This is a genomic window from Rhodococcus sp. Z13 (genome assembly GCF_025837095.1).
Taxonomy (GTDB): domain Bacteria; phylum Actinomycetota; class Actinomycetes; order Mycobacteriales; family Mycobacteriaceae; genus Rhodococcus; species Rhodococcus sacchari.
Map to the genome: position 1 here is coordinate 918652 of NZ_CP107551.1, position 54932 is coordinate 973583.

Genomic DNA, 54932 nt, shown 5'->3' on the forward strand with positions numbered 1-54932 from the left:
GCCCCCGGCGGAGGGACCCGTGGTGGTCGGTGTCGACGGCTCGGTCTCGTGCCGCGACGCCGTGGAGGTCGCCTTCGAGGAGGCGGCGGCCCGGAACACCACCCTCGTGGCGGTCAACGTGTGGAGCGACGTGAGCGTGCAGCCCTCGCTCGGGGCGGTGCCCGAGGATCCGCACTGGAGCCGGATCCAGACCGGCGAGGAGATCGTGCTCGCCGAGCGGCTGGCCGGCTACCAGGAACGGTATCCGGACGTGGTGGTCGAGCGGGTCGTCGAACGCGACCGCCCGGTGCGGGTGCTCAGCGAACTCGCCGAGCGCGCGCAGCTTCTGGTCGTGGGCAGCCGCGGCCGGGGCGGTTTCAAGGGACTGCTGCTCGGTTCGACGAGCAACGCGCTGATCCAGACCGCGGACTGCCCGGTCGTGGTGGTGCGATCGAAGGAGACGGAGGACTGACGCACCGATCCGGTGCGAGTGGACCGACATACCGGCCCGGTGCGGATCGATCGATCCGCACCGGGCCGGTATCGACGGGGCGTCAGCCGAATTCGTCGACGCCCCGCGCGTGCAGTTCCGCCCACCGGTCGGCGGGATGCACACCTCGCCGGATCGCGTCGTTCTCGACGAGGACACCCACCATCTGCGACAGCAGGAAGGCGATGTCCTCCAGGTGCCCGAACTCGTACCGGGTGGACAGCCAGCCGGAGATGTTGCCGGACTTGGCCGCTCGGGCCAGGTCCAGAGCGACGGGGAACAGCTCCCGGGCCGGGTCGTCGACGTGGTTCTCGGTGGGTGCGCTCACCGCACCTCCTCTCGTGTGTCGCTGGTGGACGGGTGTTTCCGGTGGGGCGGTGTCTCCGGTGGACGGAGCCGGACCCGTGCTCAGAAACCCACGCGCAGGATCAACTGCGGCAGATCCGGCAGGTCGAGCATCTCGGCGAGCCGCACCGCGGAGTCCTCGACCCGCAGCGGATGGGTCACCACCGACGCCGACAGCCGGGCGTCGACCGCCGCGAGCCAGGCACGCTGGGTGGCGACCCCGACCCGCAGCAGTTCCTCGGTGGATGCCGACGGTGCGGAGAACAGAAACACCGCCTCGCGGGCGATCGCCGCGGCCAGCGCCCCGGTGTCGAGCGATCCGGTGGTGACCATAGCCCTCCCGGCCGCGCCCCGGTCGTCGAGGGCGGCGTCCCAGTCGGTGACGACCTCGTTGTTGCCGAACGGCTGCCAGTGCGAGGTCCACGAGAACATCTCGCGCTGGTAGTGCGGATTGCGCCGCTTCGCCTCCGTTGCGTACGCGAGCACGTCGGCCAGGGCGGCGGCCTCGTCGACGGCCAGCAGCCGCACGCCCACCCCCTCGACCTCGCAGGCCGCGGACTGGATGTCGGCGAGCATCTCGGCGGGAACGGGGATGTCGGCGAACGACTCCCGATGACTGCGCCGGTGCGAGATCGCCGCGTACAGACGCAGGTCGCGGCTCGCCGGGGTGGCCGCCCCGAGCGTCTCCACCCGGGCGACCAGCTCGGGACGGTTGGGGTCGGGCAGCAGGTGGGTGCGGGTCCGGTTACCCAGCACCCGGATCGCCAGTTCGAGATTGGCCAGGGCGCATCCACAGGAGATCAACCGGTCGGGCCGCAGCGGGTCCGGGCCCGGCTCCGCGAAGTCGAGGCGTTCCTCGAGCTCGGCCGAGTGGGCGGGCAGCCGCAGGTTCCACGGCTGTGTGTCGTGGACGGACGGCGCCTCGACGATCGCCCGCGCGATGATCTCGGTGTCACCGATGGACCAGGTTCCGGCATCGACGGTCACGGCATCCTCCTCGTCTGATCGGTCACCACACATGTCGGGCATGGTTGGATCAGCCTCCCTCGAACGGCGCCTGCGAGGGAGAGGGAGAAGGTCCCGATCTGCGTGTCGAACGGCCCCGAAGACGCGGGCCACCGGGTACACCTGGGACAATCGGGGGACGGACTGCCAACGAAAGGTTCTGAGATGCCCCGCGTGTTTCTCGTCGACGATCACGAAATCGTCCGGCGCGGCCTGGTGGATCTGCTGAGCAGTGTTCCCGACTTCACCGTGGTCGGGGAGGCCGCGTCGGTGGGCGAGGCGCTGGCCCGCATCCCCGACAGCGGCGCCGACGTCGTCGTGCTCGACGTGCGCCTGCCCGACGGCAACGGGGTGGAACTGTGCCGCGAGTTGCGGGCCCGCCTGCCGGAACTGCGGGCGCTGATGCTCACCTCCTACGCCGACGACGAGGCGCTGTTCGACGCGATCATGGCCGGCGCCTCCGGCTTCGTCCTCAAGCAGATCCTCGGCACCGACCTCGTCGCCGCGATCCGCACCGTCGGCGAGGGTGGATCGCTGCTCGACAGCCGCGCCACCGCGGCGCTCATGGAACGTATCCGGGCCTCGCGCACCGCCGACCCGCTCGCCGAGCTCTCCGAACAGGAACGCGCCGTCTTCGAACTCATCGGTGAGGGCCTGACCAACCGCGAGATCGCCGAGCGCCTGTTCCTCGCCGAGAAGACCGTGAAGAACTACGTCTCACGCCTGCTCGCGAAGCTCGGCATGCAGCGCCGCACCCAGGCCGCGGTGCTCGCGACGGAACTGCGCAAGGAGCGCGGGCAGAGCCCGTCCTGACGGAGCCGGGCCGGGTCCGGTGCCCGGCTCAGATCGGCACCCGCCACACGATGCGGGTGCCGCACCCGTCGCCGGGACCGATCTCGAACGTTCCGCCGCACTGCTGTGCGCGTCGTTCGAGATTGTTCAGGCCGCTGCGCCGCGGTGTGTCGGGAATGCCCTTCCCGTCGTCGACGATCTCGATCCGGAAGTCGTCCTGCACCGACACCGCGACGATGATGTTGTCGGACTGCGAGTGCCGTAGCGCGTTGCTCAGCCCTTCGCGCAGCACGGCTTCCGCGTGCGGGTGGATGCGGGACGGCACCATCGTGTCGATCGGGCCGGCGAACTGGACGTTCGGTGCGACCGCCGAGTGTACGCTCAGGTCGCCGACGACGTCGAGCAGGCGTCGCCGCAGACTGCTCGAGGCGGCGGCGCCGGTGGTGTGCAGATCGAAGATGGTTGTGCGGATCTCGCGCACCGTGCGGTCGAGCTGCTCGATCGCGTGCCGCACCAGCTCGACGCGCCGCTCCTCGCTCACCCCGTCGGCCGTGCAGCTCTGCAGGCTCATGCCGGTGGCGAACAGGCGCTGGATGACGTTGTCGTGCAGGTCCTGTGCGATCCGGTCGCGGTCGGCGAGCACGTCGAGCAGACGCTTCTTGCGTTGCTGCTCGGCGAATTCGAGTGCCACCGCCGCGAGGTTCGCCATCGACTCGAAGCGGGCCACGCCCTCCTCGTCCCAGGGTTCGGAGCCGCCCTCGCGGGTCGCGATGAGCACGCCCGTGACCGTCGAGGTGGCGGACAGGGACAGCACCACCGCGTGGCCCTCGTCGCCGTTGCCGACGGGCGGCAGCCCCTCGAGACTGTCGAGGTGCACCACCTGACGCCCTCTGAGTGCTTGCAGCACAGGGGATCCGGTGAGGTCGATGCGGACGTCCTCGCCGTACGGCGTCCCGGGGGAGGCGGCGCGCAGGGTGCCGTGGGTGCCGTCGACGAGCACGATGTACACCCCGGTGCAGCGGGCGAGTTCGCGGACCTGGCCGACGAGCATGGACAGCGTCTCGTCCACCGAGCCGCCCATCAGCAACCGGGAGTTGATGGATGCCATTGCGGTGAGCCATCGTTCGCGGGTCAGTGATCCCTCGAACAGTCGCGCGTTCTCGACGGCCACACCCGCGGACATGGCGAGGACCTTGAGGATCACCTCGTCCTCTTCGGTGAACTCCGGAGCGCCCAGCTTCTCGGTGAGGTAGATGCTCCCGAACACCTTGCCGCGCACCATGATCGGAGTTCCGAGGAAGCTCTTCATCGGCGGATGGTTCGACGGGAACCCGATGGAGGCGGGATGCTTCGACAGGTCGGCGAGCCGGACCGGCCGCGGATCGTTGATGAGCAGGCCCAGGATGCCGCGGCCCTCGGGCAGGTGCCCCATCGTCTCGCGCTGCTTCGGGTTGATCCCGACGTACACGAATTCCGACAGCCCGCCGTCGGCGGCGCGCACACCGAGGGCGCCGTACCGGGCATCGAGCAGGGCCGTCGCAGCGGAGACGATGCGCTGGAGCATCGAGTCGAGTTCGAGACCCGACCCCACGACCAGCACGGCCTCGAGCAGACCCCGCAGCGTGGTGGGGGCGTCGACCGAGTCGTCCAGGCGGTCGCGCAGCTCGGCGAGCAGGGTGTCGATGGCGACGTCGGGGGTCTCGCTCATGACTTCACCGCCAGCAGGTGGAGAGCGGCGGGCACGGCGGACTCCGACGGATCCGACTTGGCGCGGCTCAGATCGTGGGCGGCGCCGGTGACCTCGACGAAGGTCGTGGCGCCGGACACGAGCGTGAGTGCCTGCCGCATCTCGTCCGGGCTGCCGAAGGGATCGCGGTCGCCGTGCACGAACACCGTCGGCACCGTGATCTCCGGCAGGTGCTCGGTGCGGGCCCTCTCCGGCTTCCCCGGCGGGTGCAGGGGATAGGAGAGCAGGACGAGGGCGTCGGCGATGTCCGGTTCGTCGGCCGCGAGCATCGACGTCTGCCGGCCACCGTAGGAGACGCCGCCGAGCAGCAGGGGCCCGGACACGCGTTCACGGAGCTCCGCGGCCGCGGCGGCCACACCCTCGCGGTCCTCCGCGGCGCGGGACGGCTGTGGTGGTCCCTTGGGCTTGCGCCGGCGGAACGGCAGGTCGTAGCGCAGGGCGAGGAAGCCGGCGTCGGCGAACCGGGAGCACATCAGCTGCAGGATCCGGGCGTCGCAGTTGCCCCCGGCGCCGTGCGTCAGTGCGACGGCACCCCGCGGGCTGTCCTCGGGAAGATGCAGGTGACCGGCCACGATGCCGGTGTCCAGCGGTTCGACACTCACACCGATACGGTAACCGTCGCGTCGTCGGCGGTCGTCCGCCCCTCTACCCGCTTCCACGGGGTAGGGGACCGACATCGGAGTGGCGGCCCGGCACGCGTTCGGCGTGGCGCCCTCCCGGGCCGAGGCCCCGGCGAGCCGCGAGCGCGTCGGCGACGGCACCGGTGACGAAGCCGTAGACGCTCTTGTGGAGGACGTCGATCGCCAGTTCCGAGCGGGGCCACGTCTGCGGCGGGGCTCCCACGCCGGTCGCGTTCTCGAGGATCTGGTCGTTGGTGAGGCGGACGACGGTGAACTTCGACGATGCGAGCGGTCCCCGCAGACCGACCTCGGCCATGACCGAACGCAGGACGCCGAGGGCGATGCCCTGTCCGAAGTGCATCGTCCAGTTCAGGGTGGTCGAGTGTTGCCCGGCCGATTCGGACGCGCCCGTCAGCCGTGCGAGTACGCGGCCCGGCACATGGGAGTTCGGTCGCCCGGTGACAGCCTGCTCGATCTTCTCCCCGACCGTCATGGCGGCGACACCGGCCGCACCGGCGATCAGGCCCTCCCACAGTGCGTTTCTCAGCATGGTTGCTCGGGTACCCGCCGCACGACCGGAACAACCCGTATTCCCAGGGCGGAGTCCTTCGGACGGCACGGTGAGGGAACGATGACCGGAGCGACACGACCCGGAGACACACGCGGTGGAATCTCGGTGCGGCACTCCGCGATCAGTGGTGCCCTCCTCGGTGTGGCGTTCGTGGCCGCGATCGACGAGATCGTCTTCCACCAGATCCTCGGTTGGCACCATTTCTACGACCGCTCCACACCCGCGGTCGGACTCGCGTCCGACGGTCTGCTGCACACGGCCGAGTTGCTCGTGCTCGTAGCGGGATTCGCGTTGCTCGCGGACGTGCACCGCAGACACGCCCTGGCGGTACGGCACCTCTGGGCAGCGCTGCTCATGGGCGCGGGCGCGTTCCAGTTGTTCGACGGGCTGGTGAACCACAAGGTGTTCCGCGTCCATCGGATCCGGTACGACGTCGACGTCCTGCCCTACGACCTGGCATGGCTCGGGGCGGCGGCCGTCCTCCTGATCGCCGGTGCCGTCCTGTGGTGGTCGGCGCGGCGGAGCGCCCGGACCACCGAGCTTCCGGGCGGATAGGAGCACGGTGCACGAGCATGCGATGCACACGGGACCGGGCACACTCGCCCTCGTCGTGCCGATCGCGGCGGCGGTGGGGGCCGCGCTGTACATCGGAGCGGCCGTGCGGCTCCGGCGCCGCGGCGACGCGTGGCCGTGGTGGCGTGACGCGAGTGTCACCGCAGGTGCCGGTGCCGTCGCGGCCGCAGCGGTGCTGCCTCTCGTCACCGCGACGGTGTCGCCACTGCCCGGTGGTCCGTTCACCGCCCACATGACCGGACATCTGCTCGTCGGCATGGTCGGGCCCCTGCTTGTCGTGCTGGGCCGCCCGGTGACACTGCTGCTGAGGACCGTGCCGGTGGGGCACGCCCGCACCGGTCTGCTCAGGGTGCTGCACTCGCGACCGGCCGCTCTGCTGACGGGGCCGGCGGTCGCGGCCGTGCTGGACATGGGTGGGCTGTGGGTGCTCTACCGGACGCCGTTGTTCGCGGCGATGCACGACGACGTGCTCGTCGCGACGGTCGTCCACCTGCACGTCTTCGCCGCGGGGATGCTCTTCACCGTCGCGATCTGCCACCTCGATCCGCTTCGCCGCAGGTACGGTCTCGTCCATCCGGCGGTGGTGCTGCTCCTGGCCGGCGCGGCCCATTCGGTGCTGGCGAAGTCGCTGTATGCGCAGGCGCCTCCCGGCACGACGTTCGACGCGTCCGACCTCGAGGCCGGTGCCCAGCTGATGTACTACGGCGGAGACGCGGTCGGGCTCGCCCTGGCCGTCGTGCTCGCGGTCCGCTGGTACGGCGAGGCGGGGCGGGTCCGTGAGCGTCACTTCAGAAGCCGGGACATCCGCCTGTCGGCGAGGACCTTCCCTCCGGTCTGACAGGTGGGGCAGTACTGGAACGACCGGTCGCTGTAGGAGACCTCGCGGACGGTGTCCCCACAGACCGGGCACGGCAGCCCGGTGCGCCCGTGCACGCGCAGACCCGACCGCTTCTCGCCCTTCAGTCGCGCCGCGTCCTGCCCGACCGAGCGGGTGACGGCATCGGTGAGCACCGACCGCATCGCGCCGAACAGGGCGGTCACCTCGTCCTCGTCCAGGCGGCCGGCGGTCGCGAACGGCGACAGCTGCGCGACGTGCAGGATCTCGTCCGAATAGGCGTTGCCGATGCCGGCCAGGACCTGCTGGTCGGTGAGCAGGGTCTTCAGCCGCGACGAGGTACCGGACAGCAGCGCCGCGAACTCGTCGCGCGTGAGGGCGAGCGCATCGGGCCCGAGCCGGGCGAGGCCGGGCACCTGCCGCGGATCGTCGACGACCCACACCGCGAGCCGCTTCCTCGTACCGGCCTCGGTGAGGTCGAAGGCCGGGGTCGTCGCATCGGGGGCGAACAGGTGCACCCGCAGCGCCAGCGGACCGCGGCCCAGTTTCGGGGGTGCCGGCGACGGCTCGTCGAGCCAGCGCAGCCAGCCCGCGCGCGACAGATGGGTGACCAGGTGCAGTCCCGACGCCTCGATCGCGAGGAACTTGCCGAAGCGCTCCGCTCCGGTGACGTCGCGTCCCTGCAGAGCCGTGATCGGCGGGTCGGCGGTCTGCAGCACGCTCAGGGCCGCGACGTCGATGCGGCCGATCACGCTGCCGACCGCGTGCTCGCGCAGGAACACCGCGAGTGCTTCCACCTCGGGGAGCTCGGGCATGGGGACAAGGCTACGGTCGCCGGGCGACACAGGGCTACGGTCGCCGGGCGACACCGGGCTACGGTCGCCGGGTGACTCGCGGGTGGCGCCGGACACCCTCGTGCCCCCGATAGACTGCGCTCGTGACTGTGTCGACGCCCTACGAAGACCTCCTGCGCCTGATCCTCGAGACCGGAGCGGAGAAGGCCGACCGCACCGGGACGGGCACGCGGAGCCTGTTCGGCCACCAGATGCGCTTCGACCTGTCCGAGGGCTTCCCGCTGATCACCACCAAGAAGGTGCACCTGAAGTCCATCGTCTACGAGCTGCTGTGGTTCCTGCGCGGCGACTCCAACGTCAAGTGGCTGCAGGACCACGGCGTGACCATCTGGGACGAGTGGGCCGGACCGGACGGCGACCTCGGGCCCGTCTACGGCGTGCAGTGGCGCTCGTGGCCGACCCCCGACGGGCAGCACATCGACCAGATCGGCCAGGTGATCGAGACCCTGCGCACCGACCCCGACTCGCGGCGCATCCTCGTGTCGGCGTGGAACGTCGCCGAGCTCGACCGGATGGCGCTCATGCCGTGCCACGCCTTCTTCCAGTTCTACGTGGCCGACGGCAGGCTCAGCTGCCAGCTCTACCAGCGCAGCGCCGACATGTTCCTCGGCGTGCCGTTCAACATCGCCAGCTACGCGCTGCTCACCCACATGGTTGCCCAGCAGACCGGTCTCGCGCCCGGCGAGTTCATCTGGACCGGCGGTGACTGCCACATCTACTCGAACCACATCGAGCAGGTCACCGAGCAGCTCACCCGCGAGCCCTATCCCTACCCGACGCTGAAGCTGCACCCGCGCGACTCGATCTTCGACTATCGCTACGAGGACGTCGAGGTGGTCGGCTACCGGCATCACCCGGCGATCAAGGCGCCGGTGGCCGTCTGATGGGGGACGTCACGCTCGTCTGGGCGCAGGCCCGGGACGGGGTGATCGGCAAGGACGGCGCGATCCCGTGGCGCGTGCCCGAGGACATGGCCTACTTCAAACAGGTCACCCTGGGCCGCCCCGTGATCATGGGCCGGCTCACCTGGGATTCGCTGCCGCCGCGGTTCCGGCCGCTGCCCGGCCGGCGCAACATCGTCGTCACCCGCGACCCGGCGTGGTCGGCCGAGGGTGCGACCATCGCGACGAGCATCGACGAGGCACTCGACCTCGCGCGCGGCGAGGGCGGCGAGGTCGTGGTGATGGGCGGCGCCCAGATCTACGCGGCGGCGCTGCCGCACGCCACCCGGCTGCTCGTCACCGAGATCGACCTGGACATCGACGGCGACGCGCACGCTCCGCGGATCGGATCCGAGTGGCGGGTGGAGGACGAAGGGGCGTGGACCGAGTCCACCAGCGGAACCCGATTCCGTTTCCTGCGGTACGCGCGAACCTGACTCCGTAAGTCCTCCCGTGGGCCATACTGCGGTACATGGACAAGCTTTCGTTGACCGCGCTGGCGCGACAGCAACTCAAGCTCGCGGCGACGTCGAGCAGCGGACGCAGTTCGCAGACGGTGTTCGGTGGGCACACCAGGCATCTGCGGCAGACCGTCGTGGCCCTGCTCGCCGGGCACGAACTCGGCGAGCACGACAGCCCGGGGGAGGCCACCATCCAGGTGCTGTCCGGTCAGCTCCAGCTGGTCGCCGGCAACGACGTGTGGAAGGGCTCGGCGGGCGATCTCATCGTCATCCCCGCCGTCCGGCACAGCGTCAGCGCCATCGAGGACGTCGCGTTCCTGCTGACGGTCGCCAAGTGACTCCGGTGCAGCGGTAGCGCCGGTTCATCCGACCCGGGTGCCGGTCGCGTATCCGCGGTAGCCCTCCCAGGCCAGCCGCCGCTCACGTCGCGGATCGTGCTCCACCCGCGTCACCGTGTCGAACACCATTGTCGCGCGGTCCTTCTCGTCGTAGGCCGGCCACGAGGGCAGCGGCTCCGCACGGTGGGCGACGTGCAGCCAGTGCCGCTGCATCGCCGAGGCCACGGCGCGCAGATCGCGGCGGCCGCCGAGCCCGGTGAGCGCGCGGCCGAGCGGGGTGCCGGACTGGTCGAACACCGCGAACAACTCCACCGCGTGGGTGGCGTCGAAACCCGTCAGGCGCAGCAGACGCGGCGCGAAGTCGAAGCGGTACATGAAGGTCGGTGCGAACCGCGCGTGGGCCTGCGCGATCTGCAGCGAGGGATACCAGAAGGTGAGATCGCCGCCGAGATCGATCGCGGCCCGCTCGGCCGGATAACCCGGATAGGCTGCCGTGACGCGGTCCTTCGCGTCCGGATCGGTGGCCGCGAACAACGCGTCGATCCGGTCGGGACTCGTGGGCAGCCCGTCGAGGAACTTCGGGAACAGCGCTCCTTCGCGGTCGTTGGTGCCGATCACCAGCGGCACCGGATGCGCCGCGCCCGTCTCGAAGGCCTCCTGCGGTTGCATCGGCACGAACTCACCGTCGACGACCGGACCGAAGGGATGCAGACCGGGGGTCGCGCGCAGCACCTGCGCCCCCAGCCGGGAACCCACCCGCCCCAGCTCGGCGGGGGTCGCCTCGTGCAGGGCCCGCGCCGCGGACTCCGGGTCGGCGCCGAGCAGTTCGACGAAGGCACGTCCCCATTCGGCCGACCGGTCGGCGGTGACCACCAGGTTCGGGGCCGGGCTCTGCGCGATCGCGGCGGAGAACAGGCCGCGGGCCGCGGGCGTGGCGAGCAGCGTCGTCACCGACGTCCCGCCGGCGGACTCACCGAAGATCGTCACCTTCTCGGGGTCGCCGCCGAAGGCCGCGATGTTGCGCTGCACCCATTCGAGCGCGGCCACCTGGTCGCGCAGACCGAGATTCGAGTCGAACCGCACGTCGTCGGTGGAGAAGGCGCCGAAGTCGAGATAACCGAGCGCGCCGAGGCGGTAGTTGATCGAGACGTACACGACGTCGCCGCGGCGCACGAGCGACTCGCCCCCGTACAGCGACAACGCGCTGGTGCCGAGGGTGAAGGCACCGCCGTGGATGAAGACCATCACCGGCCGGGGGGTGTGCGTCCGGCCGGCGGGGGTGAGCACGTTGAGGGTCAGGCAGTCCTCGTCGGGGCGCACCCGCACCCCTCTGCGCCCGGTCGCCGCGTAACGGGGGTGCTGGGAGGCCGCGTTGCCGAAGCGGGTCGCGTCGCGCACCCCGGTCCACGGCTCCACCGGCTGCGGGGCGCGCAGGCGCAGCGGGCCGACCGGGGGAGCAGCGTAGGGGATGCCGCGCCAGGCGACCAGGTCGCCGAGCCGGGTGCCGCGTACCGTGCCGTCCGCATATGTGACGAGGGTCTCTGCCGTCATGAGGGCGACTGTACGTGACCGCGGGTCACGAGCAGCGGCGTTCGCCGGTCACCAGTGCCGTCCCGTCAGGCCGCGATCGGCGAGTTCGGCGTCGATGTACCGGCGCAGCGTCGCCGCATCCGGGAACCGCTCGTCGTCGAGGGCGACGAACGAGAGGGTGCAGCGCTCGGCGCTGTGGCAGGAGTAGACCGACAGGCGGGTCGCGGTCGCGGCGTGCCGCTGCTCGAGACCCGGGTGCATCGCACGCATCGCGAGCCCGGCGGTGCGGTGCGGCCCGAGATTGGCGAGCTCGGGGGGAACGCGACCGATGTTCGAGCACAACAGGTCCCGCTCACCGGCACCCCGGGCCGCGCGGGCCGCGAGCCGGTCGGGCATCAGCTGCAGGATCTCCGCCGGGATGCCGTGGGGTGCTCCCTCGCGGGGCTGCCGGTAGGAGTGGAGGGCCTTGGCGTGGATCGCGGAGACATCGTCGTCCTCGTCGACGGTGACGCCGACCATCGCCACACCGTTGGAGACGGTGTCGCCCTCGCGCTCGTCGACGGGGATCGAGATGCTCAGCGGACCCTTCAGTCCGCTGCGGCGCGCCACCCCGGCGCTCACCGCGAGCAGCAGCGAGTTCGGGGTGCTCTCCGCCGCCGTGGCGGCCGCGGTCCACGCCGTGGCGTCGACGTCGACGATCGCGGTGCGGGGCCGCTCGTGCACCGGGTGCGGGGTGGGCCGGGTCTCGGTGCGGCGGGTGTAGCGGACCCCGCGCAGCCCCTTGCCGACCCGGCCGATCAACTGCAGGGCGTCGCGCAGATCGGAGGCGTGGTGGGGTTCCGGCCGGCGGGGACGGTCGGCGAGGGCGTCGGCGACCGCGGCGACGAAACCGCGGGCATCGGTGAGCACGTGCGAGCAGACCAGCGAGACCGCGGTGCCACCGCTCTTCAGATGCGTGGCGGCGAGACACCAGCCGGGCCCGAGCTCGGGGTCGACGTTCACGTCCGCGCGTTCGTCGGCCCAGGCGAGCAGGTCGGCGTCGTCGATGGGGGCCGGGGGATAGCGCAGCGGGTACACGTGTGTGCTCGGTTCGAAACGCGGTCGTGCTCCCGGCACGCGGGACCGGACGACGCGGCGGCCGAGGGGGCCTTCCGACAGGACGTCGTGCAAGGAGAGCAGCAGCGTCGCGTCGACCGTGTCGTCGGTGCGCCACAGGCCCTGCATCACCGACGGCAGGCCGCCGCCTTTGTGGCGGTGGAGGAACATCTCGTCCACGACGCTCAATCGGTTCACGGCTCCGACGGTAGCGCCGACCGTTGACCGAAGCACTGAATCACGGTTCAATCCTTGATGTGGCGTACCGACGCACCCCCGCCGTACAGGAACGGCTCGACGCCCAGCGCGAGGCGATCGCCGCTGCGGCGGTCTCCATGCTGACCGAGGGCGGATACCGCGCCCTGTCCGTCGCCGCGGTCGCCGACCGGGCGGGCGTCGCGACGGGCAGCGTCTACCGCCACTACGCCGACAAGTCCGACCTGATGGTGCGGATCTTCCGGGAACTGTGCACCCGCGAGGTCGAGGCGGTCACGGCCGCGGCCGCACACGGATCCGGAGTGCAGCGGGTGACCGCGGTGGTCGAGACCTTCGCGCGGCGCGCCCTGCGCAATCCCACCCTCGCCTACGCCCTGCTCGCCGAACCTGTCGACGCCGCCGTCGACGCCGAACGCCTCGTGCTGCGCCGCGCCTTCGCCGGGGCCTTCGCGTCGGCGCTGCGTCACGGCATCGACAACGGCGAATTCCCGTGCCAGGACGTCGATCTCACCGCCGCTTCCCTCGTCGGGGCGGTCGGTGAGGTCCTCACCGGCCGCCTTCGCGACGGTGCGGCCGGGTCCACCGTCCCCGATCTCGTCGTTCTCGCCCTGCGAGCGGCGGGGCACCTGCCTTCCGGAACGACATCCTGTCAGGAGTGAAGCCGTGAATTTCCCCGCCACCCACGAAGTGTTCAACCAGGCGCCGGACCTCGAGCCCTACCAGGCCGCCGACGATGCGGCCCTGCTCGAAGGACTGCGCCGCGAAGGCGCGAGCTGGGCCGAGGACGAGGTCCGCGAACTCGGCGCCCTCGCCGGCACCACCCGGGCCCAGGACTGGGGCCGTCTCGCCAACGAGTACCCGCCCGTCCTGCACACCCACGACCGCTACGGTCACCGCATCGACGAGGTCGAGTTCCACCCGCACTGGCACGACCTGATGACCGTCGCCGTCGAGCACGGCCTGCACGCCGCGCCCTGGCGCGATCCGCGTCCCGGCGCGCACGTCGCCCGCGCCGCCAAGTTCTACGTGTGGGGACACACCGACGCCGGGCACATGTGCCCGATCTCGATGACCTACGCGGCGGTCCCCGCGCTGCGCCACGACGCCGAACTCGCCGCGAAGTACGAACCGCTGCTCGCCGCACCGCACTACGACTTCGGGCTGCGCGAACCGTCCACCAAACGCGGTCTCATCGCCGGCATGTCGATGACCGAGAAGCAGGGCGGTTCCGACGTCCGCGCCAACACCACCACCGCGACCCTCAACGCCGACGGCTCCTACACGATCGTCGGGCACAAGTGGTTCACCTCGGCCCCGATGTCCGACCTGTTCCTCACCCTCGCGAAGACCGAACACGGACCGTCCTGCTTCCTGCTGCCGCGGGTGCTGCCGGACGGCACCCGCAACCCGATCCGCATCCAGCGGCTGAAGGACAAGCTCGGCAACAAGTCGAACGCCTCGTCGGAGATCGAGTACGAGAACGCGATCGGCTGGCTCGTCGGGCCGGAGGGCCGCGGCATCAACACCATCATCGAGATGGTGAACATGACCCGCCTCGACTGCGTCATCGGCTCCGCGGTGAACATGCGGGTCGCGACCCTGCGGGCGGTGCACCACGCCCGGCACCGGAAGGCGTTCGGCGCGTTGCTCGTCGACCAGCCGCTCATGCGCAACGTGCTCGCCGATCTCGTCGTCGAATCCGACGCCGCGACCACCATGATGATGCGGCTCGCCGGGGCCACCGACCGCGCCGCCGGCGACGAGCAGGAGGCAGCCCTCCGACGCATCGCCCTGGCCGTCACCAAGTACTGGGTGTGCAAGCGGGCACCCGCGGTCGCCGCCGAAGCCCTCGAATGCCTCGGCGGCAACGGCTTCGCCGAGGAGTCCGGCATGCCCCGGCTGTACCGGGAGTCGCCGCTGATGTCCATCTGGGAGGGGTCCGGCAACGTCGCGGCCCTCGACGCGCTGCGCGCAATGGTCAAGCAGCCCGACACCCTCGATGCCTTCTTCACCGAGGTCCGGCTCGCCGAGGGCGCCGACCACCGGCTCGATTCCGCGATCTCCCGGGTGGGCAAGGAGCTGGCCGACCTCGAGAACGTCGAGTACCGCGCACGCCGCGTCGTCGAACTCATGGCGCTCGTCCTGCAGGGCGCCCAGCTGGTGCGGCACGGGCATCCGGCCGTCGCCGACGCGTTCTGCGCGAGCCGTCTCGACGACGACTGGGGAATCGCGATGGGCACACTGCCCACAGGAGTGGACACCACTGCCGTTCTGTCCCGTATCTGAGGTGTCCCGGGCCGCGCTCGGTTCGCATGTCCGCGGACCCCGGGCATACTGGGGAAGGTCATCCGGCGAATCGAGCACGGGCAGGCCCGTCATGATCGGTAGCAACGAATGGTGGGAGTGGGATCGGCAGATCGCTCTCGCCGTCACAGAGCCCTCGGCGCTGCACCGCGCCCGGATGATCGTGCGCGGCGTCGTCGCCGAGTCCGTGGCCGCGGCCGACAGTCGCAACGGCAACGCCGAGATCCACGGCGTCAACCTCGCGCAGGGCACCCCGGTGCCTCTCGGCCCGCGGCTGGCGTCGATGATCCGCTCTGCGCTGCGGGCGGCCCGCCTGACCGGCGGGACCGTCACCCCCGTCGACTCCGACGATGCCTCGCTGGACGTCGAGTCCGTCCCGCCGATCCACCCGATTCCGACCTATCTGGACATCCATCTCGACGGCGACACCGTCCGCGCACCCTTCGGGGTGAGCATCGACCTCGGCGGGACGATCTCGTCCGACACCGCCGACCACGCCGCGAGGCTGGCCGCGCGCACCCTCGAATGCGGCGTCCTCGTGCGCGTCGACTCGGTCACCGCCACCGCCGGGCACTGCCCGGCGGGCGGCTGGCAGGTGCCGCTGCCGGACCGGGGCTTCGTCGAACTGCCCACGGGGCACGCGATGGCGTCGCACACCGGCGGCGTCGACGATCCGGAGGATCGCTGGCGCATCGTCACCGTCATCGCCGACGACGCCGTCTGGGCCGACGCCGCCGCCCGGACGGCACTGCACCGGGGGATCGGGGCGGTGTCCTGGCTCGAGCAGTACGACCTCGCGGCGCGTCTCGTCGACTCGCACGGCCGGGTCCGGACCACCGCGGCGTGGTCCGATCCGAAGGCGGCTTGAGCCCTACCGCGTGTCGCCCTACCGCTTGTCGCGCAGGGTGCGGTAGGTGGTGATCAGCCGGTCGGTGGACGCATCCCCGGTATCCGGGGTGGCGTCCCCGGCCAGGACCGCCTGCAGGGCGGTGGCCTGGGCCTTGCCGAGCTCGACCCCCCACTGATCGAACGAATCGATCCCCCACACCACCCCCTGGACAAAGGTCTGGTGTTCGTAGAAGGCGATGATCTGCCCGAGCACCGACGGGGTCAGCTCCGGCGCCAGGATCGTCGTCGACGGTCGATCCCCGGGCATCACCTTGTGCGCCACCAACTCCTCGGCGGTACCGTCGCCGCGCACCTCACCGGCGTCCCGCCCGAACGCCAACACTTTGGCCTGGGCGAACATGTTCGCCAGCAGCAACTGCTGCATCGTCACGTCCCCGTCGCGGGCGGGCAGATCCTGCCCCTCGCCGGCGCGGGCGAAACCGAGGAAATCGACCGGCACCACCTCGGTGCCCTGATGCAGCAACTGGAAGAAGGCGTGCTGACCGTTCGTGCCCGGCTCACCCCAGAACACCTCCCCGGTCGGGCACGAGACCGCGGTGCCGTCGGCCCGCACGGACTTGCCGTTCGATTCCATGGTCAGCTGCTGCAGATAGGCCGGCAACCGGCCCAGATCCTGACTGTAGGGCACCACCGCGCGGGAGCGGTACCCGAGCAGGCTCGCGTTCCACACCCCGATCAGCCCGGCGAGCAGCGGCGCATTGCGGGCCGGCTCGGCGGTGGCGAAGTGGGTGTCGATGGCGTGCATGCCGGCGAGGAACTGCCCGAACCGCTCGCGGCCGATCGCGCACATCACCGACAGGCCGATCGCCGACCCCACCGAATAACGCCCGCCGACCCAGTCCCAGAACTCGAACATGTGCGCCGGGTCGATCCCGAACGCGCGGACGCGGTCGGTGTCGGTGGACACCGCCACGAAATGCGCGGCGACGGCGTCCTCGCCCAGGGCGTCGACGAGCCAGCGGCGCGCCGCGGTCGCGTTCGACAGGGTCTCGAGGGTGGAGAAGGTTTTCGAGGCGACGACGAACACGGTGGTGGCCGGGTCCAGATCCGCCAGCGCCGCGGTCAGATCCGCCGGGTCGACGTTGGAGACGAACCGCACCTGGGGGCCGTCGCAGAAACGGCGCAGGGCGCGGGTGGCCATCGCCGGTCCCAGATCCGAGCCGCCGATACCGATGTTGACCACCGTGGTGATCTTCTCGCCGGTGGCGCCGCGCCACGCACCGGAGCGGACCCGGTCGGTGAACTCACCCATCCGGTCGAGCACGGCGTGGACCTGCGCGACCACCTCCACCCCGTCGACCACCAGCTCGGAGTCACGCGGCAGCCGCAGGGCGGTGTGCAGCACCGCCCGGTCCTCGGTGACGTTGATGTGCTCACCCGAGAGCATCGCCGCCCGCGCCCGCGCCACACCCGTCTGCTCGGCCAGCTGCAGGAGGAGGTCGAGCGTGCGCGCGGTGAGGCGCTGTTTGGCGAAGTCGACCACCAGATCACCGGCGGGGACGGTCAATGCCTGTGCCCGCCGGGGTTCGATCTCGAACAACTCCCGCAGGGACACCGACGAGATCTCCTCGCAGTGGGTCACCAGCTCCTGCCACGCTGCCGTTGCGGTTGTGTCGATCATGTGGATGACAGTAGTGCGCCGGGATGGGGATCGCCGGGTTCCCCGCGGCAACGACTCGTGACGCGCATGATGGGCACATGGACACTGCAGAACTGATCCGGTCCGTACCCACCGATCTGTTCCTCGGCGGCAAATGGACCGCCGCCGAGAACGGAGCAACCTTCGCAGTCCACGATCCTGCGACCGGCGAGGAACTCGCCCGTGTGGCCGACGCCGGCCCCGGCGATGCCGTGCGTGCCCTCGATGCAGCCGTCGCGGCCGGTCCCGAATGGGCCGCTACCCCGCCGCGCGAACGCGCCGAACTGCTGCGCGCGGTCTGGCAGAAGATCGTCGACCGCGCCGACGATCTCGCCCTCCTGATGACGCTCGAGATGGGTAAGGCCCTCCCGGAGAGCAGGTCCGAGGTGACCTACGGCGCCGAGTTCCTGCGGTGGTTCTCCGAGGAGGCCGTCCGCATCGCCGGCCGCTATACCCCGGCTCCCGCCGGCACCGGACGGGTGCTCGTCACCAAGCAGCCCGTCGGGCCGTGCCTGGCGATCACCCCGTGGAACTTCCCCCTCGCGATGGGCACCCGCAAGATCGGTCCCGCGCTAGCCGCCGGCTGCACGATCATCGTCAAGCCGGCCTCCGAGACACCCCTGACACTGCTGCTGCTCGCCCGGATGTTCGAGGAGGCGGGGCTGCCCGCCGGTGTGCTGTCGGTGCTGCCCAGCTCGCACGCGAGCGAGGTGACCGGTCCGCTGCTCGAGGATCCGCGGCTGCGCAAGCTCACCTTCACCGGCTCCACCGAGGTCGGCCGCACCCTCGCCGAGAAGGCGGGACGGTCGCTGCTGCGCACCTCTCTCGAACTCGGTGGCAACGCCCCGTTCGTCGTGTTCGAGGATGCCGACCTGGACCGGGCGGTCGAGCAGGCCGTCGCCGCGAAATTGCGCAACGGGGGAGAGGCGTGCACCGCGGCGAACCGCTTCCACGTCGCGAACCCGGTCCGCGCCGAGTTCGTCGACAGGCTCGTCGAGCGCATGAAGGCGTACAAGCTGGGGCCGGGCACCGACCCGGAGTCCACGCTCGGGCCGCTGATCAACGAGAAGCAGCGCAACACCGTCGTCGAACTCGTGGAGGACGCGGTCTCGGCCGGTGCGACCGTGCGGCTCGGCGGTGCGGTCCCGGACGGCCCGGGCTGGTTCTATCCGGCCACGGTCCTCGACGACGTGCCCGCCGAGGCCCGTGTGCTGAAGGAGGAGATTTTCGGTCCGGTGGCGGCGGTGACCGGCTTCGACACCGAGGAGGAGGGCCTGGCCGCGGCCAACGACACCCGCTACGGCCTGGCCGCCTACATCTTCACCCGCGACCTCGACCGGGCACTGCGCGTCTCACACGACCTGGAATCGGGGATCGTCGGCGTCAACCGCGGGGTGGTCTCCGATGTGGCGGCACCCTTCGGCGGCATCAAGGATTCCGGGATCGGACGCGAGGGCGGGACCGAGGGCATCGAGGAGTACCTCGAGACCAAGTACATCGCCCTGCAGTAGGGCTCAGTGGTACCGCCCTGCAGCAGGGTGGAGATCAGTAGCCGAGACGGCCACGCCCGAGGCGGAGCAGCAGCATCGCCAGGGTGTGGCCTTCCTGGCCGAGTTCGCTGAAGCGCTCGAGCACCTTCATCTCGCGGCTGTGCACGAGACGGGGACCACCGGAGGCCATGCGGGTGCGGCCGATCAGACGGGACACCTCGGTGCGGCGCTTGACCGCTGCGAGGATCTCCGCATCGAGCCGGTCGATCTCCTTGCGGAGCTCCTCGATCTCGGCCTGGGTGGGGATCGCGTCCTCGACCGGGTTGCCGGGCACGGAAGCGTCGGTATTGGTGCTCATGTCGTCTCCTCGCATCTGCTCTGAAGTATTGCTCACGGATGAGGTGCCGTTTACCGGAATCGGAAGGTGGCGGCGGCCGGAAAACGGCAGCGGCACTCCGGGTGAGGTCCGAGCCGGCGAAGGACAGAAGACATGGCGTCCAGTTTGCCACCGGGCCGGAACGCGCTGCCACCCGCCCTGCCCCACCGCGTGGTATGTCGAGGGGTTTCGCTGTCCGGCCGGTCCGGTAGGTTGGTAGAACGATGAACACTCCCGTCGCGCTCGATCGTTCCCATCCCGGATCGGATGCCCTCCTCGAGGGGCTCAATCCACAGCAGCGGGAGGCAGTCGTCCACGAGGGGTCGCCCCTGCTCATCGTGGCGGGCGCCGGCTCCGGCAAGACCGCCGTGCTCACCCGCCGCATCGCCTACCTGCTCGCCGAGCGCGGGGTGCTGCCCGGGCAGATCCTCGCCATCACCTTCACGAACAAGGCCGCCGCCGAGATGCGCGAACGCGTGGCCGGGCTCGTCGGCCCGCGCGCCAACGCGATGTGGGTGTCGACCTTCCATTCGAGCTGCGTGCGCATCCTGCGTGCTCAGGCGGGCCTGCTGCAGGGAATGAACTCCAACTTCACGATCTACGACGCCGACGACTCGCGCCGGCTGCTGACGATGATCGCGAAGGACCTCGAACTCGACTCCAAGAAGTACTCGGCGCGGCTGCTGTCGACGCAGATCTCGAACCTCAAGAACGAGCTGATCGGGCCGGAGGAGGCCGCGCACGACGCGGAGACCGATCCCGCCGCGACCGAGCTCGGCCGGGTCGTCGCCCGCGTCTACGCCCACTACCAGCAGCGGCTGCGGGCCGCGAACGCCTTCGACTTCGACGACCTCATCGGCGAGACGGTGGAGCTGCTGCAGAACCACCCGCAGGTCGCCGAGTACTACCGCCGCCGCTTCCGGCACGTGCTCGTCGACGAGTACCAGGACACCAACCACGCCCAGTACGTGCTGGTGCGCACCCTGGTCGGCGACCCCGACGAGGAGTCCGCCGTCGAACCGAGCGAACTGTGCGTGGTGGGCGACGCCGACCAGTCGATCTACGCCTTCCGCGGCGCCACGATCCGCAACATCGAGGAATTCGAGCGCGACTACCCGCAGGCCCGCACCATCCTGCTCGAGCAGAACTACCGCTCGACCCAGAACATCCTGTCCGCGGCCAACGCCGTCATCTCCCGCAACGCCGGCCGTCGCGAGAAGCGGCTGTGGACGGATTCCGGTGAGGGCGAGCTCATCACCGGTTACGTCGCCGACAACGAGCACGACGAGGCACGGTTCGTCGCCGCCGAGATCGACCGGCTCGTCGACACCGGTGAGGTCACCTATTCGGACATCGCGGTCTTCTACCGCACCAACAACGCCTCCCGCGCCTTCGAGGACGTCTTCATCCGGCACGGTGTGCCCTACAAGGTCGTCGGTGGGGTGCGGTTCTACGAGCGCAAGGAGGTGCGCGACGTCGTCGCCTACCTGAAGGTGCTCGACAATCCCGACGACACCGTGAGCCTGCGTCGCATCCTCAACACCCCGCGTCGCGGTATCGGCGACCGGGCGGAGGCGTGCGTCGCGGTGCACGCCGAGCGGCTCGGCGTGAGCTTCGGCCAGGCGCTCCTCGACGCGGCGGCCGGACAGGTCGCGCTGCTGAACACGCGGGCGCAGAAGGCGATTGCCGGTTTCGTCGAGATGCTCGACGATCTGCGGTCGATGCTGGTCGTCAACGACGCCGACGGCAACGACGTCGCGGACATCGGCGACGTGGTCGAGGCCGTCCTCGACCGCACCGGATACCGCGCCGAACTGTCGGCGAGCGACGACCCGCAGGACGGCGCCCGGCTGGACAACCTCAATGAACTCGTCAGCGTCGCACGGGAATTCAGCGCCGATGTGCGCAACGCCGCGGGATTCGTCGACGACGAGCGCGAGGAGGGCGATCCGGAGCCGGGATCGCTCGCGGCGTTCCTCGAGAAGGTCTCGCTGGTCGCGGACGCCGACCAGATCCCCGAGAACGAGGCCGGGGTGGTCACCCTCATGACGCTGCACACGGCGAAGGGCCTCGAGTTCCCGGTCGTGTTCGTCACCGGTTGGGAGGACGGGCAGTTCCCGCACATGCGCGCCCTCGGTGATCCGGCCGAGCTGTCCGAGGAACGACGGCTTGCCTATGTGGGGATCACCCGCGCCCGTCGCCGTCTCTACGTGACGCGCGCGGTGCTGCGCTCGTCCTGGGGTCAGCCCATGACGAACCCGGAATCACGCTTCCTGCAAGAGATTCCGCAACATCTTCTCGACTGGCGCCGCACGGAGCCGGCCCCCGCGCGGGGTGGGGCGATCGGTGCCGGGACGGGTTCGCGGTTCGGTGCGGGCGAGCGGCGCGGTGCGTCGGGTCCGTCCGGATTCGGTGCGGCCCGCGGTCGTGGCAACCAGCTGGTCCTCGCCGTCGGCGATCGTGTCAGCCACGACAAGTACGGGCTGGGCACGGTGCTCGAGACGCGGGGGTCGGGACCCACGGCGACCGTCGTCATCGACTTCGGCAGCGCGGGCAAGGTGCGCTTGATGCTCGTCGGCGGTGTGCCGATGGTCAAGCTGTAGGAGGATGCGCCCGGGGCGGGTCCGCTCCGGAGGATGCGGCGGGCTCCGCGGAAGGGGCGGTGGACCCCGGTCAGTCGCTGAGGATACCGAGGGCGATGCCGCGGGTGGCGAGCCACGGCACGGGATCGATCTTGTCGAGGCCGTTGAGGTGGACCTCGAAGTGCAGGTGCGGGCCGGTGGAGAAGCCACGGTTGCCCACGGTGGCGATCTGGTCGCCGGCCATGACCTTCTGGCCCACGGTGACCAGCGACTGGTCGATGTGGCCGTAGACGGTGATGGTGCCGTCGGCGTGCAGCAGGCGGACCCACATTCCGAAGCCGGAGGCCGGACCGGAGTCGATGACCTCGCCGTCGGCGACCGCGAAGATCGGGGTGCCGATCGGGGCGGCGATGTCGATGCCGCCGTGGATGGTGCCCCAGCGCGAACCGTAGGTGGAGGTGAAGGTGCCGCTGACGGGGAGCACGAACAGCGGCCGGCGGGCCGCGGCCTCCCGGGCGGCGCGTTCCTCGCTGAACCGCTGACCCTTGGCCAGCAGGTTGGAGAACTGCGACAGGTCGTTCGGATCGGCGATGTTGAGGACCTGCGGGGCCTGCGACGGTTCGGCGTCGGCGGTCGACGTGAACTGGGCGGCCTGCGGGACCGCGGTCGCGGCGATCACCGAGGAGTCGGACCGGTCGGCTGCAAGGGCGACCTCGGCGTGCTCGGCCTTCTCGGGGCCGTTGCCGGCGGTCTGCCCCGCGGCGACCACGGCACCGGCGGCGACCGCGAAGACGGCGGCGCGGCCCTTGAGGGCCGTGGGAGGAGTGGGGAGGCGATGGGCTCCACCGCGCGAGGCGGGAGCGGTCACATCGGTGTCGTCGAGGTCGGGGGTGCCGTCGAGATCGGGCCCGGACCAGTCGGTCGGCTCGGCGAGAGGGCCGGTGTTGCGGAAGTCCACGGTTGCGTCCCAGGCATTCCAGTCGTCGGACGCCGAGTCGGGGCGGTGGGCGTGGCTGTCGGCAAACGAGCTGCCTCGGCGCATCGCCATCCTCCGTTTCGTGACCTCATCGTTACTTCGACCAGCTGACGGTAACGAAGTGGTCGCGAACGTGGCAAGCCGTAGAACGAACGGGTGACGTTATGTGATCGGCCTCACAGCGTGGATCCGGGCATTCGGGGCATCGCGGTTCCCTCGCTCGACGTCCGCGCGGACCCGCTCGCTGTGACGCAGCAGGGGATGGGATGCCGGTGTGATCCGCCCCGCGGCGACCTGTCATCCTGAACCCGGTGCTCCTCCCGGTCGCGGCACGTTCTCCACGCCTCGGGCCGGGAGGGGATCCACGAAGTCGTCCCGGGCCTACGCGCGCGTGAGCTGTGCCACATGCGGGAGGCGCACGTGATTCGTAGACCGGTCGAGAAACTAGAGTCCGACACGGCCCGCTCGATACCCCGGAGCGGGCGTGAACGCAGACGAGACGGTGAGCAGATGGATCTCTTCGAATACCAGGCGAAGGAACTCTTCGCCAAGCATGACGTGCCGACGTCGGCCGGCCGTGTTACCGACACTGTCGCCGGTGCCCGCGAGATCGCGGAGGAAATCGGCAAGCCGGTCATGGTCAAGGCTCAGGTCAAGACCGGTGGCCGTGGCAAGGCCGGTGGCGTGAAGTACGCCGCCACCGCAGACGACGCGCAGACCCACGCCGAGAACATCCTCGGCCTCGACATCAAGGGTCACATCGTCAAGAAGCTGCTGGTCGCCGAGGCGAGCGAGATCGCGGAGGAGTACTACATCTCCTTCCTGCTCGACCGCACCAACCGCACCTACCTGGCCATGTGCTCGGTCGAGGGTGGCATGGAGATCGAAGAGGTCGCCGCCACCAAGCCGGAGCGTCTCGCCAAGGTTCCCGTCGACGCCGTCAAGGGCGTCGACCTCGCGTTCGCGCGTGAGATCGCCGAGAAGGGCCATCTGCCCGCCGAGGTTCTCGACGCCGCGGCCGTGACCATCCAGAAGCTGTGGGAGGTCTTCACCAAGGAAGACGCTCTCCTCGTGGAGGTCAACCCCCTCGTCCGCACCCCGGACGACCAGATCCTCGCCCTCGACGGCAAGATCACCCTGGATGCCAACGCCGACTTCCGTCAGCCCGGCCACGCCGAGTTCGAGGACAAGGACGCCACGGATCCGCTCGAGCTCAAGGCCAAGGAGAACGACCTCAACTACGTCAAACTCGACGGCGAGGTCGGCATCATCGGTAACGGCGCCGGTCTGGTCATGTCGACCCTCGACGTCGTCGCCTACGCGGGTGAGAAGCACGGTGGCGTCAAGCCCGCCAACTTCCTCGACATCGGTGGCGGCGCCTCCGCTGCGGTCATGGCTGCCGGTCTCGACGTCATCCTGAACGACGCCCAGGTCAAGAGCGTGTTCGTCAACGTCTTCGGTGGCATCACCGCCTGCGACGCCGTCGCCAACGGCATCGTCAAGGCTCTCGAGATCCTCGGCGACGAGGCCAACAAGCCGCTCGTCGTCCGCCTCGACGGCAACAACGTCGACGAGGGACGCCGCATCCTCGCCGAGGCCAACCACCCGCTGGTCACGCTCGTCGCCACCATGGACGAAGCTGCCGACAAGGCTGCCGAGCTCGCCGCCGCAGCGAAGTAAAAGGACACAACAACAATGGCAATCTTCCTTACCAAGGATTCCAAGGTCATCGTCCAGGGCATCACCGGCGGCGAGGGCACCAAGCACACCGCGCTGATGCTGAAGGCCGGCACTCAGGTCGTCGGCGGCGTCAACGCCCGCAAGGCCGGCACCACGGTCTCGCACACCGACAAGGACGGCAACCCGGTCGAGCTCCCCGTCTTCGGCTCCGTCGCCGAGGCCATGAAGGAGACCGGCGCGGACGTCTCCATCGCCTTCGTGCCGCCGGCGTTCTCCAAGGACGCCATCGTCGAGGCGATCGACGCCGAGATCCCGCTGCTCGTCGTCATCACCGAGGGCATCCCGGTGCAGGACACCGCCTACGCCTGGGCCTACAACGTCCAGAAGGGCAACAAGACCCGCATCATCGGCCCCAACTGCCCCGGCATCATCACCCCGGAAGAGGCGCTCGTCGGCATCACCCCGGCGAACATCGCCGGCAAGGGCCCGATCGGTCTCGTCTCCAAGTCGGGCACGCTGACCTACCAGATGATGTACGAGCTGCGTGAGTACGGCTTCTCCACCGCCATCGGTATCGGCGGCGACCCGGTCATCGGCACCACCCACATCGACGCCATCGAGGCGTTCGAAAAGGACCCGGAGACCAAGGTCATCGTCATGATCGGTGAGATCGGCGGCGACGCCGAGGAGCGCGCGGCCGACTACATCAAGGCCAACGTGACCAAGCCGGTCGTCGGCTATGTCGCGGGCTTCACCGCTCCCGAGGGCAAGACCATGGGCCACGCCGGCGCCATCGTCTCCGGCTCCTCGGGCACCGCTCAGGCCAAGAAGGATGCCCTCGAGGCGGCCGGCGTCAAGGTCGGCAAGACGCCGTCCGAGACCGCGGCCCTCGCTCGCGAGATCCTGAAGTCGCTCTGACGCAGTAGCGTCACCGCCCGTGCGCGGTCCCGACGACCTTCCGTCATCGGGACCGCGCACGCGGCGTTTCGGGACCGGTCAGGCGTCGATCCAGTCGGCGCCCGCCGGTTCCAGTTCTCCGGCACCGGAGGTCAGCGAGGCCACCAGGCCCGCGAGTTCGCCGCGGTCACCGCTCGCGACGGTGAACTCCACGGAGTTCGTGTAGGCGACGTCGAGCACCGGGACACCCCGCCCCCGCAGTTCCGACTCCACCCGGCCCGCATCCGCGTGACCGACGGTGAACGTGAACTTCTCCTGCTTGCGGCGCTCCACCAGCGTCGCGCCGTCGAGGGCCACCGAGACCGCCCCCGAGTACGCACGCACCAGCCCGCCCGCGCCCAGCTTGATGCCGCCGAACCAGCGGGTCACCACCGCAACGACGTTCACCAGGTCGCGGTGGTGGAGCACCTGCAGCATCGGCACCCCTGCCGTGCCGCCCGGCTCGCCGTCGTCGCTCGATCGTTCCGCCCGCGCCGTGATGTCGTCGCCGACGACGAATGCCCAGCAGTGGTGGCGCGCATCGGGATACAGTCTGCGTTGTCGGTCCACGAATGCCAGCGCGGCCTCGGCGGTGTCGACACGACGGAGGGCAGCGCGGAATCGAGAGTGCTTGACCTCCGTCTCGACCACGACATCCGGACCGGGAGCGAGAGTGTGCGGCATGGCCCCCATTCTCGCGGGTGGTGCATAGGCTGGAGCGCAGCGGTCGGACACGGCCGGACCGCGGACCCGATCGCAGCAGGAGGCTCGATGACATTTCCCGCAGGTGCATCCGCCCAGAGCAGGATGGTGCCGTTGCTGTTGCCCCTGGCCGTGGCGGTACTCGGCTTCCTGAACTTCGTGCTCGGCCTGGCCCCGTTCGTGAACATCACCTTCGGTTCCCACGTCGCCCTGTCGTCCTTCGACTTCGGGTTCGCTGTGGTGCCCCTGGCGTTCCTGCTCTTCGGCGGTGCGAGCGCAGCGCTGTCGCTGCTGCCCGGGCAGGACCTGCGGGCCGTGTCGGTGGCGGCATCCGGGGTCGGCTTCGTGACGTCGCTGTTCCAGCTGTTCCACCTGCCGGAGGACACCGGCATCGCGTGGGGTGGGGTGACGATCCTCGTCCTCGGTTTCCTGCAGTTCGCCCTCGCCCTCGTCGGACTGCTGTTCGGGCTCGGCATCCTCGTGTCCGGCCGGTCCGGTCAGCGCAGCGGCGCCGGTTCGCCGCAGTTCGGGGGAGCGCCCGGCTTCGCTCCGGGCCAGGGTTACGGACCCCAGTCGTTCGGCCAGCAGGGACTCGGCCAACAGGCATTCGGCCAGCAGCAGGGCGGATTCGGGCAGCCGCAGGGCTACGGCGCGCCACAGACCGGACCCCAGCCGCAGTACCCCCAGCCGCAGTATCCGGGCGGTCAGCAGTACCCCTTCGGGGGGCGCAGCAGTACCAGCAGTACGGCGGTGCCCAGCAGCAGTACCCGGGCAGCGGGCAGTACGGCAGCGGCCGGTACGGCGGGGGAGAGTACTACTCCGGCGCCCAGCAGTACACGGGAGCGCAGCAGTACACGGGAGCGCAGCCTTCGGAGGCACGGTCCGCGGAGGCGCAGCCCACGGAGACGCAGCCCGCGGAGACGCAGCACACGGAGGAGACCGACGCGGCGAGGACCGAACCCGCCGAGAACGGTGGCCCGGACGCCACCCGGGCCTTCCGTGCCCCGGACGAACAGCGGTGAACGGCGCGCCTGACCCCACGACCGTCCGGTCGGTGACACCCTCGAATCGATGACTTCGACGCTCGGCCGGTCCGCCCGGCATGTTCCAACCGACGATGACGACGACCAGCTCGACCCGGAACGCTTCCGGATCCTGATCGGGACGGCGACACGTCTTCCCGCGGTGACCCTCGCGGTCGTCGCGACCGTGGTGGTGACGACGATGGTCGTCGCCAGCAGCGACCTCACCGGCATCTACGCCGCGATCGCCGGTACCTGGCTGGCGCTGCACCAGGTGACCCTCACGATCGACGGGGTGTCCCTCGGGGTGCTGCCGCTGCTGCCTACCGCCGTACTCGTGTGGCTGGCCGCCCGCAGCTGTGGCGGCGCGGTGGACGCCGTCGTCGAGAGCAAGGGCCGCCCGCTCGACCGGCAGGACGCCTCCCGGATCACCGCCGCCACGCTCGTCGGGCCGCTCGCGGTGACGGCGGTCGCGCTCGTGGTGATGCAGGACGCCGCGGCGGTGCTGCCGGTGTCGCCGCCGAACCCCGCTGCCGCGCTGGCCTGGGTGACCGGGCTGTACCTGCTCGCGGCGGTCCTCGGCATCGGCTCCCGCGTGTGGCGGCCGTTGGTGCGGCACTACGCGCTGCCGGACTGGTTCGTGCTCGCCTTCCGGCCCGCCGTGCGGGTGCTCGCGGGCATGTTCGCGGCTGGCGGTGTCGTGGTGGTGCTCGGCATGCTGTGGTCGTGGAGCACCGTCGGTGATCTGCTCGCCCGCGGCGGCGACTGGACCGGGGTGCTCGGCCTGACGATCCTGTCGATCCTGTACCTCCCCAACGTCGTCGTCGGTGCCGCCGCCGTCCTGGCGGGCAGCACCGTGGACTTCGGCGAGGTCCACCTGAGCCTGTTCGAGGCGACGGGGGGAGACCTGCCCGCGCTGCCGGTGCTCGCGGCGATCCCGTCGGGTCCGGCCGCGTCGTTCTGGCCTGTGCTGCTGGCCGTGCCGGCGACGGTCGGCGCACTGCTCGGCCGTTTCGCCGCCGACCGCACCCTGCAGGCGCAGGCGGCGGGTGTCCCTGTCGGCAGCACCGACGCGGCGTGGACCGTGCTGGTCGCGGCCGCCGGGGCGGGAGTCGTGACCGCGGTGGTCGTCTGGGCGGCCGGTGGTCCCCTCGGGGTGTTCGGGATCGTCGGGGCGAACTGGTGGTTGTCGGGGCTGCTCGTCTTCGCGTGGGCGGGTCTGCTCGGCGTCGTCACCGCGCAGCTGCTGATGTGGCGTGAGGGCCGGCTGACCGCCCGGTCGCTGCGGGTCGCGGCCGCCGCCGATGCCGCGGCGAAGGAGGCGGCGGCCCCCAGGGAGAACACCGCGAACACCGCGAACACCGCGAACACCGCGAACGCCGCGAAGGCCGACGCGGACGAGAGTGAGGCACGGGACGACACCGAGGGCGAGGCACGGGACGACACCGAGGACGACGGGGAGACGGACGCCGCAGTCGCCTCCGCGGATGCCGAAGCTGTCGATGCCGAAGCTGTCGATGCCGATTCGTCGCCGGACGCCGACGACACCGAGGAGGATTCGGAGGAGGACTCCGCCGAGGACGACACCGAGGACCCGGGCGAGGACACGGCTGCCGCGGCCGACGACCCGGAATCCGAGGACACCACCGACGAACCGGAGGAGGACGCGGGAAAGGACACCGACGACGCGGGAAAGGACACCGACATGGAGGTCGCGGACAAGGCCGGGAAGGGCGCCGACTAGGCTTCCCTACGGTCGGTTCAGCGACCGACCCACCTCGACCTCACAGGAGTGGACCCTGACTGCCTCGCGTGACCAGCTGCCGCCCACCGCGCCGGCGCGGCTCGTCGTACTCGCTTCGGGCACCGGCAGCCTGTTGCGTTCGCTGATCGATGCCACCCGCACCGACGACTATCCCGCGACGATCGTCGCCGTCGGTGTGGACCGCGAATGCGCCGCCGAAGGCCATGCCGCCGACGCCGGTATCCCGTCCTTCCGTGTGCGGCTGCGCGACTTCGAGAACCGGTCCGCCTGGGACTGTGCCCTCACCGACGCGGTCGCCGAGCACGAACCCGACATCGTCGTGACCGCCGGGTTCATGAAGATCCTCGGTTCGGCCTTCCTCGAACGTTTCGGGGGCCGGATCATCAACACGCATCCGGCGTTGCTGCCGTCCTTCCCGGGCGCGCACGCCGTCCCCGACGCTCTCGCCTACGGCGTCAAGGTCACCGGATCGACGGTGCACCTCGTCGACGGCGGAGTCGACACGGGCCCGATTCTCGCGCAGGAAGCCGTTCCCGTCCTCGAGCACGACGACGAGGCCACCCTGCACGAGCGCATCAAGGTTGTCGAGCGACGGTTACTGACCGAGGTGGTCGCCGCCGTCGTCACCCGTGGAGTTGTATCCGATGGACGAAAGGCCGTGATCCCCGGTGACCGAACGTAGGACTGTTCGCCGCGCGCTGGTCAGCGTGTACGACAAGAGCGGACTGGTGGAGCTCGCGACCGGGCTGCACGAGGCGGGCGTCGAGCTGGTCTCGACCGGTTCCACCGCGAAGACCATTGCCGACGCCGGTGTGCCGGTGACCAAGGTCGAGGAGCTGACCGGCTTCCCCGAGTGCCTCGAGGGCCGCGTGAAGACGCTGCACCCGCGCGTGCACGCCGGTATCCTCGCCGACACCCGCAAGCAGGACCACCTCGACCAGATCGCCGAGCTCGGCATCGAGACCTTCGAACTGGTCGTCGTCAACCTGTACCCGTTCACGCAGACCGTCGCCTCGGGTGCGAGCCCCGACGAGTGCGTCGAGCAGATCGACATCGGTGGCCCGTCGATGGTGCGCGCCGCCGCGAAGAACCACCCGTCGGTGGCCGTGGTCGTCGATCCCGCCGCCTACGGTGACGTGCTCGAGTCGGTGAAGGCCGGTGGATTCACCCTTGCGCAGCGCAAGCGTCTGGCCGCGCAGGCCTTCCAGCACACCGCCGCCTACGACGTGGCGGTCGCGAGCTGGATGAACTCCGGCTACGCCACCGAGGGGGACGACGCGCAGTTCCCGGCGTGGACCGGTGCGACCTGGACCCGCGCGAACGTGCTGCGTTACGGCGAGAACCCGCACCAGGCCGCCGCGCTGTACGTGAACGAGGCCGGTGAGCCGGGCCTGGCGCAGGCCGAGCAGTTGCACGGCAAGGAGATGTCCTACAACAACTACCAGGACGCCGACGCCGCCTGGCGCGCCGCGCACGACCACAGCGAGCCGTGCGTCGCGATCATCAAGCACGCCAACCCCTGCGGCATCGCGATCGCCGACGACATCGCCACCGCGCACCGCAACGCGCACGAGTGCGACCCGGTGTCGGCCTTCGGTGGCGTCATCGCCGCCAACCGCGAGGTCAGCGTCGAGATGGCCGAGCAGGTCGCCGAGATCTTCACCGAGGTGATCATCGCCCCGGCCTACGCCGACGGTGCCGTCGACGTGCTCTCCCGCAAGAAGAACATCCGCATCCTGCGGGCCGACTCGCCGACCTCGGCGCCGCTCGAGATCCGTCAGGTCTCCGGCGGTCTGCTCCTGCAGGAGCGCGACGTGCTCACCGCCGAGGGCGACGACCCGGCGAACTGGCAGCTCGCGTGCGGTGAGGCCGCGGACGAGGCCACCCTGCGCGATCTCGAGTTCGCGTGGCGTGCCTGCCGTGCCGTGAAGTCCAACGCGATCCTGCTGGCCTCCGGCGGCGCGACCGTCGGTGTCGGCATGGGCCAGGTCAACCGCGTCGACTCGGCGCGTCTGGCCGTCACCCGCGCCGGGGACCGCGTGGTCGGCTCGGTGGCCGCCTCCGACGCGTTCTTCCCGTTCGCGGACGGCCTGCAGGTACTCACCGAGGCCGGTGTGAAGGCGATCGTGCAGCCGGGTGGATCCGTGCGCGACAACGAGGTCATCGAGGCGGCCCGGGAAGCCGGCGTCACCCTCTACCTGACCGGCGCGCGGCACTTCGCGCACTAGGAACGAGTGGGCGGCGCCCGCGTGCACTCCGCTCAGGCGGCGTGTGCGTGGGCGCCGTTCCCGTGTTCGGTGCGGGGACGCTTGCCGCGGCCTTCCGAGATGACCAGCTTGGCCGCACCGCGGTCGATCAGCTCGCGGATCAGGTCGGCCGACGCCGCACCGCTCTCGGTGCCGCTCACCCGGCTCAGGTCGATGGTGATGGCGTGACCGGTCAGGTCCTCGGGCAGATCCTTGGGCACGGTGCCACCGGATTCGATGCGCAGTTTCATGGTGTTCTCCTGTCGGTGATGGTGATGGGGTGTGCGGCAGGCGATCGGATAAAGGAAAGGGCACCCGGGGCGAATGTGCCCCGAGTGCCCGAGAACGAGTCGTCGTGTGACTTCTATTCTCGGGACCGCTCCGCCGCGAAGTGGAAGAAGAGGTGCGAAAACGGTACGGAGCAACCGGATACGTACATGTGCTTGTATCGCATCGAACCGTACCTTTCTCGTGTGAACCAGCGGGTTAACGGATCACCATACACGAACAACGCAAAAATGACATTCGTTGTTTCGCGCAGGGGCGGAGATCAGGCCTTCAGGCTGTCGAGCCAGGCCTCGAAACCGGACGTGAACTCCTCCGAATAGGGCAGATCGGCGACGTAGTCGGCGCCGGTGGACTGCTGGTCGCCGATGTCCTTGAGCACGTGGTTGGTCCGCGTCATCCGCAGCGACGTGAGCCGGGTGTGCACGAGCGCCGCGTCGAGGGCGTCGACGTCCTCGATCCGCACCTGGATGTCCTTGGACGACACGCTCGTCAGCACCGGCAGGTCGCCGGCGATCTGCGCCGCGAGCATCCGCGGATCGAGCGAGTCCTCCTCGGCGAGGGCCTTGGCGTTGGCCGGGACGAGACCGGCGTTGCGCAGCGGTTCGGGCAGGTCGTCGGAGAGGGTGCCGTCGGCGCGCAGCGACTCCACGGCACCGGTGAGCGCGACGCGCAGTTCGTCGGCGATCTGCAGGGGCAGCTGCCCGGCGGCGACGACGGCGTCGAGCTGAGCGTCGATCTGCGCGGTCAGCAGGTCGAGCAGCCGCACCGCGAGGGGCTCGAGCAGGCCGAGCCCGGCGATCGAGTCGTTGTCCTGGGCCAGCGCGAGCGCGATGAGGGAGCCCTCGCTGTGGCCGATGACGTAGAGACGTTCGGGGTCGACACCGCGCTGGGAGCCGAGGAAGGCCAGACCGTCCGCGGCAGCGTCGATGAAGGTGGAGAAGCCGAGATCGGCGACGTCCTCGACGTCGTAGGGACCGAGACCGGTGGTGCCGCTGCCGAGCTTGTCGTAGCGCAGGCTCGCGAAGCCCTTGCGCTCGAGCACGTCGGTGAGGTGCCGCAGGGTGCCGATGGAACCGGGCAGCAGGGCGCTGTCGCCGTTGCGATCGGTGGGGCCGCTGCCGGCCAGCAGCAGCACGCCGGGCACCGGTCCTCTCATGGAGACGGGCACCCGCACACTGCCGTGCAGGGTGACGTCGCCGCTGGAAAAACTGATCTCGGTGTCCGACATGCACATGTGTCTATCAGAAGCCGCCGGGGTGTCCCGCAGCGAGGCGGTTCACGCCGCGCGCGTCGCGCGTGCGCGTCGCACCCGCCGCATCCCCTTGAATCCGAGCCAGCCGAACAGCACCAGCAGCGGCAGCACGAGCAGCGGCACGATCAGGGCGATCAGCGAGGTGACGAACGAGACGGCGCTCTCGACGATCGACACCACGGGGTTGCCGAAACCGGCGGTGCCCGCGGTGGTCGCCATCCGCGTGCCGGTCTGCGCGGTGCTCACCGCCAGCGCGGTCGGGGCGCCGATGACGATCCCGGCCAGCGCGGCCATCGCCGGGTCGAGGCTCGCGAACGCCGCCCACGCCGCGATGGCCCCGGCGACCGGCCGGGTGACCGTGCCGATCATCGACAGGGCGTTGTCGACCAGCGGGATCATGTCGGCGACGAGCTCGGCGACCGTGGCGACCGTGAGCGCGACGAGCGCCCCGGTGGAGCCCAGCCACTGCATCGACTCGTTGAGGACGATGCCGAACAGCTCGAAGTGGACCGCGGCGGCGAGGAGCAGCAGCGGAAGGAAGGTGCGCAGCCCGGTCGCGGCGGCGAGGCCGAGTCCGAGGAAGGCCGCCAGGATCCACGTGTCCATGCGGCGAGTGTAGGCGGGCGACACTCCTGTTCGGAGAGATGCCGAAATGCCGGTTCGGTCGTACCTTGGGTGGGGTGACGTCACCCACACCGCGCCCCGCCACTCTCGGAGAGCTCCGCGCCTCCGGTCACGTGTACCGGTCCGTCAAGGACGAGATCCGCCACAACCTGCTCGCCGCCCTGCGGGACGGCGCCGATCCGTGGCCCGGCATCCTCGGTTTCGAGGACACCGTCGTCCCGCAGCTCGAACGGGCGCTGATCGCCGGTCACGACGTGGTGCTGCTCGGGGAACGCGGTCAGGGCAAGACCCGCCTGCTGCGCACCCTGCCGTTGCTGCTCGACGAGTGGACCCCGGTCATCGCCGGTTCCGAGCTCGGCGAGCATCCCTACGAGCCGATCACCCCGGCGTCGATCCGCCGCGCCGCCGAACTCGGCGACGACCTGCCGGTCGCGTGGCGGCACCGCAGCGAGCGGTACGCCGAGAAGCTCGCGACCCCCGACACCTCCGTGGCCGACCTCGTCGGCGACGTCGACCCGGTGAAGGTCGCCGAGGGCCGCAGCCTCGGCGACCCCGAGACCATCCACTTCGGTCTGGTGCCCCGCGCGCACCGCGGCATCGTCGCGGTCAACGAGCTGCCCGATCTCGCCGAACGCATCCAGGTGGCGCTGCTCAACGTCATGGAGGAACGCGACATCCAGGTGCGCGGCTACACCCTGCGCCTGCCGCTGGACGTGTTGCTCGTCGCGAGCGCGAACCCCGAGGACTACACCAACCGCGGCCGGATCATCACCCCGCTCAAGGACCGCTTCGGGGCGGAGATCCGCACCCACTACCCGCCGCGCCTCGAGGACGAGGTCGCCGTCATCGAGCAGGAGGCCACGCTCCACGCCCGCGTCCCCGACTATCTGCTCGAGATCCTCGCCCGTTTCACCCGGTTGCTGCGCGAATCCACCTCCGTCGACCAGAGATCCGGTGTCTCGGCGCGGTTCGCGGTCGCCGGTGCGGAGACCGTCGCGGCGTCGGCGATGCACCGCGGCGCGATCCTCGGCGAGGACGATCCGGTCGCCCGGCCCGTCGACCTCGGCATCGTCGTGGAGGTGTTGCGTGGCAAGGTCGAGTTCGAATCCGGCGAGGAGGGAAGGGAATTCGAGATCCTCGACCATCTCCTGCGGCGCGCCACCGCGGAGACGGCACGGTCGCGGCTCGCGGGCATCGACCTCGCCCCGCTCGTTGCCGCCGTCGAACAGGGCGATCCGGTGATCACCGGCGAGCGCGTCACCGCCAAGGTGCTGCTCGACGAGCTGCCCGAACTGCCGGTGCTCGACGCCGTCGCCGATCGCCTCGGCGCCACCGACACCGGAACCCGCGCCGCGGCCGTAGAACTCGCGCTCGAGGGCCTGTACCTCGCGCGGCGGATCGCCAAGGAGACCGACGCGGACGGTTCGGCGGTGTACTCCTGATGAGCAGGTCGGCCCGTTACGGCCCGTACACCGGGGGTGATCCGCTCGCCCCGCCGGTGGACCTGCGCGACGCGCTCGCGGCGATCGGCGACGACGTCATGGCCGGGACGTCGCCGCACCGTGCCCTGCAGGAGTTGCTGCGACGCGGCTACGACGGCATGCGCGGCCTCGACAAGCTCGCCGCCCAGGCCAACCGGCGGCGCCGGGAGCTGCTGAACCGCACCAACCTCGACGGCACCCTCCGCGAGGTCCGCGAGCTGCTCGACCGGGCGGTACTCGAGGAACGCAAGGAACTGGCGCGGGCCCTCGACGACGACGCGCGGTTCGCGGAGATGCGCATCGCGGAACTGCCGCCCTCGACGGCCCGGGCCGTCCTGGAACTCGCCGATTACGACTGGCGCAGCTCCCAGGCCCGGGAGGACTACGAGAAGATCCGCGACCTGCTCGGCCGTGAGATGCTCGACCAGCGTTTCTCCGGGATGAAACAGGCCCTCGAGAACGCCACCGACGAGGATCGGCAACGCATCTCGGAGATGCTGAACGACCTCAACGACCTGCTCGACAAGCACGCCCGCGGTGAGGACACCGAGGAGGACTTCGAGCAGTTCATGGCCGAGCACGGCGAGTTCTTCCCGGAGAACCCGCAGAATGTCGAGGAACTGCTCGACTCCCTGGCCCGCCGCGCCGCCGCCGCACAACGGCTGCGCAACTCGCTCACCCCGGAGCAACGCGACGAACTCGACGCGCTGGCCCAGCAGGCGTTCGGTTCCCCGGACCTGATGAACCAGCTCGACCGGCTCGACGGGCACCTGCGCGCTGCCCGGCCGGGGGAGGACTGGAACGGCTCCGAACACGTCCGTGGCGAACAGGGTATGGGTCTCGGCGAGGCCACCACGGCGCTGCAGGAGATCTCGGAACTCGACCAGCTCGCCGAACAGCTGTCGCAGCAGTACGCGGGGGCGGCGCTCGACGACATCGACCTCGACCTGCTCGCCAGGCATCTCGGTCCCGAGGCCGCGGCGGACGCCCGCACCCTCGCCGAACTGGAGAAGGAACTGCAGCGGCAGGGCTTCTTCGACCGGGGTGCCGACGGACAGTGGCGTCTGTCGCCCAAGGCGATGCGCCGGCTCGGTGAGACCGCGCTGCGCGACGTCATGAACAGCATCTCCGCACGCACCGGGCAACGCGAGTCGCGGCGGGCGGGGATGCTGGGGGAGCCGACCGGCGCGTCGAAGGCATGGGAGTTCGGCGACACCGAACCGTGGGACGTCGTGCGCACCCTCACCAACGCGACACTGCGCAGTCCCGGCCTGCCCGTGCGGATGTCGGTGCAGGACGTCGAGGTGGTCGAGACCGAGCACCGGACCCAGGCGGCGGTCGCGCTGCTCGTCGACACGTCGTTCTCGATGGTCATGGACGGTCGCTGGGTGCCGATGAAACGCACCGCGCTGGCCCTGAACCACCTGGTGTCCACCCGTTTCCGCGGGGACGCGCTGCAGCTCATCGCGTTCGGCCGGCACGCCCGGGTGGTCACCGCCCCCGAACTCGCCGGGCTCGACGGAGTGTACGAGCAGGGGACCAACCTGCACCACGCCCTGATGCTCGCGGGCCGGCATCTTCGGCGGCATCCCAACGCGCAGCCGGTGGTCTTCGTCGTCACCGACGGCGAACCCACCGCGCACCTCGAGGCCGACGGCTACGCGGTCTTCGACTACCCGCCGAGCTCACGCACGCTGGGGCTGACCGTGCGGGAACTCGACCACATCACGAACCTCGGTGCGCAGGTGACCATCTTCCGGCTCGGCAACGACCCCGGACTCGCGCGGGTCGTGGACGCGCTGGCCCGGCGCGCGGGCGGACGGGTCGTCGCACCGGATCTCGACGGTCTCGGGGCGGCGGTGGTCGGCGACTACATGCGGGTGCGGCGCCGCTAGGCGGATCGGACGGACGGGAAGGCCCGCCAGGTCGACCACGCCGCGCTGCTCAGCATCGCCGCGGTGACCCAGAACAGCGACGCGACACCCGTGGTGCCCGCGACGGCACCGGCACCCAGGGGCACCGCGACCTGGGCGAGCCGGTTGCCGGTGAGCCGCACCGCGAGTGCCGACGCCCGGTCCGAGGGCGCCACCAGCTCCACCACCCAGGTCATCGTCAGCGGCTGGCCGGCGCCCCAGAACACCCCGCACACCGCGAGCATCGCACCGATGAACCACGGATTCGGCACCAGCGGCACGAGGGCGATCGGAACGACGGTGCCGGCGGTCGCGGCGAACAGCACCCACTTGCGGGGCAGACGGTGCAACGCCCAGGGCAGCAATGCGCGGGAGACGATCGACGCGACGGTGCGGGCGGTGAGCAGCACCGTCACCAGCAGCACGCTGAAACCGAATTCCTCACCCAGCAACGGCAGGTAGGCGACGACCAGGTCCAGCGACGCGAGCACCACCATGCTCGACAGCAAGGCGGGTTTCATACCGCGCATGCCGAGCATGGACCGCACCGATTGGGGTGCCTTGTCGCCGGCCTGCCGTCCCGAACCCGGTTCCTGTCGCAGCCCGAGGATCAAAGGCAGCGCCAGTGCCGCGGCGACGGTCATGGTGAGCAGGGCACCCGTCGTCTCCACGGGGCCGCCGTCCGAACCGGTATGGGCGATGAGACCCGCCACCGGAACGCCGAGGGCCTGGCCGATCGACACGCCGAGCGTCATGCCTGCGAAGCCGCGGTCGAGTTCGCCGGGACGCGACAGGATCGACACGAACGCCTGCCCCGACACCGTCGCCAGCAACTGGCCGAGACCGAGGACGACGTTGCCCAGGGCCAGCACGACCAGGCCCGAACTGAACGCGATCAGCGCGCCGCCGAGGGCGGTGACCGCGATGCCGAGCCGCAGCACGAGGGTGGCGTGCCCGCGGTCGACGGTGCGTCCGAGCCACACCGCGGCGAGGAGGGGCACCAGCGCGTAGAGGGCGGTGATGATGCCGATCGTCGTCGCGTCGCCGCCGAGGGCGAGGGTCCGGTAGGACACCAGGACACGGATCGACTGGAAGGCGGCGTGCAGCAGGGCAGTGGACACGCTCAGGTAGAGCAGCCAGTGCCGCGGGGCGCGGGCCGTCACGCCGTGGCGGCAGTGAGGACGATCGTTCGCATGGCTACACAGTAGTCACGGCGCGGTCACCGACCGGCGCACGGAGCGGCACCTCGAGGATCCCGGTGACGGCGATCATGATGCACATCCGGTCCTGTGCCTCCGGCAGGGTCCCGCCGACGAGCGTCACCTCCACCAGTTCGTCGGTCTCGGTGACGGTCGCGTCCACCCCGAAGCACTCGGGGGTGCCCGTCTCGAAGTGCAGCGCGATCCGGTCGTCGGCGACCTGCGACCACGAGTCGACGGGAAGCGGATGGGGTTCGACGACGTCCGGTCGCGGCTCGAACACCGTCGCACCCTCCGGCACGGGACGCTCGGGAACCGCCAGGACGTCGGGTCCGCTCGACCCGCAGGACACGGTCACCAGGCTGCACAGGGCGAGGACGAGCGCACGCATGCCCCCACCGTAGGGGCACGGGAGGAGAGTCAGGCGAGCAATCCGGCGATCACACCGATCGCCGGGATCGACGCGAGGGTGGTGACCAGCGCGGAATCGCGGGCGAGCACCATGCCCCGCCCGTACGCGCTGGCGTAGACGAACACGTTCTGCGCGGTGGGCAGCGCGGCGACCACGACCACGGCGAACAACGCGTGGTCCTCGAGGCCGAACAGGAACCGGCCCATCAGGTAGGCGAGCACCGGCTGCACGAGGATCTTCAGCACCGACGCGAGCGCGATGTCGCGGCGCGGGCTCGTGCCTTTCTCCAGCACCCGCACACCCTGCAGCGACAATCCGAACGCGAGCAGCGCTCCGGGCACCGAGGCCCCACCGAGCAGGCTGAACGGTTCCATGACCGCCTCGGGCGGGGTCCATCCGCTGATCGCGATCGCCAGACCGGCCGCGGCCGCCACGACGATTGGGTTCTTGAACGGCGCGAGCAGGGTGTCGAGCCGTGACGCCCCCGCCCGCATCGTCGACAGGTCGAGCATCGTCAGCGCGATGGGTGAGAGCACGACGATCTGGAACAACAGCAGCGGAGCGACGATGGACGCGTCGCCGAGCACGAACACCGCGATCGGGATGCCGAGGTTCGCGGAGTTCACGTAGCCCGCGCACAGCGCCCCGATGGTCAGTTCGGGAACCGCGCGGCGCAGCCAGATCCTCGCGACGACGAAGTACAGGATCGCCACCGCGAACGCCGTCGCTGCGGCGATGTAGAGGTTCGCGGAGAAGATCACCGACAGGTCGGACGACGCGAGCACGTCGAACAGCAGCGCGGGGGTGGCGACGAAGAAGACGAGCCGGCTGAGCACGGTCTGCGCTTCGAGTCCGAGGGTGCCGAGGCGCCCGAGCATGAAGCCGATCGCGATGATCACGAAGATGACAGTGAAACCCGCGACCACGCCCGACACGGTTGCTCAGTCTAAGGATCCCGCGATATCCACCCGGCACCGGACCGGACGAAGAGCCGAGACCGGTGTTGTTCTCGATTCTCCTGCGGATTCCCGCGAACAACGTCGGTCTCGGCAGACGTACACACGACGAAGCCGCCCCGGCCGATGCAGGCGGGGCGGCTTCGTGACGCTTCGTCCTACTTGCTGCTGACGTAGGGGAGCAGAGCCATCTCGCGGGCGTTCTTCACCGCAGTGGCGACCTGACGCTGCTGCTGCGGGGTCAGGCCCGTGACGCGACGGCTGCGGATCTTGCCGCGGTCCGAGATGAAGGTACGGAGGAGGTTCACGTCCTTGTAGTCGACGTGGTCGATCTTCGCCGCGAAGAGCGGGTTCTTCTTGGGCTTGCGGCCCTCGACGGCACGCGACTTCTTCGACGTTCCTCGCTTGTTTGCCATATCTCGCTCCTCACCAGCTCTACCAGCGGACGCCGGGGCTTCCCTCGCCGGGCGAGCTCACCGTTCGACTACGTCCCGTATCGGTCCATGGTAACGGAGACACCGAGGGGTCCGTTCCGCCAGGACGACATCACACTCCCGCTCTCAGGACGTTCTCATGGGGACGGTCCACAATGGTGATCATGCGCATTCTGGTGGTCGACGACGACCGGGCAGTGCGGGAGTCGCTACGCCGGTCACTCAGCTTCAACGGATACAGCGTCGACCTCGCGACCGACGGACAGGACGCTCTCGAACAGGTTGCGGCGTCACGGCCCGACGCCATGGTGCTCGACGTCATGATGCCGCGCGTCGACGGCCTCGAGGTGTGCCGGCGGCTGCGCAGCACCGGCGACGACCTGCCGATCCTCGTCCTGACCGCGCGCGACTCCGTCTCCGAGCGGGTCGCCGGTCTGGATGCGGGAGCCGACGACTACCTGCCCAAGCCGTTCGCACTGGAGGAACTGCTCGCCCGTCTGCGGGCGCTGTTGCGGCGGGCCGCGCCCGATCCGGATGCATCCGCCGACGAGGTACTGCGGTTCGAGGATCTGAGCCTCAATCCGGCGACCCGCGAGGTGAAGCGGGGCGACCGGGACATCAGCCTCACCCGCACGGAGTTCTCGCTCATGGAGATGCTCATGGCGAATCCGCGCCGGGTGCTCTCACGCAGCCGCATCCTCGAGGAAGTGTGGGGCTACGACTTCCCGACCTCGGGCAACGCACTCGAGGTGTACATCGGGTATCTGCGGCGCAAGACCGAGGCGGGCGGGGAGCCGCGCCTGATCCACACCGTGCGCGGGGTCGGGTACGTGCTGCGCGAGACGCCGCCGTGAGTTCCCCGATGCGGCCTCCTCTCCTGTTGACCCGTTCGGTTCCCTTGCGCACCCGCGTCACCCTGCTGGCGGCGGGCGCGGTGGCCCTCGCCGTCGCGGTCACCTCCATCGCCGCCTACGCCGTGGTGTCGCGGGCACTGTACGCCGACGTCGACACGCAGCTGCGGGCCCGGGCGTCCGCGCTCGTCGAGTCGAGCACGCTCATCACCTACGACCCCCGCTACATCGGTGGGGCGCAGCTCTACAGCTCCGACATCAGCGTCGCGCTGATCTACTCCGATCTCCGGCGCTACGTGCCGCCCGGCTCGTCGGTGCCGATCGGCGAACCCGAACTCGCCGTGGCGGAGGGCGAACGCGACTCGTCGCTGCGCACCGTCGCGCAGCAGCGGGTGCTCGCGCAGCGCATGCCCGACGGCAGCACCGTCGTCATCGCCCAGCGGCTGCGGCCCACAGCGGAGATCCTCAACCGGCTCGCGAGCGTGCTGTTCGTCGTCGGCGGATGCGGGGTGGTGCTCGCCGCGGCGGTCGGCGCCACGGTCGGCCGCACCGGCCTGCGACCGGTCGCCCGGCTCACCGCCGCGGCGGAACGCGTCGCCCGCACCGACGACCTGCGGCCCATCCGCGTGACCGGCCACGACGAGCTCGCCCGCCTCACCGAGAGCTTCAACATGATGCTGCGGGCGCTCGCCGAGTCGCGGGAGCGGCAGAGCCGTCTGGTCGCCGATGCCGGCCACGAACTCAAGACCCCGCTGACCTCGCTGCGCACCAACATGGAGTTGCTCATCGCCGCGAGCCGGCCGGGCGCGCCGAGCCTGCCCGACGAGGACATGGCCGAACTCCGCGAGGACGTCATGGCCCAGATCGAGGAACTGTCGACGCTGGTCGGCGACCTCGTCGACCTCGCCCGGGAGGACGCGCCGGAGACGGTGTTCGAGGTGGTCGACGTCGCCGAGGTGGTCGACCGCAGCCTCGAACGCGCGCGACGCCGCCGCACCGACGTCGAGTTCCGGGTGACCACCGAGCCGTGGTTCGTCTTCGGTGACCACGCCGGGCTCACCCGCGCGGTGGTCAACGTGCTCGACAACGCCGCGAAGTGGAGCCCGGCGGGGGAGGACGTGCTGGTGCGGATGCGGCAGCTCGGCACCGGCCTGATGGAACTGACCGTCGACGACGCCGGCCCGGGTATCCCCGAGGAGGAACGCGAGCTCGTGTTCGAGCGGTTCTACCGCGCGACGACAGCCCGGTCGATGCCCGGCTCCGGGTTGGGTCTGGCCATCGTGCGGCAGATCGTCATGAAGCACGGCGGCACCATCGCCGTCGACCGTTCCGAACGCGGCGGTGCCCTGATCCGCATCGTGCTGCCGGGCGCCTCCCATCTCGAGGACGAACCGTCCCGGGAACACGGATGAACGACACATTTTCGACAGGGAACTCGAGGTTGCTTCTGAGCCGGCTCTCAGACTGCGGGGCCATCCTGGAGACAGGACGGGCGTCCGGGAGACGCCCTCGAGCGATTCGGGCACCTGCCGCCGTCGAGCCGGTGCGGTGTCCCCGGCCGACGAAGATGGGAAGTGACGAATGACCGATGATCCGACCCGCGGTGCCGGCGTGCCGCAGCAGCCCCAGCCCGGTCCCTACGGTGCCGGGGGGTACAACCCGTACGCCCACACGACGCCGCAGCCGACCCAGCCCTATCAGGTGCCGCCGCAGGCACCCCAGCCCGGCCAGGCACCCCAGCCGGCGCAGTCCCCGCGGATGCCGGGTCGTTCCGCGCTGGTGATCGGAGCCGTCGCGCTCGCACTGGTCAGCGGCGGTATCGGTGGTGCGGTGGGCGCCTGGTCGGTGCGCGACTCGTCGGACGGCGCGGTGGTCAATGCCCTGGACGCCCCCACCCCGCAGACCACGACGGTCTCGAACGCGCCCGAGGGCAGCGTGCAGGCCGTCGCCGACAGGGTGGTTCCGAGCGTCGTGCGCATCGAGGTCCTGGGCCGGACCGGTGCAGGCGAGGGATCGGGTGTGATCCTGTCCTCCGACGGACTGATCCTCACCAACAACCACGTCGTCTCGGGCGCCGGGCCGGGTGCGCGGCTCACCGTCTACTTCTCCGACGGGTCCACCGCCCCCGCGACGGTCGTCGGTGCCGACGCCGTCTCGGACGTCGCGGTGATCCGCACCGAGGGACGCAACGACCTGACGCCCATCGAGCTCGGCAGCGCCGCGAACCTCGACGTCGGTCAGGCCGTGGTGGCGGTCGGTTCACCGCTCGGCCTGCAGAGCACGGTCACTGCGGGCATCGTCTCGGCGCTCAACCGACCCGTCTCCACCAGCGGCGACATGGCCAGCCAGGCGTCGGTGATCGACGCCATCCAGACCGACGCCGCGATCAACCCGGGCAACTCGGGGGGTGCGCTCGTCGACATGGAGGGCCGCCTCGTCGGCATCAACACCGCCATCGCGACCGCGGGCGGGCAGTCGGGATCCATCGGTCTCGGCTTCGCCATCCCCGTCGAGCAGGCCCGGCGGGTCGCGCAGGAGCTGATCGACACCGGTAAGGCCACCCACGCGATCATCGGCGTGCAGGTCCCCTCGCAGGACAACGTCTACGGGGCGCGCGTCGTGGAGATCGTGCCCGACGGGCCGGCCGCCCGGGCGGGGATCCCCAAGGACGCCGTCATCGTCCGTGTCGACGACCGGGTGATCACCGACGGCGACTCGCTCATCGCTGCGATCCGGTCGAAGGCACCGGGGGAGAGCGTGAAGATCACCTACCGCACTCCCGACGGCACCGAGACCACGGTCGACGTCGAAACCGCCGCGGACTCCGCCGGCCGATAGGAACCGACATGGACATAGTTCGCAATCCGGTACAAGAGCCGCGTTCGTCCGGGGCTCGAACTACCGTGGACCTCATGGAACTCGAAGCCCCCAGGATCGGTCGCGCACTGGTCGTGATCGTCGACGATCGTGTCTCCCACGGCGACAGCGAGGACTCGGCGGGACCTCTCGTCACCGAGCTTCTCGTCGAGGGTGGTTTCGCCGTCGACGGTGTCGTCACCGTCGCCGCCGACGAGGTCGAGATCCGGAATGCGCTGAACACCGCGGTGATCGGTGGCGTGGACCTGGTGGTGTCCGTGGGTGGCACCGGAGTGACCCCGCGCGACGTGACCCCCGACGCGACCGAGAACGTGCTCGACCACGAGATCCGCGGTATCGCCGAGGCGTTGCGCGCGTCCGGCCTGGCCTCGGGTGCGCTCGACGCCGGCTTGTCGCGCGGACTGGTCGGGGTGTCGGGGTCGACGTTGGTGGCCAATCTCGCGTCGTCGCGGCCCGCGATCCGCGACGGGATGGCGACGCTGCTTCCGCTGGCGTCGCATGTCATCGAGGAACTGTCGCGGGTGGAGGAGTAGAAGCAGTGACGAACGGTCGCTCTCGCGAGCACGACGAGAAGAGCGACTCGCAGAAGGCGAGCCGGGCCCGGATCGATCGGGCGCGGCTCGCCCGTATCTTCGGCGACGTACTGCCGGAGACCACGCGGGACGAACGAGGAGTGGACGACGCCCGGGGCGAGAGCGCCGACGAGTGGCTCCGCAGGCAGGTGCCGCCCCACCACGGTGGATGATCCGCCGCTCGACTCGCCGAGCGGCGACCCCGTCGTACCGAGGGGGCGTACTGCGGGGGCCGGTTACTCGGTGCGGGGAGCGGGCTTGGCGTGCGCGCCACCCGCGCCGGACTGCGTGGCCTGTGCTTCGAGGATGTCGCGGATCTGGATGAGCAGATCCTCGGCGCTGGCCTGCTTGTCCTCGGGCTCGGTGACGAACTTCTTCTTCGCGGCGTTGGCCGGGACGATGAGGACGAAGTAGACCACCGCGGCGATGATGACGAAGTTGATGATCGCCGAGACCACCGCGCCGATGTTGACGAAGGTCGCGGGGTTGTCGCCGATGATCTGGAAGCCCCAGCCCATCTCGTTGTCGCCGCCGACCGCGCTGATGAGCGGCTCGATGATGTACTCGGTGAAGGCCGTGACGATCGCGGTGAACGCCGCGCCGACCACGACGGCGACGGCCAGGTCGAGAACGTTGCCTCTGAGCAGGAAGTCCTTGAAGCCCTTCAGCATGGTGTGCTCCTTCTCGCGGCCGGTCCGTCGGAGCCGCGCTGTGCGGGTGGGTCGCAGGGACTTCCACACGATAGACCGGTAGGTCCGTTTCCAGGGGCGATTCCGGGCATCGCGATGCCCCTGTGGCGGCTGTGTCCTCGAGCACGGACGAAGTCCCTCGGGTGCAGATGCAGGCAGATGTGGTCAGTGCAGGGTGACGGTGAGAGCACTGACGAGGGATGCCGCCGCGACCGCCGTGGCCTGCTCGGCCTCCAGCGCGACCAGCACCACCCGTTCGCTGCGGTCCCGCGCCGGGCCGGCCGCCTCCGCCAGCACGACGATCGCCCCGCGCGCCAGGACGTGCGCGCCCGGCAGTGCGTCCTCGGCGCCGTCGGCCACGGTGAGGACGTCGACCCGGTCGCCTTCGCGGAGGAGTTCGCCGACTCCGGCGTCGGCGAGACGGATGGGCACCACACGCGCCTCGGGGGTGCCGGTCGCCGCAGCGGCCAGGCGCGGCCCGAGGATCCGCAGGTCCACGAGGGCCTCCCCGGCGGGGACCGGGCCGGCGAGGATGTGCCCGAGGGCCTCGTCGGCCTCGGTCAGGGTTCCCGAGGCGAGGGTCGAGGCGTCGCGGTCGACCACCGTGACGTCGTCGGCGGTCAGGACGTGGCCGGGCGGGAGATCGCGGGTGGCGACGAGGGCGGGCGCACGATCGCCGTCCGGGTCGCTGCGCAGTGCGAGGAGCACGGCGAGGGCGGTGAGCACCCCCGCGGCGATCCGGCGGGCCCGGAGGATGCGGGTGCGGCCGGGGCGGAGCAGTTCGGCGAGCCGATCGGGCAGTGTCGGTTGCAGTGCACCGGACCGCACCGGCTGCCGCGCGGTGCGGTGCGCGGAGGAACTCTCACGACGGGTGAACGAGAACGGGCCGGCGGGCATGTCCCGAACCTAGGAGGTCGGAACGGCCCGTCGGCCTCGTGAAGCGTTCTCCGGCGGCGTTCTGTGGATGAACTCGCCGCCTGTGGATTACCGGGTGATCAGCTCGCTGCGGCGGCCGCGGTGGACGAGCTGCTGTCGCTCGACGAGGAGCTCGAGCTCGACGAGGCCGACTCGCTGGCGGTGCTGCCGTTGCGGGAGTCGGTGCGGTAGAAACCGCTGCCCTTGAAGACGATGCCGACGGAGTTGAACAGCTTGCGCAGCTTGCCCTGGCACTGCGGGCACTCGGTGAGGGAATCGTCGCTGAAGGACTGCACGATGTCGAACTTGTTGTCGCAGGCCGTGCAGGCATATGAGTAGGTGGGCACCGGTTGATCCTCCGCCAGTTCGTCGTACCACAGCGTTCGTGGGGCTGCAGTCTTAGCACTCTACCGTCGACAGTGCCAACAGCGCTAGGAAGTGTGTTGTTCCGCACGGTCGTCGCTACCGAGGCGGACCAGCCCTTTCCCCGGCGTGAGGGCCCAGCCCATGCGGACGTCGTGCGGATCCTCCGGAAGTTCGTCGACCAGCTCGTCGTCCCGGACCACCGCGATGATCGCCGCGTCGGGGGAGACCAGGTGCAGACTGCGGTCGTAGAAACCCGCGCCGCGTCCCAGGCGCACGCCCCGCACGTCCACCGCGAGAGCCGGGACGAGCACCGTGTGGGCCCGCGCGACGGCCTCGGGCGGCAGGATCTCCCCGCCCGGCTCACGGAGACCGAAATCCGCCGCGACCAGCGAATCCTCTCCGAGATAGGGGGCCCACGACAACGGCTCACCGGCGCGGGTGACGGGCACGAGCACCGTGCACCCCGCCTCCACCAGCACGTCGAGCAGGGCCAGGGAACCGGGTTCGGAACCGACCGGTACGTACGCGCACACGACGGAGCCGGCGGGGGCGAGCGTCGCGGCCACGGTGGCGAGGGCGGTGTCCTCGATCCGCCGCCTGGCCGCAGGCAGCCCGCGGCGGGCTGTCAGAATGCGGTCACGCCAGACGGCCTTGGGGGAAGAGGTCATGTCGGCGCCTTACGATCACGGAGCCACCGTTCCAGGTGGTCGAAGTTAGGGTGGGAGTCTATGACGAACAGTACGACCGGAGGCACGCGGCACTTCAAGACCGCGGTTGTCCCCGCAGCAGGCATGGGGACACGCTTCCTTCCCGCGACCAAGACGGTCCCGAAGGAACTTCTTCCGGTGGTCGACACGCCCGGTATCGAGCTGGTTGCGGGCGAGGCGGCCGACTCGGGCGCCGAGCGCCTTCTCATCGTGACCTCGCCGGGCAAGGACGGCGTGGTCGCCCATTTCGTCGAGGACCTCGTCCTCGAGTCGAAGCTGGAGGAGAAGGGCAAGTACGAGCTCCTCGCGAAGGTCCGCAAGGCGCCGGGCCTGCTCGAGGTGGAGTCGGTGATCCAGGAGCAGCCGCTCGGTCTCGGGCACGCCGTGGCGTGCGCGGAGTCGGCGCTCGATCCCGACGAGGACGCCATCGCCGTGCTGCTGCCCGACGACCTCGTGCTGCCCGTCGGCGTGCTCGAGACCATGCAGCGTGTCCGCGCCAAGCGCGGCGGCTCGGTGCTGTGCGCGATCGACGTTCCCAAGGATCAGGTCAGCGCCTACGGCGTCTTCGACGTCGAGCCCGTGCCCGACGCGGTGAACCCCGACGTCCTCAAGGTGCTCGGCATGGTCGAGAAGCCCGCCATCGAGGATGCGCCGTCGACCTTCGCCGCGGCCGGCCGCTACCTGCTCGACCGTGCGATCTTCGACGCGCTGCGCCGCATCGAGCCCGGCGCCGGCGGAGAACTGCAGCTCACCGACGCGATCGCGCTGCTCATCTCCGAGGGCCACCCGGTCCACGTGGTGGTGCACCGCGGCACCCGACACGACCTCGGAAATCCCGGGGGCTATCTGCGCGCTGCGGTTGACTCGGCGTTGAACACGGAAGAGTACGGGCCCTCGCTGCGCGAGTGGCTCATCGAGCGCCTGAAGCGCTGACTGCCGGACGGGCTGGAGGACGAGAAGCAGTATGCGGTCGGTTGAGGATCAGCAGGCCAGGGTCACGGCAGCAGCGGTGGCGCCCCGGCCGGTCCGGGTGGCGATCTCCGAGGCGCAGGGTCTGCTGTGCGCGGAGGAAGTGGTCACCGAGCGGCCACTGCCCGGCTTCGACCAGGCCGCCATCGACGGCTACGCCGTCCGCAGCGTCGACCTCCAGCCCCCGGCCGCCGACCAGGACTCCGGCGAGGAGGGTGCCGCGCCTGCCGAGGTGACCCTTCCCGTCGTCGGGGAGGTGCGGGCCGGGTCCCGGCAGCCCATCCGGCTGCAGCCGCGTCAGGCCGTGCGCGTCGACACGGGCGCCCCGCTGCCGACCCTCGCCGACGCCGTGCTGCCGCTCGACAACACCGACCGCGGCGCGGCCCGGATCAAGGTGCTCGAACCGGTCCGGTCCGGCGACTACGTGCGCCGCACCGGCGACGACGTCCAGCCGGGCGACGTCGCGGTACGGGCCGGCACGATCATCGGCGCCGCCCAGGTCGGCCTGCTCGCGGCGGTCGGCCGCGACAAGGTGCTCGTCCATCCGCGTCCCCGCCTGTCGGTCATCTCGGTGGGCGGTGAACTCGTCGACATCGACCGCACGCCCGGCCCCGGCCAGGTCTACGACGTGAACTCCTACGCGCTCGCCGCCGCGGCCCGTGACGCCGGCGCCGACGTCAACCGGGTCGGCATCGCCGGTACCGACCCGAAGCGGCTGCGCGAGGTCGTCGAGGGTCAGCTGATCCGCGCCGAGATCGTGGTGATCGCCGGTGCCGTGGGCGGCGGTGCCCTCGAGGAGGTCCGCGAGGCGCTGTCCGATCTCGGGGAACTCGAGGTCGAGCGGATCGCGATGCACCCCGGCTCGGTCCAGGGCTTCGGCCGGCTCGGCCGCGACGAGGTCCCGACCTTCCTGCTGCCCGCCAACCCGGTGAGCGCGCTGGTCGTCTTCGAGGTGATGGTCCGTCCGCTGATCCGCATCGCCCTCGGCCGCCGCCAGCCGATGCGCCGCATCGTCTCGGCCCGCACGGTCGCGCCGATCACCTCAATCCCGGGTCGCAAGGGCTTCCTGCGCGGGCAGCTCATGCGCGACGAGACCACCGGCGACTATCTCGTGCAGGCCCTCGGTGGGGCGGCCGGGTCGTCGTCGCACCTGCTCGCCACCCTCGCCGAGGCCAACTGTCTCGTCATCGTCGACCCCGACGTCTCCGAGATCCGCACGGGAGATCAGGTGGACGTCGCGTTCCTCGGGCAGCGTGGTTGATGACCCGTCATCCGGGCTGGCCGGCTGAGCTCGGGCCGTTGCGGGTGGCGGGGGGAGTGGTGACCGTGCGGCCCGTGCGGCTGCGCGACGCCTCAGCGTGGAGCCGCCTCCGTCTCCGCGACCGCGCCCATCTCGAACCATGGGAACCCACCGGCGAGGCCCCCTGGGACCTGCGGCACCACATCTCCGTGTGGCCCGGCCTGTACCGGAGCCTGCGCGCCGAGGCGCGCAAGGGCGGCATGTTGCCGATGGTGATCGAACTCGACGGCCGGTTCTGCGGTCAGCTCACCGTCGGCAACATCGTGCGTGGCGCGCTGCGGTCGGCGTGGATCGGCTACTGGGTCGAGAAGGAGGTCAACGGCCTCGGTGTGGCGACCGCCGCGGTGGCGCTCGGCCTCGACCACTGTTTCGGCCCCGTGGGACTGCATCGCGTGGAGGCCACCGTGCGGCCCGAGAACGACGCCAGCCGCGCGGTACTGCGCAACGTCGGTTTCCGTGAGGAGGGCCTGCTGAAACGCTATCTCGACGTGGCGGGCCGTTTCCGTGATCATCTTCTGGTGGCCATGACGGTCGAGGAGGTTCCGGGGACGGTCTCGGATCGCCTCGTCCGCGCCGGTCGCGCCTCCTGGACCTGAACCCCGGCATTCCTCTCGAGTCGGATACGTCCGGATGTGTAACGCAGGTTACGTCGAACTCGAGTAACAGTCCCCAGCGCAAGTGGGATTTGTGTGATTAGAGTGAAGAAAGTGTCAGTTGGTTTCGCGTGACTCGAGTGACTTCTGTGTCGTTTGAGTCGGCGTTTCTGAACGGGTAATTGCAGTGATGCCATTAGCCTGATGTAGGTCGGTGGCGTCGACGGGCTGGTAAGGCGACGACTGGGAGGAGGGCCGCCGGATGCCGAATTCGCTTCTGTGGATCGGGCTCGTTGCCGTGTGGCTGTTCGTTCTGGTGCCGATGCTGGTCACGAAGCGTCCTCGAATCCGGCAGACGACCGACGTCGCTCTCGCCACGAGAGTCCTGCGCCGCGGAGACGACGAGCCGATCACCCCTCGCGGGCCGGCCGCCGGGCACCGCAGCGATCCCCATTGGCGTCCGAGTCGCGACCGCACGCACCGCCATCCCGCGGAGGACCGCATGAACACTCAACTCGACGACACATCCGATCTCGATTCCGACGACACGGTCTCGTCCGGCGAGCCGGTGACCGCCGCAGCCGAGCGCGAGTTCGTGCCGCAGCGGCGGGGACGCGGTGGTTTCGACCCCCAGGCCGACGCCGCCGCCCGTGCCGCCCGCTACGAGTTCCGGCAGCGGACGGTCCTCGGCCTGCTGATCGCCGCCATCATGACGGGCGCGCTCGCGCTCATCGTCTCGCCGGCGATGTGGTGGCTGGCCGGTCTCGCGGGCGTCGCGCTCGTCGGCTACCTCTTCTATCTGCGCCGCCAGGTGCGGCTCGAGCAGGAGATCCGGCGGCGTCGTCTCGCGCGGTTGCAGCGCTCCCGTCACTCCGGCGCCCATGCAGACGAGGACCGTGCGGACGTCCCGGATCGGCTGCGTCGCCCCGGCGCGGTGGTGCTCGAGGTCGACGACGAGGACCCGGCCTTCGAACATCTCGACCGCTACGACGCCGACCTCGGTCACGGCCCCGACGTCCGGTCGCGGGGCTACGACGATCACGACGACTACGTGGTTCCCCGCGCCGCCGGGGAGTGATCTTCGACTCCGGAGAGGGGTCCGCATCGGCGGTGCGGGCCCCTCTTCTCGTCGTCCGGGCCCTGCGAAACGCCGTCCCATCTGCGCGGATACCCCGATTTCGTGATGCGGGACCCGGTTTGCTAGAGTTTGCTGGTCGGTTCCGCGAGGAACCGAATGGGGCTGTGGCGCAGTTGGTAGCGCGCTTCGTTCGCATCGAAGAGGTCAGGGGTTCGATTCCCCTCAGCTCCACCCCCTACGAAAGCCCCGCCTCAGGCGGGGCTTTCGTCGTTCCGCCGTCAATCCGTGGAAAGTCCCGAACGAACCCGGCAGACTTGTGTCATGGACCACAGGATGAGTGACGACGAACTTCGCCGCGCGATCCGAACGCTGCGCGAGCGTGCGGATCTGGCGCGTAACGAAGGACGCAACGACGACGCAGAGATGATCGAACGCACCATTCAGGAGTATCAGGAGGAGATGGCCCAGCGACTGTGAGTGTCCGATCCCGGTAACACCCATCCGCAGGGCGGTCCCGTGGCGCGCCGGACCCCTGCGCGTGGCCACGACCATTAGTGTGTCGCCATGGCGATCACTGACCTGCGCGGAACCAAATTCCTCGTCACGGGCGCGGCCAGCGGCATCGGCCGCGCCCTCGCCCTGTCCGCCGCCGACCGGGGAGCCCGGCTCGTCCTCACCGACCTGAAGGCCGACGCCCTCGCCGAGGTCGTCCGCCTCGTCGAGGAACGCGGCGGCACCGTGCTGCACGCCGCGGCTCTCGACATCGCCGACCACGACGCCGTCACCGCCTTCGCCGAGGACGTGCACGCCGAACACGGGTCGCTCGACATCGTCGCCAACGTCGCCGGGGTGTCGGTGTGGGGCACCGTCGACCGGCTGAAGCACGAGCACTGGAAGCTCATGGTCGACGTCAACCTCATGGGCCCCATCCACGTGATCGAGAACTTCGTCCCACCCATGATCGAGGCCGGCCGCGGCGGGCACATCGTCAACGTCTCCTCGGCCGCCGGTCTGCTGGCCCTGCCCTGGCACGCCGCCTACAGCGCGAGCAAGTTCGGTCTGCGCGGCGTCTCCGAGGTGCTGCGCTTCGACCTCAAGCGCGACGGCATCGGTGTGTCCCTCGTCGTGCCGGGCGCGGTGCGCACCCCGCTCGTCGACACGGTGCAGATAGTCGGCGTCGACCGCGACCGGCCCGAGGTCCGCAAGCTCACCGAACGGTTCGTGCGTCACGCGGCGAGCCCGGAGAAGGTGGCCGAACGCATCGTCACCGGCATCCTGAAGAACCGGTTCATGGTCTACACGTCCTTCGACACCCGGTTCGGCTACTGGTGGGCCCGCAAGTTCGCCCCGCCCTACAACCTCGTCATGCAGGCGGCCAACGACTACTTCCGGCGGGTCGTCGGCACGAAGTGACGATTCCGGTGGATCCGACCCCGCTTCCCGGGGTTCGATCCACCGAAGTCGGGTGGACCGAGGTCAGGCGGACGCGCGCCGCAGCTCGGCGTGCAGATGATGCGTCAGCGGGGTGTCCGCGTGCGCCATCCACAGGTCGTAGACCAGCACGTCGCCGTCCAGCTCGAAACGCCGCCGTACCTCGTGCACCGGCTTGGCGTCCGGCGACCGCTCGAGGACGTGGGTGGCGAAGTCGAGAACCCCACCCTCGGGGCGGGTCCGCTGGATCTCGACGAACCCGGTGGGCTGCGAGACGAGCAGCTCGACGTCGTCCCCGCAGCGCCTCAGGTAGCCGTTCTCCGTGTGCAGGGGGCGGCCCTCGGTGCGGTGCCGGGTGCGGCTGACGTACATGAGGAAGGGCTTGCCGGGCACGGTGGCGAACTCGATCGTCTCGTCGTACGAGAAGTCGTCGATGGTGGGGTAGTGGCCGTCGCCGCCCCCTGCCCAGCGTCCGGCGAACGGTGCCAGGCACCCGAGCGGGTCGTCGGTCATGGGATCCCTTCCGTGTGCTCTTCGTTGCGCATGTGTTCTTCGTTGCGTTGTCGCGGCAACTCGACGCGCCTGACCCGGATGGTGGGACGCTGCGCGATACCGTGAGCATATGAGTCATCACTGGGGTGTCGAGTCCGAAGTCGGTGAACTCCGCGCAGTGATGCTGCACCGGCCCGGCGCCGAACTCGAGCGCCTCACACCGCGCAACAACGACCAGCTGCTGTTCGACGCGCTGCCCTGGGTCGCACGGGCCCAGGAGGAACACGACGCCTTCGCCGAGCTGCTCCGTAGCCGCGGCGTGCAGGTCCACCTGCTGTCGGATCTGCTCACCGAGACACTCGAGGTCAGCGGCGCCGCCCGCGTGCAGAGCGTCTCGTCCGCCGTCGACGCACGCCGCCTCGGGTTCGCGCTCGCGGACGAGCTGGCCGGTCACCTGCGGTCGCTGCCCGCCCCCGAACTCGCCCGGATCCTCATTGCGGGCATGACCTTCGACGAACTGCCCGCCGTGGGGAGCGGCGCGGCTCCCTCGCTCGTGCGGCTGATGCACCACGGCTCGGATTTCGCGATCGACCCGCTGCCGAACCTGCTGTTCACCCGCGACTCGTCGTTCTGGATCGGCTCGCGCGTCGCGATCCCCACGCTGGCGCTGCCGGCGCGGCGCCGGGAGACGAGCCTGACCGACCTCATCTACGCCTTCCACCCGCAGTTCCTCAACGTGCGGCGCGCCTACGAGTCGCACACCGCGCCCGTCGAGGGCGGCGACGTGTTGCTGCTCGCTCCCGGTGTCGTCGCGGTGGGGGTGGGGGAGCGGACCAGCCCCGCCGGCGCGGAGGCACTGGCCCGCAGCGTCTTCGAGGACGGGCTCGCGCACACGGTGCTGGCGGTGCCGATCGCGCAGCAGCGGGCGTCGATGCACCTCGACACGGTGTGCACGATGGTCGACGTCGATGCGGTGGTGATGTACCCGGCGATCCGGGACAGCCTGCAGGCGTTCACCCTCCACCAGGAGGACGGCACGGTGCGGATCTCCGGGCCGCGCCCCTTCCTGGAGGCCGCCGCCGACGCGATGGGCATCGAGAAACTGCGGGTGATCGACACCGGGCTCGATTCCGTCGTCGCCGAACGGGAACAGTGGGACGACGGGAACAACACCCTCGCGGTCGCGCCCGGGGTGGTCGTCGCCTACGAACGCAACGTCGAGACGAACACCCGGCTCGAGGACTCGGGGATCGAGGTGCTGCGGATCGCCGGGTCGGAACTCGGTTCCGGCCGCGGCGGTCCGCGATGCATGTCGTGCCCGCTCGCGCGGGCGGCACTCTAGGCCCTCGGGGCCGTCATGCTCCGGGCCGTCAGAGGATCTCGCGTACCTTGTCGACGGGCCGGGCGAGCACGGTGCCCTTGTCGGTCACGACGAGCGGACGCTCGATGAGGATCGGATTCTCGACCATCGCCGCGAGCAGTTCGTCCTCCGACGCCTCGGCCAGATCCAGTTCCTTGTAGAGCGATTCCTTCTTCCGGATCGCCTGGCTGGGTGTGAGTCCCGCCGCATCGAGCAGCGCCCGAAGCTCGTCCGCGGAGGGCGGCGTCTCGAGATATTTGATGACGGTGGGTTCGATCCCGTTCTCCTTCAGCAACGCCAAAGTGTTGCGTGACGTGCTGCAGCGCGGGTTGTGATAGATCGTCGCCGTAGTTGCCATGGCCCGATTCTGCCCTGCCGCGACCCGCCCCCCGAGGTGGCGGCGCCCCGTGTTGCCGGAATTGTCTCTGTTGAAGGCGGTGCGGAGCATTATTACGATTCTCGGGCCCCGAAAATCCGAATTCCCTCGAGAAAAGGCACGGAGCGCTCATGCTCAAAGGTTTCAAGGACTTCCTGCTGCGCGGAAACGTGGTCGAGCTCGCGGTGGCCGTCGTGGTCGGCGCGGCGTTCACCGCCATCGTCACGGCGTTCACCGATCACATCGTCAATCCGCTCGTCGCGGTCGTCGGCGGGAACAACGAGTTGGGCTTCGGCTTCCGCCTGATCTCCTCGAACGACGCCACCTTCGTCAACCTCGGTGCGGTGATCTCGGCGGCGATCAACTTCTTCATCATCGCCGCGGTCGTGTACTTCGTGCTGATCGTGCCGGTCAACGCCGCCAAGGCCCGGTTCGCGCCGGAGAAGGAGCCGGAGGACGAGCCGCTGAGCGAGACCGATCTGCTCATCCAGATCCGCGACCTCCTCGAGAAGGGCTCCTACAACCACGCTCCGGCCGAAGCGCCGGATGCGCCTGTCAGCGCCTCCGAACGCTGATAACCTGCGAAGATGCTCGACATCACCATCGACCCGGACTCGCCCGTCCCGCCGTTCGAGCAGCTGCGGCGCCGGATCGTCGACCTCGTGCACGATGGTGAACTGATCGCGGGAACCAAGCTGCCCACCGTCCGGGGCCTCGCGGACACCCTCGGCATCGCTCCCAACACCGTCGCCAAGACGTACCGGGAACTGGAGAAGCT

Annotated in this window: 59 protein-coding genes and 1 tRNA gene (2 of these 60 only partly in view); 35 read left to right on the forward strand and 25 right to left on the reverse strand. The window is 70.1% G+C overall.

The features are described from left to right. Window positions 1-451, forward strand: the 3' portion of a protein-coding gene (locus OED52_RS04315) for a universal stress protein (RefSeq protein ID WP_264153452.1). Its footprint begins 464 nt before the window's first position; 451 of the gene's 915 nt are visible here — the last part of the coding sequence; the start codon falls outside the window, past its left edge; the stop codon is at window positions 449-451. A gap of 82 nt (window positions 452-533) precedes the next feature. On the opposite strand, the gene OED52_RS04320 is transcribed toward OED52_RS04315, so the two are convergent. Both OED52_RS04320 and OED52_RS04325 read right to left on the reverse strand, forming a co-directional pair. Beyond that, a complete protein-coding gene (locus tag OED52_RS04320; protein WP_264153453.1) occupies window positions 534-797 on the reverse strand; it encodes a hypothetical protein in 264 nt (87 codons plus the stop codon). Window positions 798-877: 80 nt separating this feature from the next. Next, window positions 878-1801, reverse strand: coding sequence for a nitroreductase family protein (locus OED52_RS04325; RefSeq protein ID WP_413247712.1), 924 nt, complete (start codon window positions 1799-1801; stop codon window positions 878-880). 183 nt (window positions 1802-1984) lie between these two features. Between OED52_RS04325 and OED52_RS04330 the strand changes: the two genes are divergently transcribed. Further along, window positions 1985-2632 carry a response regulator gene (locus OED52_RS04330; protein WP_264153455.1) on the forward strand — a complete coding sequence of 216 codons (648 nt, stop codon included), beginning with the start codon at window positions 1985-1987 and terminating at the stop codon, window positions 2630-2632. 28 nt (window positions 2633-2660) lie between these two features. Here the strand turns inward: OED52_RS04330 and OED52_RS04335 are convergent, their stop codons facing one another. Genes OED52_RS04335 through OED52_RS04345 form a run of 3 tightly spaced genes read right to left on the reverse strand, consistent with a single transcriptional unit; the run spans window position 2661 to window position 5528 of the window. Beyond that, on the reverse strand, window positions 2661-4319 hold the full coding sequence (locus OED52_RS04335; protein ID WP_264153456.1) for a sensor histidine kinase: 1659 nt from the start codon (window positions 4317-4319) through the stop codon (window positions 2661-2663). Then, complete coding sequence (locus OED52_RS04340) at window positions 4316-4960, reverse strand: alpha/beta hydrolase family protein (protein WP_264153457.1); 645 nt, start codon at window positions 4958-4960, stop codon at window positions 4316-4318. Before OED52_RS04340 ends, OED52_RS04335 begins: the two co-directional genes overlap by 4 nt. A gap of 43 nt (window positions 4961-5003) precedes the next feature. Further along, window positions 5004-5528 carry a hypothetical protein gene (locus OED52_RS04345; RefSeq protein WP_264153458.1) on the reverse strand — a complete coding sequence of 175 codons (525 nt, stop codon included), beginning with the start codon at window positions 5526-5528 and terminating at the stop codon, window positions 5004-5006. Between the two features lie 126 nt (window positions 5529-5654). On the opposite strand from OED52_RS04345, the gene OED52_RS04350 reads away from it, so the two are divergent. Together OED52_RS04350 and OED52_RS04355 are read left to right on the forward strand one after the other, a co-directional pair. Continuing rightward, on the forward strand, window positions 5655-6104 hold the full coding sequence (locus OED52_RS04350) for a DUF2243 domain-containing protein (RefSeq protein WP_264153459.1): 450 nt from the start codon (window positions 5655-5657) through the stop codon (window positions 6102-6104). A 7-nt stretch (window positions 6105-6111) separates the two neighbouring features. Beyond that, window positions 6112-6960 (forward strand): cytochrome c oxidase assembly protein, encoded by an 849-nt coding sequence (locus OED52_RS04355; RefSeq protein WP_264153460.1) that lies wholly within the window; start codon window positions 6112-6114, stop codon window positions 6958-6960. On the opposite strand, the gene OED52_RS04360 is transcribed toward OED52_RS04355, so the two are convergent. After that, window positions 6906-7772 (reverse strand): Fpg/Nei family DNA glycosylase, encoded by an 867-nt coding sequence (locus OED52_RS04360; protein ID WP_264153461.1) that lies wholly within the window; start codon window positions 7770-7772, stop codon window positions 6906-6908. The two genes, OED52_RS04355 and OED52_RS04360, sit on opposite strands and share 55 nt — an antisense overlap. Before the next feature lie 122 nt (window positions 7773-7894). On the opposite strand from OED52_RS04360, the gene OED52_RS04365 reads away from it, so the two are divergent. The 3 genes from OED52_RS04365 to OED52_RS04375 are packed head-to-tail and all read left to right on the forward strand — an operon-like array spanning window position 7895 to window position 9551. Further along, window positions 7895-8695, forward strand: coding sequence for a thymidylate synthase (locus OED52_RS04365; RefSeq protein ID WP_264153462.1), 801 nt, complete (start codon window positions 7895-7897; stop codon window positions 8693-8695). Beyond that, on the forward strand, window positions 8695-9189 hold the full coding sequence (locus OED52_RS04370) for a dihydrofolate reductase (RefSeq protein ID WP_264153463.1): 495 nt from the start codon (window positions 8695-8697) through the stop codon (window positions 9187-9189). The genes OED52_RS04365 and OED52_RS04370 overlap by 1 nt, the downstream gene beginning before the upstream one ends. Window positions 9190-9224: 35 nt before the next feature. Further along, complete coding sequence (locus OED52_RS04375) at window positions 9225-9551, forward strand: cupin domain-containing protein (RefSeq protein ID WP_264153464.1); 327 nt, start codon at window positions 9225-9227, stop codon at window positions 9549-9551. Window positions 9552-9575: 24 nt separating this feature from the next. Here OED52_RS04375 and OED52_RS04380 read toward each other — a convergent pair whose 3' ends face one another. Further along, window positions 9576-11102, reverse strand: coding sequence for a carboxylesterase/lipase family protein (locus tag OED52_RS04380; protein WP_264153465.1), 1527 nt, complete (start codon window positions 11100-11102; stop codon window positions 9576-9578). 48 nt (window positions 11103-11150) lie between these two features. Then, window positions 11151-12374 (reverse strand): hypothetical protein, encoded by a 1224-nt coding sequence (locus tag OED52_RS04385; RefSeq protein ID WP_264153466.1) that lies wholly within the window; start codon window positions 12372-12374, stop codon window positions 11151-11153. Between the two features lie 59 nt (window positions 12375-12433). Between OED52_RS04385 and OED52_RS04390 the strand changes: the two genes are divergently transcribed. The 3 genes from OED52_RS04390 to OED52_RS04400 all read left to right on the forward strand — a co-directional run bounded on the left by OED52_RS04390 (window position 12434) and on the right by OED52_RS04400 (window position 15564). After that, window positions 12434-13051, forward strand: coding sequence for a TetR/AcrR family transcriptional regulator (locus OED52_RS04390; protein WP_264153467.1), 618 nt, complete (start codon window positions 12434-12436; stop codon window positions 13049-13051). Window positions 13052-13055: 4 nt separating this feature from the next. Continuing rightward, window positions 13056-14678, forward strand: coding sequence for an acyl-CoA dehydrogenase family protein (locus OED52_RS04395; protein ID WP_264153468.1), 1623 nt, complete (start codon window positions 13056-13058; stop codon window positions 14676-14678). Window positions 14679-14769: 91 nt separating this feature from the next. Further along, window positions 14770-15564 (forward strand): hypothetical protein, encoded by a 795-nt coding sequence (locus tag OED52_RS04400; protein WP_264153469.1) that lies wholly within the window; start codon window positions 14770-14772, stop codon window positions 15562-15564. Between the two features lie 18 nt (window positions 15565-15582). Here the strand turns inward: OED52_RS04400 and pgi are convergent, their stop codons facing one another. Next, a complete protein-coding gene (gene pgi, locus OED52_RS04405; protein ID WP_264153470.1) occupies window positions 15583-17226 on the reverse strand; it encodes a glucose-6-phosphate isomerase in 1644 nt (547 codons plus the stop codon). A 77-nt stretch (window positions 17227-17303) separates the two neighbouring features. On the opposite strand from pgi, the gene OED52_RS04410 reads away from it, so the two are divergent. After that, on the forward strand, window positions 17304-18755 hold the full coding sequence (locus tag OED52_RS04410; RefSeq protein ID WP_264153471.1) for an NAD-dependent succinate-semialdehyde dehydrogenase: 1452 nt from the start codon (window positions 17304-17306) through the stop codon (window positions 18753-18755). A 34-nt stretch (window positions 18756-18789) separates the two neighbouring features. Here the strand turns inward: OED52_RS04410 and OED52_RS04415 are convergent, their stop codons facing one another. Next, window positions 18790-19092: a chorismate mutase gene (locus OED52_RS04415; RefSeq protein ID WP_264153472.1), complete on the reverse strand. Its 303-nt coding sequence runs from the start codon at window positions 19090-19092 to the stop codon at window positions 18790-18792. A 242-nt stretch (window positions 19093-19334) separates the two neighbouring features. Between OED52_RS04415 and pcrA the strand changes: the two genes are divergently transcribed. Continuing rightward, window positions 19335-21713, forward strand: a complete 2379-nt coding sequence (gene pcrA, locus OED52_RS04420; RefSeq protein ID WP_264153473.1) for a DNA helicase PcrA — start codon at window positions 19335-19337, stop codon at window positions 21711-21713. Between the two features lie 70 nt (window positions 21714-21783). On the opposite strand, the gene OED52_RS04425 is transcribed toward pcrA, so the two are convergent. Further along, window positions 21784-22740, reverse strand: coding sequence for a M23 family metallopeptidase (locus OED52_RS04425; RefSeq protein ID WP_264153474.1), 957 nt, complete (start codon window positions 22738-22740; stop codon window positions 21784-21786). 438 nt (window positions 22741-23178) lie between these two features. On the opposite strand from OED52_RS04425, the gene sucC reads away from it, so the two are divergent. Together sucC and sucD are read left to right on the forward strand one after the other, a co-directional pair. After that, the gene (sucC, locus tag OED52_RS04430; RefSeq protein ID WP_264153475.1) at window positions 23179-24348 is read left to right on the forward strand and encodes an ADP-forming succinate--CoA ligase subunit beta; all 1170 of its coding nucleotides are present in this window, start codon (window positions 23179-23181) and stop codon (window positions 24346-24348) included. 15 nt (window positions 24349-24363) lie between these two features. After that, window positions 24364-25266 carry a succinate--CoA ligase subunit alpha gene (gene sucD / locus OED52_RS04435; RefSeq protein ID WP_264153476.1) on the forward strand — a complete coding sequence of 301 codons (903 nt, stop codon included), beginning with the start codon at window positions 24364-24366 and terminating at the stop codon, window positions 25264-25266. Between the two features lie 78 nt (window positions 25267-25344). On the opposite strand, the gene OED52_RS04440 is transcribed toward sucD, so the two are convergent. After that, window positions 25345-25968, reverse strand: a complete 624-nt coding sequence (locus tag OED52_RS04440; protein ID WP_264153477.1) for an IMPACT family protein — start codon at window positions 25966-25968, stop codon at window positions 25345-25347. An 87-nt stretch (window positions 25969-26055) separates the two neighbouring features. On the opposite strand from OED52_RS04440, the gene OED52_RS04445 reads away from it, so the two are divergent. Genes OED52_RS04445 through purH form a run of 4 tightly spaced genes read left to right on the forward strand, consistent with a single transcriptional unit; the run spans window position 26056 to window position 31001 of the window. Beyond that, complete coding sequence (locus tag OED52_RS04445) at window positions 26056-27021, forward strand: DUF5336 domain-containing protein (RefSeq protein ID WP_264153478.1); 966 nt, start codon at window positions 26056-26058, stop codon at window positions 27019-27021. Window positions 27022-27057: 36 nt separating this feature from the next. Beyond that, a complete protein-coding gene (locus tag OED52_RS04450) occupies window positions 27058-28752 on the forward strand; it encodes a cell division protein PerM (protein ID WP_264153479.1) in 1695 nt (564 codons plus the stop codon). Window positions 28753-28807: 55 nt separating this feature from the next. Beyond that, the gene (purN, locus tag OED52_RS04455) at window positions 28808-29455 is read left to right on the forward strand and encodes a phosphoribosylglycinamide formyltransferase (protein ID WP_264154577.1); all 648 of its coding nucleotides are present in this window, start codon (window positions 28808-28810) and stop codon (window positions 29453-29455) included. Beyond that, window positions 29442-31001 carry a bifunctional phosphoribosylaminoimidazolecarboxamide formyltransferase/IMP cyclohydrolase gene (gene purH / locus OED52_RS04460; protein WP_264153480.1) on the forward strand — a complete coding sequence of 520 codons (1560 nt, stop codon included), beginning with the start codon at window positions 29442-29444 and terminating at the stop codon, window positions 30999-31001. Before purN ends, purH begins: the two co-directional genes overlap by 14 nt. 32 nt (window positions 31002-31033) lie before the next feature. On the opposite strand, the gene OED52_RS04465 is transcribed toward purH, so the two are convergent. The 3 genes from OED52_RS04465 to OED52_RS04475 all read right to left on the reverse strand — a co-directional run bounded on the left by OED52_RS04465 (window position 31034) and on the right by OED52_RS04475 (window position 33165). Continuing rightward, window positions 31034-31270 carry a DUF1186 family protein gene (locus OED52_RS04465; protein WP_264153481.1) on the reverse strand — a complete coding sequence of 79 codons (237 nt, stop codon included), beginning with the start codon at window positions 31268-31270 and terminating at the stop codon, window positions 31034-31036. Between the two features lie 299 nt (window positions 31271-31569). Continuing rightward, window positions 31570-32535 carry an alpha/beta hydrolase gene (locus OED52_RS04470; protein WP_264153482.1) on the reverse strand — a complete coding sequence of 322 codons (966 nt, stop codon included), beginning with the start codon at window positions 32533-32535 and terminating at the stop codon, window positions 31570-31572. 48 nt (window positions 32536-32583) lie between these two features. Further along, complete coding sequence (locus tag OED52_RS04475) at window positions 32584-33165, reverse strand: DUF4126 domain-containing protein (RefSeq protein WP_264153483.1); 582 nt, start codon at window positions 33163-33165, stop codon at window positions 32584-32586. A 74-nt stretch (window positions 33166-33239) separates the two neighbouring features. Between OED52_RS04475 and OED52_RS04480 the strand changes: the two genes are divergently transcribed. Next, on the forward strand, window positions 33240-34625 hold the full coding sequence (locus OED52_RS04480; RefSeq protein WP_264153484.1) for an ATP-binding protein: 1386 nt from the start codon (window positions 33240-33242) through the stop codon (window positions 34623-34625). Continuing rightward, on the forward strand, window positions 34625-36559 hold the full coding sequence (locus tag OED52_RS04485; protein WP_264153485.1) for a vWA domain-containing protein: 1935 nt from the start codon (window positions 34625-34627) through the stop codon (window positions 36557-36559). The genes OED52_RS04480 and OED52_RS04485 overlap by 1 nt, the downstream gene beginning before the upstream one ends. Here OED52_RS04485 and OED52_RS04490 read toward each other — a convergent pair. From OED52_RS04490 to rpsR, 4 genes are all read right to left on the reverse strand, one after another. Beyond that, on the reverse strand, window positions 36556-37740 hold the full coding sequence (locus tag OED52_RS04490; RefSeq protein WP_264153486.1) for an MFS transporter: 1185 nt from the start codon (window positions 37738-37740) through the stop codon (window positions 36556-36558). The genes OED52_RS04485 and OED52_RS04490 overlap by 4 nt on opposite strands. A 34-nt stretch (window positions 37741-37774) precedes the next feature. After that, window positions 37775-38167 carry a hypothetical protein gene (locus tag OED52_RS04495; protein WP_264153487.1) on the reverse strand — a complete coding sequence of 131 codons (393 nt, stop codon included), beginning with the start codon at window positions 38165-38167 and terminating at the stop codon, window positions 37775-37777. A 29-nt stretch (window positions 38168-38196) separates the two neighbouring features. Next, window positions 38197-39123, reverse strand: coding sequence for an AEC family transporter (locus tag OED52_RS04500; protein WP_264153488.1), 927 nt, complete (start codon window positions 39121-39123; stop codon window positions 38197-38199). Between the two features lie 179 nt (window positions 39124-39302). Further along, complete coding sequence (gene rpsR / locus OED52_RS04505) at window positions 39303-39560, reverse strand: 30S ribosomal protein S18 (RefSeq protein WP_264153489.1); 258 nt, start codon at window positions 39558-39560, stop codon at window positions 39303-39305. A 182-nt stretch (window positions 39561-39742) separates the two neighbouring features. Here rpsR and OED52_RS04510 point away from each other — a divergent pair, with 182 nt between their 5' ends. The 5 genes from OED52_RS04510 to OED52_RS04530 all read left to right on the forward strand — a co-directional run bounded on the left by OED52_RS04510 (window position 39743) and on the right by OED52_RS04530 (window position 44051). Further along, on the forward strand, window positions 39743-40432 hold the full coding sequence (locus OED52_RS04510; RefSeq protein WP_264153490.1) for a response regulator transcription factor: 690 nt from the start codon (window positions 39743-39745) through the stop codon (window positions 40430-40432). 8 nt (window positions 40433-40440) lie between these two features. After that, entirely contained in the window at window positions 40441-41841 is a 1401-nt protein-coding gene (locus OED52_RS04515) for a HAMP domain-containing sensor histidine kinase (RefSeq protein ID WP_264153491.1), read from the forward strand. A gap of 169 nt (window positions 41842-42010) precedes the next feature. After that, entirely contained in the window at window positions 42011-43267 is a 1257-nt protein-coding gene (locus tag OED52_RS04520; RefSeq protein ID WP_264153492.1) for a trypsin-like peptidase domain-containing protein, read from the forward strand. Window positions 43268-43341: 74 nt separating this feature from the next. Continuing rightward, a complete protein-coding gene (locus tag OED52_RS04525; RefSeq protein WP_264153493.1) occupies window positions 43342-43839 on the forward strand; it encodes a MogA/MoaB family molybdenum cofactor biosynthesis protein in 498 nt (165 codons plus the stop codon). 5 nt (window positions 43840-43844) lie between these two features. Then, complete coding sequence (locus OED52_RS04530) at window positions 43845-44051, forward strand: hypothetical protein (protein WP_264153494.1); 207 nt, start codon at window positions 43845-43847, stop codon at window positions 44049-44051. A gap of 63 nt (window positions 44052-44114) precedes the next feature. On the opposite strand, the gene mscL (OED52_RS04535) is transcribed toward OED52_RS04530, so the two are convergent. The 4 genes from mscL (OED52_RS04535) to OED52_RS04550 form a co-directional block, all read right to left on the reverse strand. Then, window positions 44115-44549, reverse strand: coding sequence for a large-conductance mechanosensitive channel protein MscL (gene mscL / locus OED52_RS04535; RefSeq protein ID WP_264153495.1), 435 nt, complete (start codon window positions 44547-44549; stop codon window positions 44115-44117). A gap of 183 nt (window positions 44550-44732) precedes the next feature. Next, window positions 44733-45464 (reverse strand): SAF domain-containing protein, encoded by a 732-nt coding sequence (locus OED52_RS04540; protein WP_264153496.1) that lies wholly within the window; start codon window positions 45462-45464, stop codon window positions 44733-44735. A 98-nt stretch (window positions 45465-45562) separates the two neighbouring features. Further along, the gene (locus OED52_RS04545; protein ID WP_264153497.1) at window positions 45563-45829 is read right to left on the reverse strand and encodes an FmdB family zinc ribbon protein; all 267 of its coding nucleotides are present in this window, start codon (window positions 45827-45829) and stop codon (window positions 45563-45565) included. A gap of 84 nt (window positions 45830-45913) precedes the next feature. Next, on the reverse strand, window positions 45914-46516 hold the full coding sequence (locus tag OED52_RS04550) for a 5-formyltetrahydrofolate cyclo-ligase (protein ID WP_264153498.1): 603 nt from the start codon (window positions 46514-46516) through the stop codon (window positions 45914-45916). A 60-nt stretch (window positions 46517-46576) separates the two neighbouring features. On the opposite strand from OED52_RS04550, the gene OED52_RS04555 reads away from it, so the two are divergent. From OED52_RS04555 to OED52_RS04585, 7 genes are all read left to right on the forward strand, one after another. Continuing rightward, entirely contained in the window at window positions 46577-47488 is a 912-nt protein-coding gene (locus OED52_RS04555; RefSeq protein WP_264153499.1) for a UTP--glucose-1-phosphate uridylyltransferase, read from the forward strand. A 31-nt stretch (window positions 47489-47519) separates the two neighbouring features. Next, a complete protein-coding gene (gene glp / locus OED52_RS04560) occupies window positions 47520-48785 on the forward strand; it encodes a molybdotransferase-like divisome protein Glp (protein ID WP_264153500.1) in 1266 nt (421 codons plus the stop codon). After that, window positions 48785-49420 carry a GNAT family N-acetyltransferase gene (locus OED52_RS04565; RefSeq protein ID WP_264153501.1) on the forward strand — a complete coding sequence of 212 codons (636 nt, stop codon included), beginning with the start codon at window positions 48785-48787 and terminating at the stop codon, window positions 49418-49420. The genes glp and OED52_RS04565 overlap by 1 nt, the downstream gene beginning before the upstream one ends. Before the next feature lie 259 nt (window positions 49421-49679). After that, complete coding sequence (gene sepX / locus OED52_RS04570) at window positions 49680-50495, forward strand: divisome protein SepX/GlpR (protein ID WP_264153502.1); 816 nt, start codon at window positions 49680-49682, stop codon at window positions 50493-50495. Window positions 50496-50653: 158 nt separating this feature from the next. Beyond that, window positions 50654-50726: transfer RNA gene (locus tag OED52_RS04575), tRNA-Ala, on the forward strand. Window positions 50727-50828: 102 nt separating this feature from the next. Continuing rightward, window positions 50829-50972 (forward strand): hypothetical protein, encoded by a 144-nt coding sequence (locus tag OED52_RS04580; protein WP_264153503.1) that lies wholly within the window; start codon window positions 50829-50831, stop codon window positions 50970-50972. Between the two features lie 87 nt (window positions 50973-51059). Beyond that, window positions 51060-51908, forward strand: coding sequence for an SDR family oxidoreductase (locus tag OED52_RS04585; protein ID WP_264153504.1), 849 nt, complete (start codon window positions 51060-51062; stop codon window positions 51906-51908). A gap of 63 nt (window positions 51909-51971) precedes the next feature. Here OED52_RS04585 and OED52_RS04590 read toward each other — a convergent pair whose 3' ends face one another. Beyond that, window positions 51972-52439 carry a heme-binding beta-barrel domain-containing protein gene (locus OED52_RS04590; protein WP_264153505.1) on the reverse strand — a complete coding sequence of 156 codons (468 nt, stop codon included), beginning with the start codon at window positions 52437-52439 and terminating at the stop codon, window positions 51972-51974. Window positions 52440-52548: 109 nt separating this feature from the next. Here OED52_RS04590 and arcA point away from each other — a divergent pair, with 109 nt between their 5' ends. Then, complete coding sequence (gene arcA, locus OED52_RS04595) at window positions 52549-53760, forward strand: arginine deiminase (protein ID WP_264153506.1); 1212 nt, start codon at window positions 52549-52551, stop codon at window positions 53758-53760. A gap of 28 nt (window positions 53761-53788) precedes the next feature. Here the strand turns inward: arcA and arsC are convergent, their stop codons facing one another. After that, window positions 53789-54136: an arsenate reductase (glutaredoxin) gene (gene arsC / locus OED52_RS04600; RefSeq protein WP_264153507.1), complete on the reverse strand. Its 348-nt coding sequence runs from the start codon at window positions 54134-54136 to the stop codon at window positions 53789-53791. 149 nt (window positions 54137-54285) lie between these two features. Here arsC and mscL (OED52_RS04605) point away from each other — a divergent pair, with 149 nt between their 5' ends. Continuing rightward, a complete protein-coding gene (mscL, locus tag OED52_RS04605) occupies window positions 54286-54729 on the forward strand; it encodes a large conductance mechanosensitive channel protein MscL (protein ID WP_264153508.1) in 444 nt (147 codons plus the stop codon). A gap of 12 nt (window positions 54730-54741) precedes the next feature. Further along, window positions 54742-54932, forward strand: the 5' portion of a protein-coding gene (locus tag OED52_RS04610) for a GntR family transcriptional regulator (RefSeq protein ID WP_264153509.1). The gene runs 172 nt beyond the window's last position; only the first 191 of its 363 coding nucleotides appear in the window; its start codon is at window positions 54742-54744; the stop codon falls past the right edge of the window.

Coding starts and splice junctions, on each gene's coding strand:
- arcA (WP_264153506.1), top strand. CDS start 52,549: ATGAGTCATCACTGGGGTGTCGAGTCCGAAGTCGGTGAACTCCGCGCA.
- OED52_RS04525 (WP_264153493.1), top strand. CDS start 43,342: ATGGAACTCGAAGCCCCCAGGATCGGTCGCGCACTGGTCGTGATCGTC.
- arsC (WP_264153507.1), bottom strand. CDS start 54,136: ATGGCAACTACGGCGACGATCTATCACAACCCGCGCTGCAGCACGTCA.
- OED52_RS04380 (WP_264153465.1), bottom strand. CDS start 11,102: ATGACGGCAGAGACCCTCGTCACATATGCGGACGGCACGGTACGCGGC.
- OED52_RS04590 (WP_264153505.1), bottom strand. CDS start 52,439: ATGACCGACGACCCGCTCGGGTGCCTGGCACCGTTCGCCGGACGCTGG.
- OED52_RS04510 (WP_264153490.1), top strand. CDS start 39,743: ATGCGCATTCTGGTGGTCGACGACGACCGGGCAGTGCGGGAGTCGCTA.
- OED52_RS04565 (WP_264153501.1), top strand. CDS start 48,785: ATGACCCGTCATCCGGGCTGGCCGGCTGAGCTCGGGCCGTTGCGGGTG.
- OED52_RS04450 (WP_264153479.1), top strand. CDS start 27,058: ATGACTTCGACGCTCGGCCGGTCCGCCCGGCATGTTCCAACCGACGAT.
- sepX (WP_264153502.1), top strand. CDS start 49,680: ATGCCGAATTCGCTTCTGTGGATCGGGCTCGTTGCCGTGTGGCTGTTC.
- OED52_RS04345 (WP_264153458.1), bottom strand. CDS start 5,528: ATGCTGAGAAACGCACTGTGGGAGGGCCTGATCGCCGGTGCGGCCGGT.
- OED52_RS04555 (WP_264153499.1), top strand. CDS start 46,577: ATGACGAACAGTACGACCGGAGGCACGCGGCACTTCAAGACCGCGGTT.
- sucC (WP_264153475.1), top strand. CDS start 23,179: ATGGATCTCTTCGAATACCAGGCGAAGGAACTCTTCGCCAAGCATGAC.
- pcrA (WP_264153473.1), top strand. CDS start 19,335: ATGAACACTCCCGTCGCGCTCGATCGTTCCCATCCCGGATCGGATGCC.
- mscL (WP_264153508.1), top strand. CDS start 54,286: ATGCTCAAAGGTTTCAAGGACTTCCTGCTGCGCGGAAACGTGGTCGAG.
- pgi (WP_264153470.1), bottom strand. CDS start 17,226: ATGATCGACACAACCGCAACGGCAGCGTGGCAGGAGCTGGTGACCCAC.
- OED52_RS04470 (WP_264153482.1), bottom strand. CDS start 32,535: ATGTCGGACACCGAGATCAGTTTTTCCAGCGGCGACGTCACCCTGCAC.
- OED52_RS04585 (WP_264153504.1), top strand. CDS start 51,060: ATGGCGATCACTGACCTGCGCGGAACCAAATTCCTCGTCACGGGCGCG.
- sucD (WP_264153476.1), top strand. CDS start 24,364: ATGGCAATCTTCCTTACCAAGGATTCCAAGGTCATCGTCCAGGGCATC.
- OED52_RS04370 (WP_264153463.1), top strand. CDS start 8,695: ATGGGGGACGTCACGCTCGTCTGGGCGCAGGCCCGGGACGGGGTGATC.
- OED52_RS04360 (WP_264153461.1), bottom strand. CDS start 7,772: ATGCCCGAGCTCCCCGAGGTGGAAGCACTCGCGGTGTTCCTGCGCGAG.
- OED52_RS04475 (WP_264153483.1), bottom strand. CDS start 33,165: ATGGACACGTGGATCCTGGCGGCCTTCCTCGGACTCGGCCTCGCCGCC.
- glp (WP_264153500.1), top strand. CDS start 47,520: ATGCGGTCGGTTGAGGATCAGCAGGCCAGGGTCACGGCAGCAGCGGTG.
- OED52_RS04540 (WP_264153496.1), bottom strand. CDS start 45,464: ATGCCCGCCGGCCCGTTCTCGTTCACCCGTCGTGAGAGTTCCTCCGCG.
- OED52_RS04400 (WP_264153469.1), top strand. CDS start 14,770: ATGATCGGTAGCAACGAATGGTGGGAGTGGGATCGGCAGATCGCTCTC.
- OED52_RS04335 (WP_264153456.1), bottom strand. CDS start 4,319: ATGAGCGAGACCCCCGACGTCGCCATCGACACCCTGCTCGCCGAGCTG.
- mscL (WP_264153495.1), bottom strand. CDS start 44,549: ATGCTGAAGGGCTTCAAGGACTTCCTGCTCAGAGGCAACGTTCTCGAC.
- OED52_RS04465 (WP_264153481.1), bottom strand. CDS start 31,270: ATGAAACTGCGCATCGAATCCGGTGGCACCGTGCCCAAGGATCTGCCC.
- OED52_RS04515 (WP_264153491.1), top strand. CDS start 40,441: ATGCGGCCTCCTCTCCTGTTGACCCGTTCGGTTCCCTTGCGCACCCGC.
- OED52_RS04440 (WP_264153477.1), bottom strand. CDS start 25,968: ATGCCGCACACTCTCGCTCCCGGTCCGGATGTCGTGGTCGAGACGGAG.
- OED52_RS04410 (WP_264153471.1), top strand. CDS start 17,304: ATGGACACTGCAGAACTGATCCGGTCCGTACCCACCGATCTGTTCCTC.
- OED52_RS04445 (WP_264153478.1), top strand. CDS start 26,056: ATGACATTTCCCGCAGGTGCATCCGCCCAGAGCAGGATGGTGCCGTTG.
- OED52_RS04375 (WP_264153464.1), top strand. CDS start 9,225: ATGGACAAGCTTTCGTTGACCGCGCTGGCGCGACAGCAACTCAAGCTC.
- OED52_RS04495 (WP_264153487.1), bottom strand. CDS start 38,167: ATGCGTGCGCTCGTCCTCGCCCTGTGCAGCCTGGTGACCGTGTCCTGC.
- OED52_RS04580 (WP_264153503.1), top strand. CDS start 50,829: ATGAGTGACGACGAACTTCGCCGCGCGATCCGAACGCTGCGCGAGCGT.
- rpsR (WP_264153489.1), bottom strand. CDS start 39,560: ATGGCAAACAAGCGAGGAACGTCGAAGAAGTCGCGTGCCGTCGAGGGC.
- OED52_RS04485 (WP_264153485.1), top strand. CDS start 34,625: ATGAGCAGGTCGGCCCGTTACGGCCCGTACACCGGGGGTGATCCGCTC.
- OED52_RS04425 (WP_264153474.1), bottom strand. CDS start 22,740: ATGGCGATGCGCCGAGGCAGCTCGTTTGCCGACAGCCACGCCCACCGC.
- OED52_RS04415 (WP_264153472.1), bottom strand. CDS start 19,092: ATGAGCACCAATACCGACGCTTCCGTGCCCGGCAACCCGGTCGAGGAC.
- OED52_RS04550 (WP_264153498.1), bottom strand. CDS start 46,516: ATGACCTCTTCCCCCAAGGCCGTCTGGCGTGACCGCATTCTGACAGCC.
- OED52_RS04330 (WP_264153455.1), top strand. CDS start 1,985: ATGCCCCGCGTGTTTCTCGTCGACGATCACGAAATCGTCCGGCGCGGC.
- OED52_RS04520 (WP_264153492.1), top strand. CDS start 42,011: ATGACCGATGATCCGACCCGCGGTGCCGGCGTGCCGCAGCAGCCCCAG.